This is a genomic window from Thalassospira sp. CA1 (assembly GCF_059052855.1).
Map to the genome: position 1 here is coordinate 230343 of NZ_JBZCIA010000005.1, position 56486 is coordinate 286828.

55 protein-coding genes and 2 tRNA genes (2 of these 57 cut by a window edge) are annotated in these 56486 nt (G+C 55.1%); 35 read left to right on the forward strand and 22 right to left on the reverse strand.

Annotated features, from left to right (window positions below; all coding sequences use genetic code 11):
- Positions 1-638: the 3' portion of an anhydro-N-acetylmuramic acid kinase gene (locus AC5Q5A_RS11170; protein WP_493895310.1), read on the forward strand. It extends 478 nt beyond the left edge of the window; the window shows 638 of its 1116 coding nt (coding positions 479-1116); its start codon lies off the left edge, out of view; the stop codon is at positions 636-638.
- Positions 639-678: 40 nt separating this feature from the next.
- On the opposite strand, the gene AC5Q5A_RS11175 is transcribed toward AC5Q5A_RS11170, so the two are convergent.
- The gene (locus AC5Q5A_RS11175) at positions 679-1317 is read right to left on the reverse strand and encodes an alpha/beta hydrolase (protein WP_008890643.1); all 639 of its coding nucleotides are present in this window, start codon (positions 1315-1317) and stop codon (positions 679-681) included.
- A 245-nt stretch (positions 1318-1562) separates the two neighbouring features.
- Between AC5Q5A_RS11175 and cysE the strand changes: the two genes are divergently transcribed.
- From cysE to AC5Q5A_RS11250, 15 genes are all read left to right on the forward strand, one after another.
- Positions 1563-2282 carry a serine O-acetyltransferase gene (gene cysE, locus AC5Q5A_RS11180; RefSeq protein ID WP_493895311.1) on the forward strand — a complete coding sequence of 240 codons (720 nt, stop codon included), beginning with the start codon at positions 1563-1565 and terminating at the stop codon, positions 2280-2282.
- Between the two features lie 74 nt (positions 2283-2356).
- Positions 2357-2839, forward strand: coding sequence for an Rrf2 family transcriptional regulator (locus tag AC5Q5A_RS11185; protein WP_008890645.1), 483 nt, complete (start codon positions 2357-2359; stop codon positions 2837-2839).
- Positions 2840-2888: 49 nt separating this feature from the next.
- Entirely contained in the window at positions 2889-4016 is a 1128-nt protein-coding gene (locus AC5Q5A_RS11190) for a cysteine desulfurase family protein (RefSeq protein WP_493895312.1), read from the forward strand.
- A gap of 27 nt (positions 4017-4043) precedes the next feature.
- A complete protein-coding gene (locus AC5Q5A_RS11195; RefSeq protein ID WP_063088290.1) occupies positions 4044-5267 on the forward strand; it encodes an IscS subfamily cysteine desulfurase in 1224 nt (407 codons plus the stop codon).
- A 91-nt stretch (positions 5268-5358) separates the two neighbouring features.
- Positions 5359-5763 (forward strand): Fe-S cluster assembly scaffold IscU, encoded by a 405-nt coding sequence (iscU, locus tag AC5Q5A_RS11200; RefSeq protein ID WP_008890648.1) that lies wholly within the window; start codon positions 5359-5361, stop codon positions 5761-5763.
- Positions 5764-5807: 44 nt separating this feature from the next.
- A complete protein-coding gene (locus AC5Q5A_RS11205; RefSeq protein WP_008890649.1) occupies positions 5808-6149 on the forward strand; it encodes a HesB/IscA family protein in 342 nt (113 codons plus the stop codon).
- 152 nt (positions 6150-6301) lie between these two features.
- Positions 6302-6922 carry a Fe-S protein assembly co-chaperone HscB gene (gene hscB / locus AC5Q5A_RS11210; protein ID WP_008890650.1) on the forward strand — a complete coding sequence of 207 codons (621 nt, stop codon included), beginning with the start codon at positions 6302-6304 and terminating at the stop codon, positions 6920-6922.
- A 23-nt stretch (positions 6923-6945) separates the two neighbouring features.
- Entirely contained in the window at positions 6946-8844 is a 1899-nt protein-coding gene (gene hscA, locus AC5Q5A_RS11215) for a Fe-S protein assembly chaperone HscA (protein ID WP_493895313.1), read from the forward strand.
- Between the two features lie 154 nt (positions 8845-8998).
- The gene (locus AC5Q5A_RS11220; RefSeq protein ID WP_008890652.1) at positions 8999-9334 is read left to right on the forward strand and encodes a ferredoxin family 2Fe-2S iron-sulfur cluster binding protein; all 336 of its coding nucleotides are present in this window, start codon (positions 8999-9001) and stop codon (positions 9332-9334) included.
- A gap of 54 nt (positions 9335-9388) precedes the next feature.
- Positions 9389-9586, forward strand: coding sequence for a Fe-S cluster assembly protein IscX (iscX, locus tag AC5Q5A_RS11225; RefSeq protein WP_008890653.1), 198 nt, complete (start codon positions 9389-9391; stop codon positions 9584-9586).
- Positions 9587-9711: 125 nt separating this feature from the next.
- Positions 9712-10416, forward strand: a complete 705-nt coding sequence (tenA, locus tag AC5Q5A_RS11230; protein ID WP_063088287.1) for a thiaminase II — start codon at positions 9712-9714, stop codon at positions 10414-10416.
- A 117-nt stretch (positions 10417-10533) separates the two neighbouring features.
- A complete protein-coding gene (gene mnmA, locus AC5Q5A_RS11235; protein WP_493895314.1) occupies positions 10534-11679 on the forward strand; it encodes a tRNA 2-thiouridine(34) synthase MnmA in 1146 nt (381 codons plus the stop codon).
- Between the two features lie 170 nt (positions 11680-11849).
- A tRNA-Met gene (locus AC5Q5A_RS11240) sits at positions 11850-11926 on the forward strand.
- A gap of 1028 nt (positions 11927-12954) precedes the next feature.
- Positions 12955-14265, forward strand: a complete 1311-nt coding sequence (locus AC5Q5A_RS11245) for a diguanylate cyclase domain-containing protein (protein WP_493895315.1) — start codon at positions 12955-12957, stop codon at positions 14263-14265.
- A complete protein-coding gene (locus AC5Q5A_RS11250) occupies positions 14262-14720 on the forward strand; it encodes a GNAT family N-acetyltransferase (protein ID WP_493895316.1) in 459 nt (152 codons plus the stop codon). The genes AC5Q5A_RS11245 and AC5Q5A_RS11250 overlap by 4 nt, the downstream gene beginning before the upstream one ends.
- Before the next feature lies 1 nt (position 14721).
- Here the strand turns inward: AC5Q5A_RS11250 and AC5Q5A_RS11255 are convergent, their stop codons facing one another.
- On the reverse strand, positions 14722-15654 hold the full coding sequence (locus tag AC5Q5A_RS11255; protein ID WP_493895317.1) for an AraC family transcriptional regulator: 933 nt from the start codon (positions 15652-15654) through the stop codon (positions 14722-14724).
- A 139-nt stretch (positions 15655-15793) separates the two neighbouring features.
- On the opposite strand from AC5Q5A_RS11255, the gene AC5Q5A_RS11260 reads away from it, so the two are divergent.
- Positions 15794-16681 (forward strand): SDR family oxidoreductase, encoded by an 888-nt coding sequence (locus AC5Q5A_RS11260; RefSeq protein WP_493895318.1) that lies wholly within the window; start codon positions 15794-15796, stop codon positions 16679-16681.
- A gap of 34 nt (positions 16682-16715) precedes the next feature.
- Here the strand turns inward: AC5Q5A_RS11260 and AC5Q5A_RS11265 are convergent, their stop codons facing one another.
- On the reverse strand, positions 16716-17765 hold the full coding sequence (locus tag AC5Q5A_RS11265; protein WP_493895319.1) for a DMT family transporter: 1050 nt from the start codon (positions 17763-17765) through the stop codon (positions 16716-16718).
- Between the two features lie 229 nt (positions 17766-17994).
- Here AC5Q5A_RS11265 and AC5Q5A_RS11270 point away from each other — a divergent pair, with 229 nt between their 5' ends.
- Positions 17995-19776 carry a GSCFA domain-containing protein gene (locus AC5Q5A_RS11270; protein WP_493895320.1) on the forward strand — a complete coding sequence of 594 codons (1782 nt, stop codon included), beginning with the start codon at positions 17995-17997 and terminating at the stop codon, positions 19774-19776.
- A 58-nt stretch (positions 19777-19834) separates the two neighbouring features.
- On the opposite strand, the gene AC5Q5A_RS11275 is transcribed toward AC5Q5A_RS11270, so the two are convergent.
- The 7 genes from AC5Q5A_RS11275 to AC5Q5A_RS11305 all read right to left on the reverse strand — a co-directional run bounded on the left by AC5Q5A_RS11275 (position 19835) and on the right by AC5Q5A_RS11305 (position 27347).
- Positions 19835-20848 carry a DMT family transporter gene (locus AC5Q5A_RS11275; protein ID WP_493895321.1) on the reverse strand — a complete coding sequence of 338 codons (1014 nt, stop codon included), beginning with the start codon at positions 20846-20848 and terminating at the stop codon, positions 19835-19837.
- Between the two features lie 166 nt (positions 20849-21014).
- Positions 21015-22346: a branched-chain amino acid ABC transporter permease gene (locus AC5Q5A_RS11280; protein ID WP_493895322.1), complete on the reverse strand. Its 1332-nt coding sequence runs from the start codon at positions 22344-22346 to the stop codon at positions 21015-21017.
- The gene (locus AC5Q5A_RS11285) at positions 22343-23353 is read right to left on the reverse strand and encodes a branched-chain amino acid ABC transporter permease (protein ID WP_493895323.1); all 1011 of its coding nucleotides are present in this window, start codon (positions 23351-23353) and stop codon (positions 22343-22345) included. The genes AC5Q5A_RS11280 and AC5Q5A_RS11285 overlap by 4 nt, the downstream gene beginning before the upstream one ends.
- A 12-nt stretch (positions 23354-23365) precedes the next feature.
- Positions 23366-24073 (reverse strand): ABC transporter ATP-binding protein, encoded by a 708-nt coding sequence (locus AC5Q5A_RS11290; RefSeq protein ID WP_493895324.1) that lies wholly within the window; start codon positions 24071-24073, stop codon positions 23366-23368.
- Positions 24070-24852 carry an ABC transporter ATP-binding protein gene (locus AC5Q5A_RS11295; protein WP_008890665.1) on the reverse strand — a complete coding sequence of 261 codons (783 nt, stop codon included), beginning with the start codon at positions 24850-24852 and terminating at the stop codon, positions 24070-24072. The genes AC5Q5A_RS11290 and AC5Q5A_RS11295 overlap by 4 nt, the downstream gene beginning before the upstream one ends.
- A 141-nt stretch (positions 24853-24993) precedes the next feature.
- Complete coding sequence (locus tag AC5Q5A_RS11300; protein WP_008890666.1) at positions 24994-26190, reverse strand: ABC transporter substrate-binding protein; 1197 nt, start codon at positions 26188-26190, stop codon at positions 24994-24996.
- A 257-nt stretch (positions 26191-26447) separates the two neighbouring features.
- Positions 26448-27347 carry a LysR substrate-binding domain-containing protein gene (locus tag AC5Q5A_RS11305; RefSeq protein ID WP_493895325.1) on the reverse strand — a complete coding sequence of 300 codons (900 nt, stop codon included), beginning with the start codon at positions 27345-27347 and terminating at the stop codon, positions 26448-26450.
- Positions 27348-27507: 160 nt separating this feature from the next.
- Here AC5Q5A_RS11305 and AC5Q5A_RS11310 point away from each other — a divergent pair, with 160 nt between their 5' ends.
- From AC5Q5A_RS11310 to AC5Q5A_RS11335, 6 genes are all read left to right on the forward strand, one after another.
- Entirely contained in the window at positions 27508-27780 is a 273-nt protein-coding gene (locus AC5Q5A_RS11310; RefSeq protein ID WP_493895326.1) for a hypothetical protein, read from the forward strand.
- 131 nt (positions 27781-27911) lie between these two features.
- Positions 27912-28823 carry a helix-turn-helix domain-containing protein gene (locus AC5Q5A_RS11315; RefSeq protein WP_493895327.1) on the forward strand — a complete coding sequence of 304 codons (912 nt, stop codon included), beginning with the start codon at positions 27912-27914 and terminating at the stop codon, positions 28821-28823.
- Positions 28824-29139: 316 nt separating this feature from the next.
- Positions 29140-30120: a C4-dicarboxylate TRAP transporter substrate-binding protein gene (locus AC5Q5A_RS11320; RefSeq protein ID WP_063088149.1), complete on the forward strand. Its 981-nt coding sequence runs from the start codon at positions 29140-29142 to the stop codon at positions 30118-30120.
- Positions 30121-30207: 87 nt separating this feature from the next.
- Complete coding sequence (locus tag AC5Q5A_RS11325; protein ID WP_120226337.1) at positions 30208-30660, forward strand: TRAP transporter small permease; 453 nt, start codon at positions 30208-30210, stop codon at positions 30658-30660.
- Positions 30660-31940, forward strand: a complete 1281-nt coding sequence (locus AC5Q5A_RS11330) for a TRAP transporter large permease (RefSeq protein WP_008890674.1) — start codon at positions 30660-30662, stop codon at positions 31938-31940. Before AC5Q5A_RS11325 ends, AC5Q5A_RS11330 begins: the two co-directional genes overlap by 1 nt.
- 55 nt (positions 31941-31995) lie before the next feature.
- Positions 31996-32712, forward strand: coding sequence for a GntR family transcriptional regulator (locus tag AC5Q5A_RS11335; protein ID WP_008890675.1), 717 nt, complete (start codon positions 31996-31998; stop codon positions 32710-32712).
- Between the two features lie 97 nt (positions 32713-32809).
- On the opposite strand, the gene AC5Q5A_RS11340 is transcribed toward AC5Q5A_RS11335, so the two are convergent.
- A complete protein-coding gene (locus AC5Q5A_RS11340; RefSeq protein ID WP_493895328.1) occupies positions 32810-33649 on the reverse strand; it encodes an NmrA family NAD(P)-binding protein in 840 nt (279 codons plus the stop codon).
- A 162-nt stretch (positions 33650-33811) separates the two neighbouring features.
- Between AC5Q5A_RS11340 and AC5Q5A_RS11345 the strand changes: the two genes are divergently transcribed.
- The gene (locus AC5Q5A_RS11345) at positions 33812-34438 is read left to right on the forward strand and encodes a TetR/AcrR family transcriptional regulator (protein ID WP_493895329.1); all 627 of its coding nucleotides are present in this window, start codon (positions 33812-33814) and stop codon (positions 34436-34438) included.
- A 15-nt stretch (positions 34439-34453) separates the two neighbouring features.
- Here the strand turns inward: AC5Q5A_RS11345 and AC5Q5A_RS11350 are convergent, their stop codons facing one another.
- On the reverse strand, positions 34454-35524 hold the full coding sequence (locus tag AC5Q5A_RS11350; protein ID WP_493895330.1) for an EAL domain-containing protein: 1071 nt from the start codon (positions 35522-35524) through the stop codon (positions 34454-34456).
- Between the two features lie 250 nt (positions 35525-35774).
- On the opposite strand from AC5Q5A_RS11350, the gene AC5Q5A_RS11355 reads away from it, so the two are divergent.
- The 3 genes from AC5Q5A_RS11355 (at position 35775) to AC5Q5A_RS11365 (ending at position 38602) form a co-directional block, all read left to right on the forward strand.
- Positions 35775-36551 (forward strand): helix-turn-helix domain-containing protein, encoded by a 777-nt coding sequence (locus tag AC5Q5A_RS11355; RefSeq protein WP_493895331.1) that lies wholly within the window; start codon positions 35775-35777, stop codon positions 36549-36551.
- A 114-nt stretch (positions 36552-36665) separates the two neighbouring features.
- On the forward strand, positions 36666-37544 hold the full coding sequence (gene yddG / locus AC5Q5A_RS11360; protein WP_493895332.1) for an aromatic amino acid exporter YddG: 879 nt from the start codon (positions 36666-36668) through the stop codon (positions 37542-37544).
- 83 nt (positions 37545-37627) lie between these two features.
- Complete coding sequence (locus AC5Q5A_RS11365; RefSeq protein WP_493895333.1) at positions 37628-38602, forward strand: adenosine deaminase; 975 nt, start codon at positions 37628-37630, stop codon at positions 38600-38602.
- Here the strand turns inward: AC5Q5A_RS11365 and AC5Q5A_RS11370 are convergent.
- The 3 genes from AC5Q5A_RS11370 to AC5Q5A_RS11380 form a co-directional block, all read right to left on the reverse strand.
- Positions 38599-39543, reverse strand: coding sequence for an alpha/beta fold hydrolase (locus AC5Q5A_RS11370; protein WP_493895334.1), 945 nt, complete (start codon positions 39541-39543; stop codon positions 38599-38601). The genes AC5Q5A_RS11365 and AC5Q5A_RS11370 overlap by 4 nt on opposite strands.
- A 16-nt stretch (positions 39544-39559) precedes the next feature.
- On the reverse strand, positions 39560-40855 hold the full coding sequence (locus tag AC5Q5A_RS11375) for an alpha/beta hydrolase (RefSeq protein WP_493895335.1): 1296 nt from the start codon (positions 40853-40855) through the stop codon (positions 39560-39562).
- A 152-nt stretch (positions 40856-41007) separates the two neighbouring features.
- Positions 41008-41412, reverse strand: coding sequence for an OsmC family protein (locus AC5Q5A_RS11380; RefSeq protein ID WP_063088127.1), 405 nt, complete (start codon positions 41410-41412; stop codon positions 41008-41010).
- 199 nt (positions 41413-41611) lie between these two features.
- Here AC5Q5A_RS11380 and AC5Q5A_RS11385 point away from each other — a divergent pair, with 199 nt between their 5' ends.
- The gene (locus tag AC5Q5A_RS11385; protein WP_063088125.1) at positions 41612-41944 is read left to right on the forward strand and encodes a hypothetical protein; all 333 of its coding nucleotides are present in this window, start codon (positions 41612-41614) and stop codon (positions 41942-41944) included.
- A 182-nt stretch (positions 41945-42126) separates the two neighbouring features.
- Positions 42127-43782 carry a sensor domain-containing protein gene (locus AC5Q5A_RS11390; RefSeq protein ID WP_493895336.1) on the forward strand — a complete coding sequence of 552 codons (1656 nt, stop codon included), beginning with the start codon at positions 42127-42129 and terminating at the stop codon, positions 43780-43782.
- Positions 43783-43824: 42 nt separating this feature from the next.
- Here AC5Q5A_RS11390 and AC5Q5A_RS11395 read toward each other — a convergent pair whose 3' ends face one another.
- The 3 genes from AC5Q5A_RS11395 to AC5Q5A_RS11405 all read right to left on the reverse strand — a co-directional run bounded on the left by AC5Q5A_RS11395 (position 43825) and on the right by AC5Q5A_RS11405 (position 47545).
- Entirely contained in the window at positions 43825-45588 is a 1764-nt protein-coding gene (locus AC5Q5A_RS11395; RefSeq protein ID WP_493895337.1) for a tetratricopeptide repeat-containing sulfotransferase family protein, read from the reverse strand.
- A 146-nt stretch (positions 45589-45734) separates the two neighbouring features.
- Positions 45735-47144 (reverse strand): type I glutamate--ammonia ligase, encoded by a 1410-nt coding sequence (gene glnA, locus AC5Q5A_RS11400; RefSeq protein ID WP_008890688.1) that lies wholly within the window; start codon positions 47142-47144, stop codon positions 45735-45737.
- Positions 47145-47206: 62 nt separating this feature from the next.
- The gene (locus AC5Q5A_RS11405; protein WP_007091888.1) at positions 47207-47545 is read right to left on the reverse strand and encodes a P-II family nitrogen regulator; all 339 of its coding nucleotides are present in this window, start codon (positions 47543-47545) and stop codon (positions 47207-47209) included.
- A gap of 404 nt (positions 47546-47949) precedes the next feature.
- Here AC5Q5A_RS11405 and AC5Q5A_RS11410 point away from each other — a divergent pair, with 404 nt between their 5' ends.
- Positions 47950-49122 carry an aminotransferase gene (locus AC5Q5A_RS11410; RefSeq protein WP_064782391.1) on the forward strand — a complete coding sequence of 391 codons (1173 nt, stop codon included), beginning with the start codon at positions 47950-47952 and terminating at the stop codon, positions 49120-49122.
- Positions 49123-49208: 86 nt separating this feature from the next.
- On the opposite strand, the gene AC5Q5A_RS11415 is transcribed toward AC5Q5A_RS11410, so the two are convergent.
- The gene (locus AC5Q5A_RS11415; RefSeq protein WP_210519665.1) at positions 49209-49559 is read right to left on the reverse strand and encodes a rhodanese-like domain-containing protein; all 351 of its coding nucleotides are present in this window, start codon (positions 49557-49559) and stop codon (positions 49209-49211) included.
- A gap of 136 nt (positions 49560-49695) precedes the next feature.
- On the opposite strand from AC5Q5A_RS11415, the gene AC5Q5A_RS11420 reads away from it, so the two are divergent.
- Positions 49696-50565, forward strand: a complete 870-nt coding sequence (locus AC5Q5A_RS11420) for a LysR family transcriptional regulator (protein ID WP_493895338.1) — start codon at positions 49696-49698, stop codon at positions 50563-50565.
- Between the two features lie 60 nt (positions 50566-50625).
- Here the strand turns inward: AC5Q5A_RS11420 and AC5Q5A_RS11425 are convergent, their stop codons facing one another.
- Complete coding sequence (locus AC5Q5A_RS11425; RefSeq protein WP_493895339.1) at positions 50626-51627, reverse strand: Gfo/Idh/MocA family protein; 1002 nt, start codon at positions 51625-51627, stop codon at positions 50626-50628.
- Between the two features lie 330 nt (positions 51628-51957).
- Between AC5Q5A_RS11425 and AC5Q5A_RS11430 the strand changes: the two genes are divergently transcribed.
- The 3 genes from AC5Q5A_RS11430 (at position 51958) to AC5Q5A_RS11440 (ending at position 55526) form a co-directional block, all read left to right on the forward strand.
- Positions 51958-52034 (forward strand) — tRNA-His (locus AC5Q5A_RS11430).
- A gap of 134 nt (positions 52035-52168) precedes the next feature.
- Positions 52169-54349, forward strand: coding sequence for an O-linked N-acetylglucosamine transferase family protein (locus tag AC5Q5A_RS11435; protein ID WP_493895340.1), 2181 nt, complete (start codon positions 52169-52171; stop codon positions 54347-54349).
- 301 nt (positions 54350-54650) lie between these two features.
- Positions 54651-55526, forward strand: coding sequence for a serine hydrolase domain-containing protein (locus AC5Q5A_RS11440; protein WP_493895341.1), 876 nt, complete (start codon positions 54651-54653; stop codon positions 55524-55526).
- Positions 55527-55659: 133 nt separating this feature from the next.
- Here AC5Q5A_RS11440 and AC5Q5A_RS11445 read toward each other — a convergent pair whose 3' ends face one another.
- Positions 55660-56205, reverse strand: coding sequence for a helix-turn-helix transcriptional regulator (locus AC5Q5A_RS11445; protein WP_493895342.1), 546 nt, complete (start codon positions 56203-56205; stop codon positions 55660-55662).
- A 42-nt stretch (positions 56206-56247) separates the two neighbouring features.
- On the reverse strand, positions 56248-56486 hold the 3' portion of the coding sequence (locus AC5Q5A_RS11450; protein ID WP_493895343.1) for a type II toxin-antitoxin system RelE family toxin. Its footprint extends 10 nt past the window's final position; the window shows 239 of its 249 coding nt (coding positions 11-249); its start codon lies beyond the right edge, outside the window; its stop codon occupies positions 56248-56250.

A 56486-nucleotide genomic window follows, 5' to 3' on the forward strand; every position in this document is an offset into this window, starting at 1 on the left:
GTGTTGAGTTGCCCGTGGCAGTTCTGAATATCGGCGGGGTTTCCAACGTTACCTATATCGACGGGGATGACGGCTTGCTGGCCTTTGATTGCGGGCCGGGCAATGCGCGCATTGATGACTGGATGTTGCGCCATACCGGCAATCCGGTTGATCTGAATGGCGCAACGGCGGCCTCGGGCACCGGTGACCCGATGGTCGAGGTCAAATTCCTCGAAGACCCGTATTTTGACCGCACCCCACCCAAATCACTGGACCGCGAAGATATGGCGGCGCGCATTGACGGGCTGGTGGTTGAGGCCAAGCTTAATGTGTCTGACGGGGCGGCAACGCTTGCCAATTGCACGGTGGCGGCCATCGTTGCCGGTGTGAACCATCTGCCGGCTGCGCCCAAAGGCTGGTTTGTCTGCGGTGGCGGGCGGCACAACGATTATATCATGGAAACACTCGCTGCCCGCCTTGGGGTGCCGGTGCAATCTGTTGACGTGCTTGATTGGGATGGTGATGCGGTGGAGGCCGAATGTTTTGGCTTCCTGGCTGTGCGCCACTTGCGTGACTTGCCGCTCAGCTTCCCGGGAACCACAGGCGTGCCCGAACCCTGTTGTGGTGGCAAGCTTTACCCAACAAAAAAGGCCGCCTGATCAGGCGGCCTTTTATTTGTGTGGTCAGGCTGCGGGCGGTTTAGGCGCCGCGTTTGTCCAGATAGGCAATCGAGTGCTTGATCACTTCGTCTTGCTGTTTGGCAAAATAGTGATCCGCACCGTCAATCGCGCACATGTCAACTTCAATGCCTTTCTGGGCATTCAGCTTGTCGGCAAGCTTGTTGACCGAGGCGACCGGAATGTTGGTGTCCTGCGTGCCATGGATCAGAATGCCGGATGACGGGCAGGGGGCAAGGAAGGTGAAGTCGTGTTCACTTGCCGGGGCTGCGACCGAAATAAATCCATCAATTTCCGGACGGCGCATCAAAAGCTGCATGCCGATCCACGAACCGAACGAATAACCGGCAACCCAGGTTGCACGTGCATTGGCGTTATAGGTCTGCATCCAGTCAAGCGCGGATGCCGCATCAGACAGTTCGCCGATCCCCTGATCGAATACGCCTTGCGAGCGGCCGACGCCACGGAAGTTGAACCGCATGACGGAATAGCCGCGATCCTTGAACATGTTGAACATGTTAAAGCACAACTTGTTATTCATTGTGCCACCCTGTTGCGGGTTCGGATGGAGGATAAGTGCGATGGGCGAATCGTCAGCGCCGTTATGGTGGTAGCGACCTTCAAGGCGACCTTCGGGGCCGTTAAAAATGACCTCAGGCATGGATCAGACTGCTCCTGTCCACGAATGGAAAGATGTGTGCAACAAAAATATCCGAGTGTTTTTGTAAGTTTTTTCGTGTTTGCGCATAAATTGCTTTGGGCAAATACTTGACCAAGTTACTCGGTTATCCTATATTCCGGCTAACCCGATGGTGCCTGTCGAACCCGACAATTGCTTATGTGCAAGGACGGGGCTGGGCGTGGCTGCCGGGAATCGAAGGTACTAATTACACAGTGGACCGCCCCATGTTCAAGCTAATTCGTCAGGAAATTGACGCGATGATTGCCCGTGACCCTGCGGCGCGATCCCGTTGGGAAGTCGTGATCAGCTATCCGGCGTTTCATGCGATCATGGGCTATCGCGGGACACATTGGCTGTGGCAGCGCGGTTTCCGCCTGACGGCACGCTTCCTGTCGCAGATTTTGCGCTGGTTGACCGGGATCGAAATTCACCCGGGTGCGACGATTGGCAAGCGCTTCTTTATTGACCATGGCATGGGTGTCGTGATCGGCGAAACCGCCGAGATTGGCGATGATGTCACACTGTATCAAGGCGTTACCCTTGGCGGGACATCGCCAAGCGTGAATAGCGACGGTCAGCGCGGCCTGAAACGTCACCCGACCCTTGAGGATGGCGTGATTGTCGGGTCCGGCGCGCAAATCCTTGGACCGTTCACCGTGCGCAAGAATGCACGTGTTGGCGGCAACGCCGTGGTTCTGGGTGAAGTGCCCGAGGGTGCCACGGTTGTTGGTATCCCGGCCAAGATCGTCCGCCGCGAACAGGATGATCGGTTCTGTGCCTATGGTACGCCGCTTGGCGATCTGCCCGATCCGGTTGCCCGTGCGCTTGAAGAACTTGGCCGAGAGGTCGAAACGCTGCGCAACAAGGTGGTCGCCCTTGAGGGTGAAAAAGGCAAATCTGATGCCACACCGGAAAAGCCGCGTATCGTCGCATCATCGGAATAGAATACGCGCCACCGCGCAACATGAATGAAAAGCCCGCTCGGGGTTAACCCCAAAGCAAGGCAGGAGGACGCACCGTGAAGCTGAGTACCAAAGGCCGCTATGCCGTTATGGCGATGGTCGATCTCGCTGAAAGCAGCAAGGACCGACCGGTCGCGCTTGCAGATATTGCGGACCGCCAGGAAATTTCGCTTTCTTATCTTGAACAGCTGTTTGGCAAATTGCGCAAGGGCGGTCTGGTCCGTTCAGTGCGCGGCCCGGGTGGCGGATATTTGCTTGCACGCAATGCCACTGAAACCCGTGTTGCCGATGTCATTCTGGCGGTTGACGAACCAATCCGTGCAACCCGTTGCAAGTCCGGTTCGCCCAAGGGCTGCAAGACCAACAAGGGCCGTTGTCTGACCCATGAACTGTGGGAAGAACTCGGCAACCAGATTTATCTTTATCTGGCCTCTGTCAGTCTTGCCGATGTGGTGGATCGCAACGTGGCGGGGACGCTTCGGACTTTCCCGGGTAAAACGACCCAGATCGAAGAGCCGTCACAGGTTGCGGCACAGTAGTTGGTCCTCTATATCGAGGGCAGATGCGAATAAGGATGATTTTAAACTGATGACCGACCAGGTTTATCTCGACTACAACGCCAGCGCGCCGCTTTGCGAAGATGCAAAGCAGGCCATGATCGCTGCGATGGATGTTGCAGGTAATCCGTCTTCGGTTCATGCCAGTGGCCGTGCGGCCCGCAAGATCGTTGATCATGCAAGACGCACCATTGCCGATCTGTTGGGCGGTGATTCAGAACGGATCATTTTCACCAGCGGCGGCACCGAGGCCAACAATCTGGCGCTGAACGGGTTGGAAGATGTCACCGTATTTACCAGTGCGGTCGAACATCCTTCGGTCATCGAAGCAAGACCGGACGCCAAACGCATCCCGGTGGATGAAAATGGCGTGATTGACCTGAATGCCCTTGAAGCGATGCTCAAAGACGCATCTGACGCCGGGCAGAAGGTTCTGGTTTCGGTCATGCTGGCCAATAACGAAACCGGCGTCATTCAGCCGGTTGCCAAGGTTGGTCTGCTGGCGCGTGAATATGGTGCCAAGGTCCATTGCGACGCTGTTCAGGCGCTGGGCCGGTTGCCTGTCGATATGGGGCGCTTGCTGGTCGATATGGTGTCGATCTCGGCCCACAAGATCGGCGGTCCAAAAGGAATTGGCGCGCTGGCGATTGCGCCGGGCGTGATGCTGGTCCCCCAGATCCGGGGTGGCGGGCAGGAAAAATACCGCCGTGGTGGCACGGAAAACGTTGTCGGGATTGCAGGCTTTGATGCCGCAGCCAAACGTGCCGAGGCCAATATGGCAAGGATGGCGGATATCGCGAAAATGCGCGACCGCCTCGAAACGGAATTGGCATCAGAGGCGCCTGAGCTTCTGATTGCCGGCAAGGGAACGGAGCGACTGAGCAATACAAGTTGCCTGATCCTGCCAGGAATGCCCGGGGAAACCCAGGTCATGGCGATGGATCTGGCAGGTGTTGCCATCAGTTCGGGATCTGCCTGTTCATCAGGCAAGGTACGTGAAAGCCACGTGCTTAGGGAAATGGGTGTTACCGAGCCCGGATCGGCCATTCGGGTCAGTCTGGGACTGGATAGCACCAACGAAGACATTGATACATTTATCCGCGTTTGGAGCCGGATGAGGGGTAATGCAGCGCGCAAGAAAGCGCGTCACGCTGCCTGAGAAAGAGTGAGTGAGGAAGCCTTTAAAATGAACGAGCTTAAAGCAAAGCCGATCTATCTGGACTATCAGGCGACGACGCCGACCGACCCGCGGGTTGTCGAGGCAATGCTGCCATACTTCACCGAGAAATTCGGTAACCCGCATTCGCGCAACCACAGCTTTGGCTGGGAAGCCGAGGACGCGGTTGAAGTTGCACGCGGTCAGGTTGCCAAGATCATTGGCGCGTCGGCCAAGGAAATCATCTTTACCTCGGGTGCGACGGAGTCAAACAACCTCGCCCTCAAAGGTGTGATGAAGTTCTATGGCAAGAAAAAGCCGCACCTGATCACGGTTGTCACCGAGCATAAATGCGTGCTCGACAGTGCCCGCCACCTTGAGCAGGAAGGTTACAAAGTGACCTATCTTGGCGTTAAGGAAAACGGCCTGATCGACCTTGAAGAACTCAAGGCTGCCATCACCGATGAAACCGCACTCGTGTCCGTCATGGGTGTGAACAACGAAATCGGTGTCATCCAGCCGCTCAAGGAAATCGGTGAAATCTGCCGCGAACGCAAAGTCTTCTTCCATACCGACTGTGCGCAGGCGGTTGGCAAGATCGACCTTGATGTTGATGACATGAAGATCGACCTGATGTCGATTTCCGGTCACAAGATCTATGGCCCGAAAGGCATTGGTGCGCTGTATGTTCGCCGTCGTCCGCGTGTTCGTGTGATTGCACAGATCACCGGTGGTGGTCAGGAACGTGGCATGCGTTCCGGTACGCTTCCGACCCCGTTGATCGTTGGTCTTGGCAAGGCGTGTGACATTCTTAGCAACGAAATGGCCGAAGAAAACGCACGTATCGAAAAGCTGCGTGACTACACCCTTCAGCGTTTCCGTGACCGTCTCGAAGACATCTATGTCAATGGTGACGAACACGTCCGTGTCAGCGGCAACCTGAACATTTCGTTTGCCTATGTCGAAGGTGAAAGCCTTCTGATGGACATCAAGAACATTGCCGTGTCGTCGGGCTCTGCCTGCACCTCGGCGTCGCTGGAACCGTCTTACGTTCTGCGTGCTCTTGGTGTTGACGAAGAATTGGCCCATACATCCCTTCGTATTGGCATTGGTCGCTACACCACCAAGGAAGAGCTTGATGAAGCCGTTGATGCCATCTGCACCGCAGTTGAGCGTCTGCGCGAAATGAGCCCGCTTTGGGAAATGGCGCAGGAAGGCATCGACATCAAGTCGATCGAATGGGCTGAACACTAAGAACGACAACGACCGAAAACGTACTATCGACACATTCGATATGTATTCTGTCTCGTGAGAGAGACTCAGGATTTTTAGGAGGACTCCTATCATGGCTTATAGTGAAAAGCTGATCGACCATTACGAAAACCCGCGCAATGTCGGCTCCATGGACAAAAACGAAACCTCTGTCGGGACCGGCCTTGTCGGCGCACCGGCATGTGGTGACGTCATGAAGCTGCAGATCAAAGTGACCCCGGAAGGGATCATTGAAGATGCGAAGTTCAAGACCTTTGGCTGTGGTTCGGCGATTGCTTCAAGCTCGCTGATCACCGAATGGGTCAAGGGCAAGTCGCTTGACGAAGCGGGTTCGATCAAAAACTCGCAGATTGCCGAGGAACTTGCACTTCCGCCGGTCAAGATCCACTGTTCGATCCTGGCTGAAGACGCGATCAAAGCCGCAATCAGCGACTACAAAACCAAAAACGGCGCAGCGGAAGTGGACGCTGCTGAATAAGCAGCGCCCACTCCCCATCGTTTTCGGAATCTTGGGAGAATAAAATGGCTCTACCGTCACCAATTTCTGTCACACCGGTCGCTCTTGATCACATCAAGGCGCTGCTTGATAGCCGCGGGAAACCTTCGCACGGCATTCGGCTCGGTGTGCGCAGCAAAGGGTGCTCGGGCCTGTCCTACACGCTGGAATATGCCGATGGTGCCGATGGCTTCGAAGAAGTCGTCGAACTTGACGACGGCGTGAGAATCCTGATCGACCCCAAAGCCATCATGTTCGTGCTTGGCACAGAGATGGATTACGAGGTCAACACGATGGAGGAAGGCTTTGTTTTCCGGAACCCCAACGAAAAAGGTCGTTGTGGTTGCGGGGAATCCTTCCACGTTTGATCAGGCCGGGCTTTCCCTGCTTTCTGAATGGTTATGGCCCTGGCGAGATCGCCGGGGCCATCGCCTGAAAAGGGTGACGTGACCAGGTGATGGTCACGCATTGCCTTTTGAACTGATTTGTTTTTGTCTTTTAATCCTCGGAAGTGCATCGCGTGAGCAACACCGAACAACCTGCGCACAAGGTTTGCTGGTCCTGCAAGGGGCCGGTCGCCGCAAGCGCACTGTTTTGCGAAACCTGCAACGCCATTCAGGCCCCCGGCCAGCTGGATCATTTTACCCGCTTTGGTCTGGAGCGTTCCTTTGACGTTGATGTCGATGCGATGGAAGCGACCTACCTCAAGCAGCAACAAAAGCTTCATCCCGATCGGTTCGCGTCCAAATCCGGCCGTGAACAGGCCCTGTCATCGCAACAGGCCGCCAGCCTGAACGAAGCTTTTGAGACGCTGAAAAACCCGGTCGCGCGCGCACATTATATGCTGCGTCAGGCCGGGCACGAGCCAGAAGGCGGCGAAGGCCATACCGTCAATGATCCGGAACTTCTGATGGAAGCGATGGAAATGCGTGAAGCCCTTGACGATGCCAAGGATAAAATCACCATCGATGCCATCATCAAGGACACCCGCAAACAGGCGCGTGCCTGTGAAAATGATCTGGGTGCCGCCTTTGACAGTCAATCCTTTGACGCGGCCAAGAAACTGGCCACCCGTTTAAGATATCTGATGAAAATGACCGAGGAAGCGCGCGCGAAGAAATCGCGCCTTGCCGCTGCCTGATCATAGAAAAACTGGACGTAAGAATGGCTCTGCTAAAAATCCACGAACCGGGCGAAACACCCCTCCCGCATGAGGACGAACGCCAGATCGCTGTCGGGATCGATCTTGGAACCACCAACTCGGTGGTTGCAATCTCGAACTCGGAAAAGCCTGAAGTTCTGCGCGATAAATCCGGTGGCAATGCGATTGTGCCCTCTGTCGTCTATTACGGCGATGACACGCCGGTTGTCGGCGAGGCCGCCCGTGATCAGATCAACTCGGACGCCAGCCGTGTGGTGTCATCGGTGAAACGCCTGATGGGCCGTGGTCTGGAAGACGTCAAATCGGTTGCCGGCACGCTGCCTTATCACGTCGAAATCCCGGAAAAATCCGAAACCGAAAACGGCGAACCGATGATGGTGCGCCTCAATGTCGGTAATCGGGTTTTAACCCCGGTCGAGGTTTCGGCAGATATCCTGCGCGCACTGCGTGCCCGTGCCGAAGAAAGCCTTGATAAGCTGGTCGAAAAGGCCGTGATCACGGTCCCTGCCTATTTCGATGATGGGGCGCGTACCGCGACCAAGGATGCGGCCAAACTGGCCGGTCTGGAAGTCCTGCGTCTGGTCAATGAACCGACTGCTGCCGCCTTGGCCTATGGCCTCGATAATGGGGCAGAGGGGCTTTATGCCGTCTATGACCTTGGCGGCGGGACCTTTGATATCTCGCTCCTGAAAATGCAAAAGGGCGTCTTCCAGGTGAAGGCGACCGGTGGGGATGCTGCCCTTGGCGGCGATGATTTTGATCACGCCATTGCCGAACATCTTCTGGCAGAACGCAAGGATGGTGGTGCGACCGATGATCTTGATGCGTCGGACGCCAAACGCCTGCTGAAGGCCGCCCGCACGGTCAAGGAAAGCCTGACCGATCAGGACAGCGTCGAAGTCACCGTGGCCCTTAATGGCACGGACACCAAACACACCGTAACGCGTGATCAGTTTGATGCGATGATCGCCAAGCTGGTTGCCCGCACGGCCGCCATCACCGAACAGGTCCTTGATGACGCCGATGTCTTGCCCGAAGACGTCAAGGGTGTCGTTCTGGTCGGTGGCTCCACCCGTGTGCCAGCCGTGCGCAAGGCGGTGGCGGATCTGTTTGAACAGGAACCGATGTCTGACATCGACCCGGACGAAGTTGTCGCCCTTGGTGCGGCCCTTCAGGCAGAGGCTTTGACGGGCGGCTCGGATAACCTTCTTCTCGATGTCACGCCGCTGTCGCTTGGTCTTGAAACCATGGGCGGGATTGTTGAAAAGGTCATTGACCGCAACACGCCGATCCCGGTGACCAAGGCACAGGAATTCACCACCTATCAGGATGGTCAGTCGGCCATGATGATCCATGTGGTGCAGGGCGAACGCGAAATGGTCGATCAGTGCCGCTCGCTGGCGCGCTTTGCCCTGACCGGTATTCCGTCGATGGCAGCTGGCGCCGCACGCATTCGCGTTCAGTTCAATGTTGATGCCGACGGCCTTCTGACCGTCTCGGCCCGCGAAGAAACCACGGGCACCGAACAGGAAGTCGCGGTCAAGCCGACCTATGGCATCAATGAGTCTGATATGGCGACCATGTTGCGCGATAGCATGGTGCATGCCCGCGAAGACATGGAAATGCGTGTCCTGACCGAGGCCCGCGTCGAAGCACGTCGCAACATTCTGGCGGTCAATGCCGCGATGGATGCCGACCGTGCGCTTCTGACCAATGAAGACGAAGCCAATATCAAGCACGCCATTGCCAATCTTGAAACGGCCGCCGCAGGCGATAACCGCGATGCGATCAATGACGCCGCCGAGGCGCTTGAAAATGCATCCCGTCCGTTTGCCGAGGCCCGTATGGATAGCCGGATCCGCCAGGCACTTGCCGGGCAAAATGTCGATGAAGTTCACTAGGAAGTGAATTAATCGACACCGGTGGAATTGACAAACCGGCGAACTGCGGCGATTGTCCCCGACAACCGCCAAGGTCAGGCCGGATAAGCGCATCGCATCGCGGAGCGCATAAACAGAGATCGAACGAAAAGTATTACCGAGGAGAAAGGCACAAATGCCTAAGATCGTTTTTGTCGAGCCGGATGGCACCGAAAAGGAATTCGAAGTCGCCGACGGCCTGTCTGTTCTGGAAGCTGCCCACAAGAACGGCATTGACCTTGAAGGTGCTTGCGAAGGTTCGCTGGCATGTTCGACCTGCCACGTCATTCTTGAAGATGACTGGTTTGACAAGCTTGATGAACCGTCCGAAGACGAAGAAGACATGCTTGACCTTGCCTTTGGTCTGACCGAGACCTCGCGTCTTGGCTGCCAGATCATCATGAGCGACGAACTCGACGGTCTGCGTGTCAAACTTCCGTCCGCGACCCGCAACATGATGGTCGACAAGTAAGTTTCACCTTCTGCTGACCGGGCGCATTGCCGCCCGGTGTCAAAGGAGACGGATATGCGTTGGACAGACATTCAGGACATCGCGATCGAGCTTGAGGAAGCCCATCCGGACAAGGATAACCTCAACCTTCGCTTTACCGACCTGCACAAATGGGTCACCGAGCTTGAAGGTTTTGAAGACGATCCTTCGAAGTCGAACGAGAAGATTCTTGAAGCCATCCAGATGGCCTGGATCGACGAGCGCGACGACTGATTTCGATGAGTGTGATGTGCGCCAGACGGCCTGCACCCTGATCACGAAAATGCGGACCAGCCTGCAACATGCGGGCTGGTCCGTTTTTGTTTGAGCCACCATGAATAAACAGGGAAGGGACCAGCATGAGCAAACCCGCCACCTTCACCGACATCATCCCGGTCGACAGTCTGTTTGGCAAATTGCGCACCTGCGCACCCGAAGCCTGGCAAAGCTATGTCTGCCATGACTTCGTCAAGCAGCTTGGCAACGGCACCTTGCCCGAGGCCGCGTTCAAGCATTACCTCATTCAGGATTACCTGTTCCTGATCCAGTTTGCGCGCGCCTATGCGCTGGCGGCCTACAAGGCCGAAGACCTGCATGCCATGCGCCAGTTTTCCGGCACCGTGCATGCCATCCTTGATATGGAAATGAGCCTGCATCTCGACTTCTGCAAAGGCTGGGGCTTATCGGAGGCCGATATCGTCGCAGAGGCCGAGGCACGGGCGTGCATCACCTATACCCGCTATGTGCTTGATCGGGGTCATCAGGGCGATGTGGTGGATCTGCAGGTGGCCCTGATGCCCTGTATGGTGGGCTATGCCGAAATCGCAAACCGCCTGATGGCAAGTTCTGATACTGTGCTTGACGGCAATCCGTACCGGGCATGGATTGAAATGTATGCGTCCGACGAATTCCAGGACGTGGCAAAGGCCGAGATCGAGTTGCTTGAACACACAGTTGCCACGCGTGGTGGGCATCGCCGCCTCGAAGGGCTGGTGGAAACCTTTACCATGGCAAGCCGCCTTGAAGCCGATTTTTGGCAGATGGGACTTGATCTGGCAAAATAGGCCAAGATCGCCTATATAAGCCCGAACGATATTTTGCGGGTGGCGGGTGCGCCACCCGTTGCCTTTTTGGATTAACCTCTTGTCGCCGTGGCCTTGACCCACGGATGGGTGAGAAACATGAACTCTCTTGGCTTTGATAAAGCCCCGGAAGATACCCGCGTGGTTGTTGCCATGTCGGGCGGGGTTGATAGCTCTGCCGTTGCGGCCCTTCTGAAATCAGAAGGCTATGACGTGGTGGGCATCACGCTTCAGCTTTATGATATGGGGGCCAATGCCCCGACCCGTGCGAAATCCTGCTGTGCCGGGCGCGACATTTATGATGCGCGCAAAGTGGCCGAGGATATCGACATTCCCTATTACGTGCTGGACTACGAATCACGCTTCCGCGAAGAAGTGATCGATGACTTCGCCGACAGCTACATGCGCGGCGAAACCCCGATCCCGTGCGTGAAATGCAATCAGACCGTCAAGTTCCGCGATCTGCTCGAAACGTCTTATGACCTAGGCGCCGATTGCATGGCGACCGGCCATTACGTGCAGCGTAAACTGGGTGCTAATGGCCGGGCCGAACTGCATCGTGCCGCCGATCCCAACCGCGATCAAAGCTACTTCCTGTTCACCACGACCCAGGAACAGCTTGATTTCCTGCGCTTCCCGTTGGGCCATTTGATGAGCAAGGCGGAAACCCGTGCGCTTGCCGCCAAGTTCGGCCTTGAAGTCGCTGACAAGCCCGACAGTCAGGACATCTGCTTTGTCCCGGATGGCAAATATGCCCGTCTGGTCGAAAAGCTGCGTCCCGAGGCAGGCGAACCCGGCGAGATTGTTGATCTTGATGGCAATGTGCTGGGCGATCACCGCGGCCTGATCCATTACACGGTCGGGCAGCGGCGTGGCCTTAATATCGGGGGTACGGCAGAGCCGCTTTATGTCGTCAAACTCTCGCCCGAAAAGCGTCAGGTCATCGTCGGGCCAAAGGCGGCTTTGGCGAAGAAACTGGTCTATGTCCGCGAGCTGAACTGGCTTGATGGCGATAAGATCGATGAAAACGGGGTCGAAGTCGAAGTCAAACTGCGCTCGGCCATGCAGCCGACCACGGCAACCGTCTACCCCGAAGCATCCGGCGAAGCCCGCATTGAACTGCACGATGCCCAGTTCGGCATCGCACCGGGGCAGGCCGGTGTGTTCTATCAGGGCGAACGCGTGCTTGGCGGTGGCTGGATCACCCGCGAAGAGCTGATCAGCAACACCGCAAGCGCTGCCTGATCACCGAATGCCACGGGCGAGGGCAGATGATCCTCGCCCGTCGGTTTTGTTTGGCGGATTTGCGGAAATCTTTTTTGACAAAATCGTCAAAAAGGCGCTTGACGGGGACGGCTCCCTGACTTAAAAACCGCCTCGTTCCGCACCGTACGGAACACCACAAAATTGCTTGTGGCGGAGTAGCTCAGCTGGTTAGAGCAGCGGAATCATAATCCGCGTGTCGGGGGTTCAAGTCCCTCCTCCGCTACCAATTAAATAAGCCCTGCATCTCTGATGCAGGGCTTATTTCATTTCTACGCGGCAGGAGAGGGCTTGCGCCCCCTGGTTCGCGAGAAAACGTTTGCGATCACTTTCTCTAAAGGGTAAGCGGCAACTTATCAGTAGAGCCTAGGCCACTTCCGCGTCTCTAGATAGGCCACTATCTCTCTATAATCTTTGGGATCTGTGTCCTTATATCTATTAAATGCGTCTCTTATTTGCTTTCTGCTTAACTCAAATGATCGCCAAACATCTATGCTGAACTCATATCCTCCTGGCGTCATGTACCCCCAATCTTGGTCAAGTAACTCTTGAATGGACGAGTGTTCCACGCTGCATGGAAACTTTGAGTTGTCGTTGGTGACAGCCCATCCGACAACTAGCTGTGTTCTGGTTGAGAGCTTATTGAGCGTTTTTAAGTGTGCTCGAACTCTTCGCTTTGGTGCGTTCTCTTGAATAATCTCGTGTGCTTTATACCAAGCCCTACGTCCAATCGCGCCGAAAGCTAAACAACCAGTAAGGATTCCTGATAGTATCAACCAAGCTCCGTATTCGCTGTTTAGGATGGCTCTGATACCAAGGGAGGTTTTCCAAGCTTCAGGCATTAGAAATGCAACAAGGACGAAGCAAGTCCATGAAATGAATAGCCATAATCCTTCACGAATAAATTCGATTACTGCCTTGGCGTAGTCCATCTACGTCCTGCAAAATTGATTGTTTAAACAAGAGCCTGTTAAAGATGTTCTGAGATTGAGCATGTTTCTGCAACTATTAAGTTTGTTGTGTTTTCTTGTTGCTACACGACATTCAAAGATCTAGCTCGCTACTCGGAAATACTATCAGTGGTCTAGAAAAAGCTAACAGCGTCTGGGTGCGGTCCTCTGCTAGGCTGGATAGGAAGCGGAATTCGTTAGCGTATGGTTCTTAAAAGCAGGCTTCTTCTTGCAGCAGGCTTTCCATTCTACCGACGTATAGATATAGTCTGGGAAACCCCTCTGTTTGGGAAGTCTACGCCCACCGATGCCCGACGCCGTTTATTTGTTTATTTCCCTGTTTCTTGCCGTCATTGCTGTTGTTGCAGTGGCCTATGCGGTCCGCTTGCACAGACGGGAAACTGCGCGTCAGGGCCTGTCTGATGCCGTGATGGCGACGATTTCCGACGGTATCGTGACGCTTGGTGCGGATGGTTCTGTTAAGCGTCTCAACGCAGCCGCCAAAGCGATGTTTGGCCGGGAGGTTTCGGGTCGGAAGCTCTCCGATCTGCTACGGGGCTTTCCCGGCATTGGCGACGCATTGGCGCAAATCGAATACCGGGCCGACGCCGTTCGCGCGGACGGGTCGATTTTTCCGGTTACCGTGACGCTTTTGGCGTCAAGTGACCAGAGTGAAACGGTGCTGATTATCCGCGATCTATCGCGTATTCGGCCGGGGGCGACCGAGGAAGAGCAACGCTTCAAGCAAAGCCAGTATTTTGCACGCATCGGGACCTGGGACTGGCGCATTGATACCGACGAGCTTTACTGGTCGGACGCGATTTATGGCATGTTTGGCTATAAACCGGGCGAGGTGACGCCGACCTATTCCCTGTTTTGTGATGCGGTGCATCCCGATGACAAGGAGCATGTGCGCGCAGGTGAAATCCGCTGCATCGAGACCGGCGAAAACCATGACGAGGAATACCGCGTGGTCTGGCCGGATGGCACCATTCGCTGGCTGCGTGAAACCGGCAATGTCACCAAGAACGAGGCGGGCCAAACCATCAAGATGATGGGGGTTGTGCGCGACATTACCGAGGAACGCGCCGAAACCGATCAGATCCGTGATCTTGCCTTCCATGACCCGCTGACCCGCTTGCCCAACCGGATCATTTTTGAAGACCGGCTGCGCAAGGCGATGGACCGCGCCAAGCGCAACAAGAAGCGGGTTGCGGTTGTGTTTATGGATCTCGACGGGTTCAAGCAGATCAATGATGAGCTTGGCCATGTCGCGGGTGATCACATTCTGATCAATACCGGGCAGCGATTGATCAATTCCGTCCGCGCGTCCGATACCGTGGCGCGCATCGGTGGGGATGAGTTTACCGTCATTCTCGAGGACCTAGAAACCGATGCCGAGGTCCATGGCATTGCCGACAAGATCCTTGGTGCAATCGCCGAGCCGATGGAGTTGGGCGAGGGCAGCTATCGCGTCGGGGCCAGCCTTGGCATCGCGATTTATCCCGAACATGCCAGAACGCTTGATACCCTGATCCATATCGCCGATCAGGCAATGTATGCCGCCAAGGCAGAGGGCACGAACCTTTATCACATCGGTTGGGAGATGGCAGAGTGAGGACCGATAACATCGAAATACGCCCCGCCACCCTCGACGATCGTGATGCCTGGGAAACGCTGTTTCGCGATTATATGGTGTTTTATGGTTGCGATGTTTCTGAAGCCGCACTCGACACCACTTGGGGCTGGATCAGTGATCCTGACGGCCCCATGGAATGCCTGCTGGCCGTCAAGGACGGGCAGGTCGTCGGCCTTGCCCAATACCGCGCGGTGCCCGAAACCCTGACCGGTGTTTGGTTCGGCCATCTCGACGATCTTTTCGTCGCACCCGAGGCCCGCGGTGCTGGTGTGGCACAGGCCCTGATGACAAAGCTCGGCGATATCTCCCGCGACCGGGGATGGTTCAAACTCACCTGGATCACCGCAGAAGACAACGCAACCGCCCGCAGGCTTTATGACCAGATCACAGATGCCTCAGACTGGGTGGTCTATGAACAGATGCTTGGGGAGTGAGTTATGAAAGGCCGCGTGACGGAATGTTTTGCGCTTCCTTGCTATAGCCACGCGGGGCACAACCCATCACCCGTTTGAATGCTGTGCTGAAGGCGCTCTCCGACTCATAGCCCAGTGACAGCGAAATTTGTGAAAGTGGCTCTCGGGAATGCAGCAGTTTTTCGCCAGCCAGCATCATGCGCCATTGGGTCAGATAGGCCATCGGGCTTTGTCCGACCTTGTCCTTGAAGCGGGCGGCAAACGCGGACCGCGACATGCCCGAACATCGTGCAAGGGTCTCCACCGTCCAGTTCTGTGCCGGGTCGGCATGGATTGCTGATATCGCTTTGCTGATTTGCGGGTCGGCAAGGGCAAAAAACCAGCCAACCCCCTTGGCGTCATCATTCATGTACATGCGCAACACCTGGATCAGCATCATATGGGCCAGATGCTGCAAAACCAGTTTGCTGCCCGGATCGTTTTTGCGCATTTCGGCCATGGTGCGTTCGATGCAATGGCGAAGCGCTTCGCTTTCATCGCGATTACGAATGACCACAAGCGGCGGCAACATCGCCAGCAGCAAGTCGGCCTGCGGCCCGTGAAGGCCAAATCGGCTGCTGGCCACCACGCAATCCCCGCCACCATTCAGTGTATGAATGACGCCATAGCCGCCTGGCGTGAACGTTGTTCCGGCCAACATCGGCGGCACATCAAGATCGCTTCCCATCAAGAACGCCTTGCCGTGCGGCAACAAGACGCAGTCGCCTGTTTGCAGATGCACGGGGTCCGGTACCCCATTCACCGAGATCCAGCAGTCCCCCTGAACCACGGCGGCGGTTTTGATGTTTTGTCCCTGATCGGGGAATTGGATCGCCCATGGGGCGCTAATGTCAAAGCCGGCCGACAGGTAATTGTCGGGGCGGAGCAGGGACAGGATATCGGATAGCGGATCCATATAGTGGCCTGTTGCTGGACGAATGAAAATGTATCATGGACTGATACGTATAGTTCGTCCAGATCGCAAGCGATATTGTGGCCGCAACAGGAACGCGCTGCGGTCCGGTTGTTTTTGCAGATATTGGGATGGAGTAACTATGCGTGTTTTTGTGACAGGTGCGACGGGCTTTGTCGGATCAGCCGTGGTGAAGGAGCTTCTTGATCATGGGCATTCGGTGCTCGGCCTGACGCGCAGCGATGCCGGGGCCGAAAAACTGGCAACCCTCGGTGCGACCGCCTTTCGCGGTGATCTGGATGACCTTGGCAGTCTTCAAGGCGGGGCGGCATCCTGTGATGCGGTGATCCATACCGGCTTTAATCATGATTTCACCCGCTTTGCCGAAAGTTGCGAAAAGGACCGCCATGTCATCGAGGCGATGGGATCGGTTCTGGCCGGATCTAGCCGCCCGATGATTGTCACATCTGGCATCGCTCTGTTGCGTGCAGACCGCCCGGTGGTCGAAAGCGATACGGTAACCGCCGATATTCCGCGCAAGGCCACAGAAGAAGCCGTGGCAAACATTGTCGCCAGTGGTGTCAATGCATCGGTGATGCGCTTGCCGCCCTCGGTCCACGGGGCGGGTGATCATGGTTTTGTGCCGCTTCTGATTAATCTGGCGCGGGAAAAGGGCTTTGTTGCCTGTATCGAGGATGGCGATAACCTGTGGCCTGCGGTGCATCGTTTGGATGCTGCACGTGCCTATCGCCTTGCCATCGAAGACCACGCCAGCCAACCGGCCTATCATGCCGTGGGGGAGGAAGGCGTTGCCTTCGCCGACATCGCCCATACGATCAGTGTCGGTCTTGGTCTGCCGTTCAAATCGCTGACGGCTGATCAGGCAAAGGGCTATTTCGGCTGGTTCAGCCATTTTGCAGAGCTTGATTGCTGCGCCTCCAGCGGCCGTACACAGCAGGTGCTTGGTTGGACGCCACGCGAAATCGGCCTGATCGAGGATATGCAGACTGCCGAATATTTTGATCACTGATGCATAAAGAAAGGCCGGAAAATTCCGGTCTTTCTTATTTGGTTGGCGTGACGGGCTGAGCTGGCTTGGGGCGAGATAAAATCCGCCCATCAATAACAAGCAAACCAAACCCGATAACCGTCATTCCGATCATGTGTTGCGCCAAAAGGACCTCGTCCAGAAAGCCGACCCCCAGCAAAATCGCACTGACCGGGATCAGGAAGGTAACCAGTAGAAGGTTACTTGCCCCGGCCCGCTTGAGGATGGCGAAGTAAAGGATATAGGCCAGCGCCGTGCTCAGCGTTGCAAAGCCCAGAACAGCAAGGATAGTGCTGGTGGTGGGAACCGGCAGGTGCCAGGGCTGATCAATCAGGATTGATAAGGGCAGGAGCATCAGGCTCGACGCGCTGGTCATGCCGGCCGCCGTCAGGATCGGCGGGGTGGTGGAGAAACGTCTGCCAAATACCCCGGCACAACCGTAACTGAATGCGGCAAGCAATACGGCACCCGGCGCAAGCAGGCCCATCGTGTTGGCAGATGTCGGAAGGCCAAAAATCACCACCACGCCGCCAAACCCGATCAGTACGCCGATGGCTTTGCGCAGTGTCAGCTTTTCTGTGTCTGTCGCGATATGGGCAATCAGCAGGGTGAAAAGCGGGGTGGTGGCATTCAGGATGGCGGCAAGGCTGCTGGTGATTTGTGTCTGGCTCCAGACAATCAGGCAAAAGGGTATCAGGTTGTTAAGCCCGCCCATGACGGCAACGCCCGCCCAGAATTTTGGATCACGCGGGATGGAGATATCGCGCAACAATACCACCCACCACAGAACCATGGTCGCAATCGACACCCGGCACAGCACAAGCGTCAGGGGCGGCAGATCGACAAGCGCGATCTCGGTAAAGAAAAACGAACCACCCCACAGGACCGATAGTGAGATCAGCATCAACCAGCTGACGCGGTCCATAGGCTGGGAAGGGGGGGGTGGGGGATGTAAGCCACCTGCGGCAGAGAGGTTTCTCGGGCCATCAATCCCGCGATGTTTCGGGCGGGAAGCCAGTTCCATATCAAGCGATATCAAACGTGTGGTGTTTTCATGGGGCAGCATCGCGGGCTCCGTCGATCTGTTGGTGACCAACGAAGATTAGGCGGATTGGCTTTTTGCTGCTCGCCAGTTTCGGACGTTGACGTAAACGCCTTGCAATGAGCGCTCAAGATCATTGTCACGTGCTTTGTATTGTTGATAATTAAACTGCTTCAGGCACCGTTAAAGAATTGCGGGTTATTTTGACTGTCTTGTTGGCGCATTGTTTCCCATTGATTAGGTGAGGTTTTAGGTGGTCAGTCCTTATGAAAATCTGGGAGATGAACGCTTCTGGCGAAGCGGTGTGGCCAAGGCAAACCCGGGCAAGGTCAGGAACATTCACCGGCCACGTTGGGCAATATCTGAGTCTGACACCATCGTCACAATGGGGAGTTGCTTTGCGCAACATATCGCTTCGGTTTTGCGCGAACGTGGTCTCAAGGTGCCGTTCTTTGACACAACCGATAATATCAAGTCGCAAACATACTCTGCGAACTACGGCAATATTTATACGGTTAGCCAGGCTTTGCAATTGATTGAGGAAGTGTCCGAGAAGCGACCGGTCATGGACGAGTTTTGGCCGCTCGAAGATGGATATGTTGATGCCGTGCGTCCGAACGTTTTCGCCCAACCGGTAAAGAGCAAGGACGAGCTTTCCGGTCTTCGCACAAACCATCTTGCAGCTGTCAGAAGGGCCATCGATGAACTCGATGTTTTGGTCTTTACGCTTGGCCTTACCGAAGCCTGGATTCTAAAGAATTCGGGCAGAACCCTTCCTGTTGCCCCCGGTGTCGTGGCCGGGCAGTTTGATCCGGAGCTGCACAGATTTCATAACTTCACTCACAGCGAAATTTTGGCGGACTTGGATGCGTTGTGTCGTGAAATCAAGGCGCTGCGCGGGGGGCGGGAATTCAAGCTGATCCTGACAGTATCGCCAGTACCACTTACTGCGACTTATGAAGACCAGCATGTCTTGAAGTCGACCACCTATTCCAAGGCAGTTTTGCGCGTTGTTGCCGAGGAATTCGTTCGTAACAACGCATTTGCCGATTACTTTCCATCGTTTGAGCTCGTCAATAATCCTGCCGCCAAGGGCGCCTATTTCGAGGCAAACATGCGCTCGGTTCGGCCAGAGGCAGTCGACGTTGTGATGTCTCACTTCCTTGCGGCATATCTGCCGGAAGCGACGGAGATGAAAGCTGACGGCAGCTCACGTGGATCGAATAGCCCCAAGTCGATGGATGCTGACTGTGAAGAGGAAATGATTGAGGGCTATGAGGGGGAGCGAAACATCAACGCGTTTGCGGGCGAGAATTTGTCCGTGATGTTTGGTGATAGCCACCTGACAGCAACCTATCACAATATGGCGGAAAGGCCCGAAGCAGCTGGTTTTGGCTTTGCGCCGATACGTTTGCTGGCAAACAATCCTATTCAGGAGCTTGGTGTTCATGGCTTCAGAACTTTTATTTTCAAAAAAGAGCACAGCAATTTCCGCGACTTCTTCGTGGCAGAGCCGCAAGATCTTGTCATTGTCGGAATGGGATTTTTCGGCGACAACATCGTCAGGGCACACGGGGATATGCGCCCCGAGATAGAGCAGCGGCCAAGAGAAGAACTAACACCCGTTTTGCCAAAAGTGACAGAGGTTACTCAGGAGTTGGTACGTTTTTACGCGCTAAAACTCCAAAATAACATCAACCTTGCCGCACGCCTTGAGAAGTTTACGGCCTACAAGCGTTTGTTCTGGATTGTATCCCCGGATATGACTGAAACTGCTGCGCGTTTTCGGCTTGGGGACGAATTCGTCGATGGTGGCTTTTACAAAACGCACAAGGCAGCTTATAAAATCGCCTTTGATATGTGGGCAGACAAGTTGGAGCGTACGCAGTTCATCCTGCACCCTTGGGATCAATTATGCGCTGATAATGGGTTTACCAAGGATGACTATGATACCGGCAACCTTGGTAATATTCATTGCACGCCTGCTTACTTCGATCCGGCGTTGGACCAACTACTGCGTTTGCAACAAAGCTAATCCCTGCTTCGATGCAACGCAAATCTAGCGCGATATCGTAATGTATGAGTTTTGAAGTTCATTCCGCCGCGAGGGTTTTATTCCTCATACCAATGAATTTCGGAAGCCGCGCAAAGATCGTGATGTTGCCAAGCAACACCATCGCAAGGCCGGTCGCGCCAATCGGGGTCCAGACATAGCCTTCAAGGAAGGTCGAGACAGTAAGGGCGACCACCGGGAACAGGACGGTGACATAGGCCGCACGCCCGGCACCGACCCGGTTAACCAGTGCGAGATAGGCGATAAACGCCACGACCGAGCCCGGAATGGCGAGATACAGCAAGCCACCGATATAGATCGGATCGGTCGGCATGACCGGCGTCTGGCCGCGGAACATGGCAAAGATAAACAGCAATACCGTGCCATAAATCATGCCGCGCGCAACCGCATCGCGGTTGGGGATGCCCATACGGTTGAGTTTGACCGACACCATATTGCCGCAGCTAAACACCGCCGTGCCGCCAAGCGCAAGCAGCATGCCGGTGATCGCATTGGCGTTGTGCGACAGGGCATAGATCTGGTTGGCAAACAGACAGGCGATGCCAGCAAGCCCAAAGGCAGCACCAAACACAAAGCGCAAACCGGGGCGGTTGCCGTAAAAGGCCCAGTTGCCCAGCGCATTGAAAATGGTCGAGGTGGTGAAAATCACCGCGACAATGCCGCTGGCAATATAGCCGGTTGCCGAATACATCAGGATAAAGTTGATACCAAACAGCCCGCAGCCCAAAAGCACAATCCACGGATGGGCCTGCCATGGCACCGGCCGCCATTTGCGGGTTAGCAACAAGAAGCCGCACAAAACGAGCGCCGCCAGCGCAAAGCGATAGAAGATCGAAATTTCGACCGGGATTGGTCCGATCTGAAGTTTGATCGCATACCAGGTAAATCCCCAGCAGGCGGTGACAATCACGAATAAAAGGGCTGTCATCATCGGGGCTTTCAAAACAGCACGTGCACGAGTGGCGGTGGCACGAAGGGTGACGGTTGACGCAGAACTGGTCACGCAGGTTGGCAGCGCGCGGGGACCAATCATGGGATTTGCGGATATATGGGGCATATCCGCAAACCAATAATAGGCCACAATCTGCGTCACCTGGCTTTCACGTTCTTGCGGTATTTTCGGATTTTGCGAAGGGTTCGACGCATAAAAAAAACGGGGCGGATACTGCATTGTATCCGCCCCGCTTTTGAATGTTTGGTCAGGAAGACCGCGTCATTGCTGTTGATCGGTTGGTGGCCTCGGGGATCAGTCCCTTTGGCGCAAACCGCATGACGATCAAAAGGATCGCCCCCATCATCAGATAGCGCATATAGGCCGCACCGGCGACGAGGTGCTGGGCAAGCTCCGATCCTTCGCCAAGTGGGGCGGTGATCGTTGACATGAACCAGTTGCCAAACGGCTCTGCCTCGACCCAAAGGAACCAGATGATAAAGCCGCCGAGGATTGAGCCCCAGTTGTTGCCCGACCCACCCAGGATCACCATCACCCAGATCAGGAAGGTGTAGCGCAGCGGAATGTAACTGGTTGGCGTTAACTGACCGTCAAGCGTGGTCAGCATCGCACCGGCAATCCCGCACACCGCACAGCCCAGAACAAAGGTCTGAAGGTGGCGACGTTTGACGTCCTTGCCCATCGCGGCCGCCGCATCGCGGTTGTCACGAATAGCGCGCATCATGCGGCCCCACGGGGACTTCAATGCGCGTTCGGCAAACCACATGATGATCGCAAGCACGATGACAAACAGCACCGCATAGCACAGTTTGACAAACAGGCTGGCAGCATCGGAAATCTCGGTCGCACCAAATAAGTTGGCCAGACTGATGAACCATTCACTTTCGATCAGGTCGACTTCATAGGGCACCGGGCGCGGAATGCCGGTGACGTTCTTGACCCCGCGCGACAGCCATTCTTCGTACTTGATGATCGCAATGATGATCTCGGAAATGCCAAGGGTGGCAATCGCCAGATAATCGGCCCGCAGGCCAAGCGCGATCCGCCCGATCAGCCAACCGCCACCAGCGGCCACGAGACCGGCCAGCGGCCACGCAACAAGCACGGGCAAGCCCGCACCACCCAGATAACCGCTGAGTGCCGGATCGATGCTTTCAATCGCATCGGTCGCCGGACCAAAGAACACACCGATCAGGAAATAACCCGCCAACAGAAGAACAAGCGTGACCGGAAGCTTCAGTGCCGGGTGAACAAAGCGGCGGGCGTAAATGACTGCAACAATGGTCGCAGCAAGGCTCAGCAAGGACAGGGCAATATCCCCACCGGCAGCCGCCCAGGCTTCGCCCACAGGCGGCATCGAGACCAGAACGGCGGTAAGGCCACCGAGTGCTGTAAAGCCCATCACACCGACATTAAACAGGCCGGCATAGCCCCATTGCATATTGACGCCGAGCGCCATCACCGCAGAAATCACACAAAGATTGAAGATGCCAAAGGCGACATTCCAGCTTTGAAGAAAGGCGATCGCGATCAACACCAGGCACATCAGGCCATATAGGAGCGCAACTCTCTTCGTCATATCACTTTCCCACGAATAATACCGGTTGGCCGGATCAGAAGAACCGCGACCAGAATGATGAAGGAGACTGCAAATTTGTAGTCCGTCGACAGAAGTTGCACGAGCCCGTCCGGCGCCCAATCCGTCGGGCCAAGATAGGTCAGGAACTTCTTGAAGGCATAGGTTACCGTTACCTCGGAAAAGGCAACAATGAACGCGCCCAAAATCGCGCCGACCGGTTGCCCGATACCGCCCAGAATGGTGGCGGCAAAGATCGGAAGCAGGATTTGCAAGAAGATGAACGGTTTGTAGGTCTTATCAAGGCCATACAGCGTGCCGGCAATGGCCGCCAGTGCCGCGGCGATAATCCAGCAGATCATCACCACACGTTCCGGGTTGATCCCCGAAAGCAGTGCCAGATCCTCGTCATCGGAATAGGCACGCATGGCCTTGCCCGACCGGGTTTTCTGCAAGAACCAGAACAGCCAGGCAACGACAATGGCGGTGACAACAACCGTGATCAACTGGCTTTGCTTGATCGCAATACCTTCATCAAGGCCCAAGGCGCGGCGTGAATCAATCGCGCCAATAATAAAGCGTTCGCCATCGGCAAAGCTTTGATCGGCCGGGCCGATGACGATACGGATAATACCGGCAATCAGGAACATCACGCCAACCGATACAATGGCAAAGACAATCGGGTTTGAGCGCTGCTTGCGATAAAACCGGAACACCATCCGATCCATGACAAGCGCCATGCTGATGGCGGCCAGTACCCCAATCGGCAACGCCAGAAGGGCGGTCGGGAAGGGGGCGATAGAAACGCCCATATTTTGCAGGAACCAGGTGACCAAAATCGTGATCATGGTGCCAAATGACATCAACTCGCCATGCGCAAAGTTCGCAAAGCGCAGGATGCCGAAAATAAGTGTGACGCCAAGCGCCCCAAGGGCGAGCTGTGCACCATAGGCAGTCGCCGGAACGACCACAAAATTGGTAAACAGCGCGAGTGCGTTAAGAATTTCCATTCAAGTCCCCACTTAGCCGCCCAGGAAGGAGCGGCGAACTTCTTCGTTGGCGAGAAGGGCTTCGCCCGTATCGGTGAACCGGTTGCGTCCCTGCACCAGGACAAAACCGTGATCGGCGATCTCAAGCGCCTGACGGGCATTTTGCTCAACCATCAGAATGGCGACGCCGGTTCTGGCGACTTCCACGATCTTGTCGAACAATTCATCCATCACGATGGGCGAAACACCCGCAGTCGGCTCATCAAGCATAAGCAGCTTTGGCTGTGTCATAAGTGCCCGGCCAACCGCGACTTGCTGGCGCTGACCACCGGAAAGCTCGCCTGCTGGCTGATTGCGTTTTTCGCCAAGGATCGGGAACAGATCGAAAATCTGTTGCTTGGTTTCCTCGATCTTGTCGTCGTTGCGGATGAAGGCCCCCATATCGAGATTTTCCTCGACCGTCATCGAAACGAAAACGTTGCGGTTCTGGGGCACAAAGCCCATGCCCTCGGGCACGCGTTCCTGCGGGGCAAGGTTGGTAATATCCTTGCCATCCAGAACCACCGACCCTTCACGCAGGTTCAGCATGCCGAAGACTGCCTTCATCGCCGTTGATTTGCCGGCACCGTTGGGGCCGACGACAACGGCGATCTCGCCCTTCTCAACGGTAATCGTGCAGTCATGAAGGATATCACTGCCGCCGTAGCCGCCGGTCATGCCGGTTGCGCTTAAGAAACTCATGACGGCACCTTCCGTTCATGCTTGCGACCTGTGCCGAGATAGGCCTCGATGACCTCCTCGTTATTCTTGACCTCTTCGATCGTGCCCTCGGTGAGGACCTTGCCCTCGGCCATGACGATCACGGGGTCACACAGGCTGGCAATGAAATCCATGTCGTGTTCGATCAGGCAGAAGGTATAGCCGCGCTCTTCATTGAGGCGCTTGATCGAGGTCGCAATGGTATTAAGCAGCGTACGGTTCACACCGGCACCAACTTCATCAAGGAAGACGATCTTGGGTTCGACCATCATGGTGCGGCCCAGTTCGAGCAGTTTCTTCTGCCCGCCGGAAAGATTGCCCGCCAGCTCATGCTTGATATGGTCAATTTCAAGGAAATCGATCACCTCAAGCGCGCGCTCGTAATTCTGGGCTTCGATTTCTTTGACGCGGGAATAATTAAACCAGCTATGGCGCAATTGTTCGCCGGGCTGATTGCCCGGAACCACCATCAGATTGTCCAGCACACTCAATGTCGAGAATTCGTGCGCAATCTGGAAGGTTCGCAAAAGGCCCTTGTGGAAAAGTTCGTGCGGTTCAAGGTGGGTTACGTCTTCGTCATCAAGGAAGATCTTCCCCGAAGACGGCGGAAAGACGCCCGCAATAATATTGAACAATGTTGTTTTACCGGCACCATTCGGCCCGATCAGGCCGGTGATGGAACCTTTTTCAATGGATAGCGATACGCCATCGACTGCCTGAATGCCGCCGAAATTCTTGGCGATGTTTTCGACCCGTATCATTGGGAGTTTTTGACCCTTGTCATGCGTTCTGTACCGGGGAGATCAAACAAATATTGCGGTGACGACCCGGTAATAGAGGAACTGCCAGAAACCGAAGTCTCTGACAGTTCCAGCGTCGTTAGCGATCAAAGGATGATCGGCTTAGTGGTACATCTCCGTTTCCCACTTGCCGCCCTTGATTTCCGTTTCACGGAAGCTACCAGCGGACTCGCCCGGCTCGATCAGTTCGAGCGCGGTACCACCGACATAGTCGATGTCACCACCATCAGCGAGGATCTGAAGCGCCTTGGCCAGTTCACCCGGATAGATTTTCTCACCCGGTGCATTGGCGACTTTCAGGATGTGGTCTTTGTAGACAGCACTGTCCGTCGAGCCAGCCGACTGCATGGCCAGCAGAAGCAGGGCAGATGCGTCATATGCTTCCGGGACATAAGGGTCATCACCCTTGAAGCCCTTGCCAGATGCCAGTTCGGCCAGCATGGACGCGCCCGGGCTGTCAGTACCCGGGTTGGTGCCGATCGATCCATCAAGCATATCACCGAAGTTATCGGTCAGCGCTTCACCAACCATGCCGTCCGGCAGGACGAACTTGTCGAACGCACCGGTATCAAGCGATGCCTGGATGATGCCTTTGCCGCCTTGGTCAAGGTAACCGGCAACAATCAGAACTTCACCACCGGCAGATGCCAGGGTGCCGATTTCAGCAGAATAGTCGGCTTTGCCGTCTTCATGGGCTGCAACGGCGGTGATTTTGCCGCCTTTTGCTTCGTATGCCGCCTGAATGGCGTCAGCAAGACCTTTGCCATAGTCGTTGTTGGTGTAGGTCAGCGCAGCCGATTTAATGCCGCGACGATCAAGGATTTCAGCAATGATCTGGCCCTGACGTGCATCCGACGGTGCGGTACGGAAGAAGTACCCGTCATCTTCGATTTCGCTCAGCGCCGGCGAAGTTGCCGACGGCGAAATCATCACGATGCCGTTTGCGCGGACAACGTTGTTCAGGATGGCCGTGGTCGCGCCAGAGCAGGTCGCACCGTTAATGCCGTGAACGCCATCAGACGTTACAAGACGATCAGCCGCCGCGGTGGCTGCTGCTGCGTCGATACAGGTACTGTCACCGCGTACCGAAACAACTTCACGCCCGCCAAGCAGCAGGCCGCTGTCGGAAACTTCCTTAATGGCCAATTCGCCGCCAAGTGCCATCGGCTTGACGAGTGATTCCGTCGGGCCGGTGAAGCCTTGCAGCATGCCGATCTTTACCTGTTCCTGTGCAGATGCGCCTGCGACGACAGCCGTCGAAAGGGCTGCCGAGAAGAGGAGGGTAGAGAGTTTTCCCATAGTGTAGCCTTCCCTGTTTTATTGGGCCTTTATATTCGTGGGGCAGTATACAGAAAACACAACGCGTTTCCAGTTTCTTAACTTTAAGTTACAAAAACGCTCTTGCATATGGGGCGGGCGGCGGCAGGTTTCGCGACCAAACCGACGGACGCAGGTGTGGCTGAGTTCACACCTGTGATTGCGTGAGTTTCGTGATGTTACGGCGGGCAATGAGCGCCGTATGTGGGGCACAACAAGGGGCTTTGATGGCCGGGTGATCAGGCAAACACCCGCATGCCGCGTTCGGAGATCTTGCGGAACCCGGCAATGACATGTTCGGCCAATGCCTCTTCGACCGCGCCATGGCCATCACGCTTGGCAAGGGTCATGCGATATTCACCGATTTCCGGCAGGCCATGCGACGGACCAAGATGCACAAGATCATCTGAAATGACACTGATCGGAAGCGGCGCAATCGCCAGATCGGCCCGCACGGCGGCAATCTGTGCCTGGCAAAACTCGCTGGTATAGGCGATGCGGTAATTTACCCCCGCATCATCAAGCGCCTTAAGTGCCATGGTCCGCCAGTAACAACCGGGTTCGGCCATTGATACCGGCAGGGGGCGTTTGTCAATCGCACTGCCATGACGCGCCCCCAGCCAGACCAGCGGTTCGGCGTGGATCGGCGGTTGGCGATCAAGCTCCGCATCAAAACTGAAGACTGCGATATCAAGATCGCCTTTATGGATGGCCTGACGCAGGGTGCGGGTCGGACCAAGATTGACGTCGATATCAACATGTGGATGGGTTTGCGCAAACCGTTTGAGGATTTCGGGAATGGCGACAATACCGGTGTCATTGGGCACACCCAGCCGCACGGTGCCGGAAAATTCCGGGGCATGGAAATGCGACATCGCCTCGTCATTGAGTTTAAGCAAACGCCGCGCATAACCCAGCAAAACCTCGCCATCCTCGGTCATGGTGACCTTGCGGGTTTCGCGTTTGAACAATTCCCGCCCGACCATGGTTTCAAGCTTTTTGACCTGAAGGCTGATCGCCGACGCGCTGCGATGAACCTTTTCGGCGGCGCGTGAAAAATTGCCAGTCTCGCAGATCGCGACAAACGTTCTGGCAAGATCGAGATCAAGATTGTGAACAACGCTTGTCGGGGGATTCATGATCGGCCTCTTGGCAAAAGGAACGCGATGGGTGCGTTTCGCAACAATAGCGCGAAACTTATGCTGTGAGTTTTACTAATAGATGAGATTAGATCTTCTCGTTTGATTAATCAATGAGAAATCCTCAATCTTGGATAAACACAGATTGGAGAGTCTCATCATGAAAGCCATCACATCTTTCGAACATGCTCCGCTGGGTCTTGTCGGTCACCTGCGTGCCGCCATCGAAGCCTGGCAAAATGAACGCGCGATCCAGAAGGCCATCGCCGCCAAATCTTCGCGTGCTGTACCAGCCGCACCCAACAGATCTCATTTGAGTGTTGCGGAGCTGCATGAAAGCCGCCGCACGCATGGCACCTATATCACTGAGCCGGGGGATGTCCTGTCGGGACTGGTTCTGAATTGGCCATCGCCGTCGCGCAAGGATCACTGACATTAGAAGACCCGGACACGGACAGGCAGCGTTTTCACATTCTTGCGCAAAACAGGTCAGGGTTGCATGCGCATTGCTTTGCAAATCCTAAACACAATGCGATGATGTGGTCTTCATGTCAGGAACAGAAAATGGCAGAGACCGCATCAGCCTTTCAGCCCAACGGGCGCTATCAGAAGTTTGAAGTCTTCAATCAATTGATTGGGGATGCAAACCTGTTGCGCGCGGGCGATTTCGGCGAAAGCATCTCGGCGGCCCACTGGCAGCGCAAGGCAGATGTCCTGACCCGCTATACCGATCCCGATCACCACACCATCAGCCTCTATGTCAATGGCGGTACGGGTATCCAGCGCAAGATCGGCGCAGACCCGATGAGTGGCGGTGGTCCCGGTCGGTGTTGTTTGATGCCGGCTTATCTGACATCGGACTGGCTGGTGCATGGCGAGGTGGAGCTGTTTCACGTTTATATTCCGCATGCCGCCTGGGAACGCGCCGTGGTCGAGGCCTTTGACATTGAACCTAATGCGGTTGAAGTTCCGGAAAAGACGTTTTTCCTTGATCCGCTGATCGAACAGACGGTGCGGCAGGCAATGCTGCCGCTTGATTGGGATGTGCCCGCCGATCGGATGGCAATGTCGAATGCCGGGCAGCTTTTGATGGGCCATATGCTGCGCAGTTATTCGACGCGCCGTGATCTTGGCTTCAAGGTCCGCGGTGGGTTGTCGCCGGTGATCAAACGTCGGGTATTTGACTTTGTCGATGCCAACCTTGATCAACCGCTAACGATTGAAGAACTGGCAGAGGTTGCTGATTTGTCGGCCTATCACTTTGCCCGTATGTTCCGCAAAACGGTGGGCGAGGCGCCGCACCAATTCGTTCTGCGCCGTCGGATCGAACGCGCAATGCATATGTTGCGTGATGGCAACGCACCGGTTGCCGAAATCGCGATTGAGACCGGCTTTTCCAGTCAGGCCCATCTGACCACGCGGTTTAGCCGCTTTACCGGGCTGACACCTGCGAAATATCGCAGCATTTCCCAATAACATCTCCCGTCTTTCTATTGGCCGCCTGATCCAACCATCTGATCGGGCGGCTTTTTGCTGTCTCGCACTCTAATCGCGCCCGCTGAGCAGGGCATCTGATTGGTGTGTTTGCAGGCGCGTTTGTCTGCAGTGATCATTGTCTGGTCACTGACAAGTTGCCCGGTGGCAAGGGGTGATTTTTATTCAAGTTATTGAAAATAAACAAATTTACAGGCTTGAGAAATTCGTTGACAAGATAGAGGCGAGATACCTAGAATTTCAAAGCAACTAAAATATCAATTTTGGTAAAAGCCAATCCATCGGGAGGATGTCTCTAATGAAACTCACTATGAAATCACTCGGACTGTGTGCAGTCGTCGCAGGCGCACTGGCCGCTGTCATGCCGGCAAACGCGGCAACAACCCTTCGGATCGGGACCGTTCTGGCCCCGAATGATCCGATGGGACAGGGACTTGAAAAGTTCAAAACGGATGTGGAAAAGGCAACCAACGGCGATGTGGAGATCGAGATTTTCCACAACTCGCAGCTTGGTGACACCACTGAAATGATCGATCAGGCCCGTGCGGGGGCTGCTGTCGGCACCGTGACCGATGTCGCCCGTTTGTCGAGCTTCGTGCCGTCGCTTGCGATCATGTCGGCACCGTTCCTGTTTGATACCTATGAGCAGGCTGACAAATTTGCCCTTTCGGATGAATACATTTCCTGGGGTGAAGAGCTGCGCGAAAAATCCGGCCTCGTGATGATTGCCTCGAACTGGTATCAGGGCGCGCGCCATGCCCTGACGCAGAAGCCGATTTCAAGCCCGGCCGACCTTTCGGGTGTTCGTATGCGTACCATCGGTGCACCGGTCTGGATTGAAACCATCCGTGCGATGGGTGCAGAACCGACCCCGATTGCCTGGGGCGAAGTCTACAGCGCCCTTCAGCTTGGCACGATTGACGCCGCCGAAGCACAGCCGACCGCGATCTGGAACGCCAAGCTTTATGAAGTGATCAAGAACGTCACCAAAACCGGCCATATCCAGCTTGTAACTGCCCTGGTTGTCGGTGCCGAAGCCTGGGACGAAATTTCACCGGAAAACCAGAAAATCGTTCGTGACCTGGCCGTCGAAAATGGTCGCTATGCCTCGGCCCTGACCATCGAGCTCGGTGAAAAGGCGCTTGAAGACGTTGCTGCAAGTGGCGTTGAAGTCAGCGAAGTTGATCTGGCACCGTTCAAGGAAGCCGTCAAACCGGTTTACCAGATGCTTGAGCTTGAAGCAGAAGCCGCAGTTGTTAACAAGGTTCTTGGTCGCTAAGACCACAAACCTTCTGGTAGCCTAGCGAAAGTGCGTTGCTTTTATACCGGGCAACGCACTTCAAACTTCACAATGGAAATTGAATTGATGCTCAAGCGGATTGAGTTTGCCTGTGGCGGCATATTGCTTGTCGCTGTGGTCATTCTTGTGGCGGTGGCCTCTGTGGCGCGCGCCATGGGATCGCCGATCATCTGGTCAGTCGAGATGGCGCAACTGATCTTTGCCTGGCTTTGCATGTTGGCTGCCGACATTGCCATGCAGGAAGACCGGCATTTCGGTCTTCAGATATTGCGTGAAATCCTGTCCAAACGGGCAAGCGCATGGGTGGAAATCATCAATATTCTGGTGATTATCGGATTTCTTGCGTTCCTTCTGAACTATGCGTGGACAAACATGATTTTGATGCATCCGCGTCTGGTCGGGGCCGCACAAATTAATGCTTCTTATATCCATGCTTCAATGGTTGTCGGCATTCTGTTGATGATCCGAACCATGGTTGCCCAACTTATTCGACGCATTCGCAACAGGGAGATCAACTGATGCTGTTGTTGATTGCAGGTTTGTTTACAGTCTTCCTCGTCTGCGGGATGCCGGTTGCCTTTGCGCTTGGCCTTGCCTCGATTCCGGTCTTTGTCATGACGGGTGCGATGCCGCCGACGGTCGTGATCCAGAAAATGGTCACAGCAACACAAAGCTTCCCGCTTCTGGCCGTGCCATTCTTTATTCTGGCAGGCAATTTGATGAACGTGACGGGGATCACCCATCGCCTTGTTAAGTTTGCAAGTCTTCTGACCGGCTGGATGGCAGGTGGTCTGGCACAGGTTTCAATTGTTCTGAGCTTCATGATGGGCGGTATTTCGGGATCAGCCGTGGCTGATGCCTCGATGGAGGCCCGCCTGCTGGGCCCCAGCATGATCAAGAAAGGTTATTCCAAGGCCAATACGGCCGCGGTTCTGGCCTTTGGGTCGATCATTACCGCAACCATCCCGCCCAGCATCGGTTTGATCCTGTTTGGTTTTGTGAATGAAGTCTCCATCGGGCGGCTGTTCCTGGCCGGTGTGTTGCCGGGCATTTTCCTGACCATCGTTTTGATGATCACATCCTGGCTGGTTGCGCGCAAAAACGGCTATACGCCGGATCTGCCGGAACTTCCCAAGGCCAAGGAACTGACGGCCAGCTTCTTTGAAAGCATCTGGGCACTGGCCTTTCCGGTTATCCTTATTGTCGGGTTCCGCTTTGGTATCTTTACCGCGACAGAGGCCGGGGCGTTTCTGGTGTTCTATGCGCTGGCCGTCGGGTTGTTCGTCTATCGCGAGCTGAACTTTGCGCGCCTGAAGGAAGCCATCTTTGGCTCTATCTCTGATCTTGGCATGGTGATGTTGCTGATCATCATGGCAGCGGTACTTGGCTATGCCATGACGATTGAACGCGCGCCGCAACAGATTACTGAATTTGTCACCACGCTGACTGAAAACAGAACCGCAATCCTGATCCTGGTTGTCGGGGTGCTGGTGGTCAGTGGCATGTTCCTTGAAGGTGCGGCCAATATCCTTCTGGTCACCCCGATCGTCATGCCGGTTCTGGTCAGTGCCGGTTACGACCCGGTGCATATGGGCATTCTGATTGTCACCCTGATCAACTTTGGCGGTTTGACGCCGCCAGTCGGCGTGATCATGTTTACGGTCTGCGGCATTTTGGGGGTTAAGACCGGGGAATACACACGTGCATCCATTCCGTTCTTTGTTGCCATGGCGTTGTTCTTCGTTCTGCTGGCAGCAATACCCGCTTTGACATTGCTGTTGCCCAATACATTGATGTAATGACAATTTCAGTCCAACAGGGGCATGTAGGCAAATGCCAGGGAGACACAAAAACATGAACACATCAACGGGCGGACTGATTTCGATGCATGACGGATCGGTGAAAACCAGCATGCATGTTCCGGCATCTGCGCTGGTATATGAAGAAGTCCGCAACCAGATTGTTTCTCTGTCCCTGCTTCCGGAAACCACGCTTGTCCGGGCGGAATTGGCTGAAAGTTTCAATGTCAGCCAATCCCCCGTACGAGAAGCCATTTTGCGCCTCGAACAAGATGGTCTGGTGGTGTCCTATCCGCAGTCGCGTACCGTTGTGACCAAGATCGATGTTGCCCGCATCCGCGAGGAACATTTCCTTAGGGTTGCTGCGGAGTGCGAGGTCGTCCGCCAACTGGCCGAGGCCAAGGATTCCCCCGCCGTCGTCAAGGCCAAGGGCATTGTCAAAATGCAGGAAGCACTGGTTGGCGATATCGAACAGATCGACCTGTTCAAGCAACTTGATGAAACCTTTCACGCGGCTTTGTTTAACGGGGTGAACCAGTCAAACCTGCATTTGCAGATCACAGCACGCAGTGGTCATTTGGCGCGTGTGCGAACCCTTGATCTGCCACGGGCGGGCAAAATGGTCTCGGTGCTTGAAGGTCACAAGGCGATTATTGACGCCGTCCAGTCCGGTGATGGTGCATTGGCAAGCTTGGAGATGCGCAAACACCTTTCGGGCACCATGGAACGTCTGCCCCAGATCATCGAAGAAAACAAAACGCTGTTTTCCTGATCTTTGATTGGCGATGGCGAATAGGGCCGTCCGGCAAGCAGGAACAAGATAAATCAAACGGCGCGCTGCATGATTGCTGCGCGCCGCTTGTGTTGTATCAGGCGCGTTTGGCCACGTCCCAGATGCCGGTTTTCGCGGCTTCTTCGACGAAGGTGCGCAGGCTGTTGGGCTGACGGCCAAGAATTTCATATACATCGCTGGTCGGTTGGCTGTTGCGGCCATCAAGGACTTCGGAAAACAGATAGCGGATCAGGCCACGGACATCGTCGGGCATGCCGTCTGCTTCAAGTCCGGCATCCAATTCATCAACGGTGATGGCCACGAAATTGACCGGGTGGTTGGCAACACTGGAAATCATTTCAGTCACGTCGGCAAAGGTGACAGCACTCGGCCCGGACAGCTCATAGGTCTTGCCGATATGGCTGTTATCGAGCAGGCAGGCAACCGCGCATTCGGCGATATCATTGGCATCAACAAACGGTTCGGGCGTGTCACCCGCAGGCAGGGCCAGGGTGCCTTGCTGGATATAAGGCAGGAACAGGTCTTCGTTGAAATTCTGGAAGAACCAGTTGGCGCGCAGCACCGTGGCATCGGCCCCGGAATGACGCAGGGCGTCTTCGGCACGGTGGGCGGCTTCTTCACCGCGGCCGGATAGCATCACAATGCGTTTCGCGCCATGCATCAGCGCGCGCTTGGCAAAGCTTGCGATGATGTCATCTGATCCCGGAACGGCAAGATCGGGCTGGAACGTGACATAGACCGCATCGCGATCACGCAGGACATCATCCCAGGTTGTCGGATCGGTCCAGTCAAAGGCGGGTGTCGTGCTGCGTGAAACAGCACGCACATCATGACCAAGGGCAATGAGCTTTTCGGCAACGCGTCGGCCGGTTTTCGCCGTCGCACCAAGAACAAGAAAGCGGGGATTGGTTGGCATCAAATTGGCTCCTGAATGGGGTTTTCAAAATGTGAGGAATCCTCACATTTGCCAAATGTGATAAATCCTCATATTTTGATCGTCAAGAGCTTTGACCCATCACAAGCCTGTGAAACCCGGGCCACGATGCCGGGATATTTCGAGGATAAAGGATCTAACGCGTTGTCTGATAACGTGAAAAAAATGCGCCGCGCACCGACCCAAAAAAGAAGTCGCGAACGGGTCGACACCATCCTGAAAGTCGCCTGCGAGCTGATTTCAGCCCAAGGCAGTGATGCCATCAAGATGGGGGAGGTCGCGGAAAAGGCGGGAATTTCCATCGGATCGCTCTATCAGTATTTCCCGGATAAGGCGTCGATCATTCATGCGCTTGCCGATCGCTATAACGCCGAATCCCTGCATTGCATCGAAGAGGCACTGGCAGAAGTGAACTCGCCTGATGCCTTGCTCGCAGCCTTTGATCGGTTGATTGATACCTATTACGAGCTGTTTTTGGCCGAACCGGTGATTTGCGATATCTGGACCGGTACACAGGCCGACAAGACCCTGCGCGATATGGAAATGGAGGTCAGCCGTGCCAATGCGGACCTTCTGGCCAAGGCAATCCTTCGCGTGCGCGACAATGATGGTGATTTCAAAACAATTGCCGCACGGTGTTTGCTGATCATGTATTCCGGCGAAGCCACCATGCGCCTTGCCATCGCCGTCCCGCGCAGTGAGGGCCGCGAGATCGTGGCAAGTTACAAGCGGATGATTGGCCGCGAACTGGCTGATATGGCCCGGGTTTAGGTGTTTCGGGCGTGGTTAGCCTGCCTTGGCAGCAAACGGTGTTGGGGCAGGGCGGCCAAGAAGGAAGCCCTGCACATAGTCAACATCGTGATCACGCAGGAAATCGAGTTCTTCCTGGCGTTCTATGCCTTCGGCGATCACTTCGATATCAAGCTGCTTGGCCAGCGCGATCAGCTTGCTGACAATGGCCTGTTTGAACTTGTCATGATCGACGTGATCCACCAGTTCGCGGTCGATCTTGATGATATCGGGGCGCAGTTCCGGCAACATGTTCAGCGTCGAATAGCCTGATCCGACATCATCAAGTGCAACCCGGAACCCCGAATCACGATAGGACTGAAGGATGGCGCTCAGATGTGCCGTGCTGCGGACTTTTTCGGTTTCAATCACCTCGAACACAACATTGCTGCGATCAAGATTGCACTCCTCGACGACCTCGATGGTCGAACGCAGGCAAGAGTCCGGATCATAGATCGAGCTCGGCGTGAAGTTGATAAACAGATTGCCTTTCACGCCAGCCTTGTGGGCATTGCGGACATTGGCCGCACGTGCCGCGCGATCAAGCTGAAACAGCAGGGTCGCGGACTGGGCTGCATCAAAAAGCTGGCCCGGATTGATCACATCGCCCGTCGCACTTTCGCCGCGGACAAGGCATTCGTGGGCATAGGGTTTATCAAGGTCGTTGAGGTCAAAAATCGGCTGAAATACCGAATTCAACCGGTTGTCGCGCAACAGATCGCCCAGCCATTCTGCGCCGATTGCCGCCCGGATGGCGCCAAGGCTTGTAATCTGGGCGATGTCATCGATTTCGGGGCGCTCAACGCCGGGCATGATCAGTGCCTTGGTGTCTGACAGTTCTTCGGGAAGGAGACTGCCTGATATGGCATCAATCAGCGCCCGCAAACCCGGACGGGTGTAGTGAATGGAAAGTGTTGCGACAGACGGCGTTTTTTCGACTTCCATGCCGATTGATTTCGCACCGGCCAGGATTTTGCCGGTGGTATGGGCAACTGGCGGCCAGAGAAAGAGTGTCCCGTTTGCAGGTGCGGTTTCAGGAACCGCATCACATTTTTCACAATAGGTCACCTCAACCTCCCCGTCTGGTCCTTAGTCGTGCCGTTGGCTTTTCCCGATCGGCAATTCTTCTGATTAACATACTGTAACATATGGTGCGCAGTGACAATAAATCCTGCGTCAATCAATACATTTGTACGGCACTATATCCTGTACGGCGATGTTTGCCGCAGGCGATCAATCAAGACGTTGCGCGAAAGGATTTATCATTGCGAAAAGCACTGATAAACTTTGCTCGTCATTCTGCGAGACCGAGGATCCGATGCAGTACAGCATGCGGCAATACCGCCCCGAAGCACAAAGCCATAGCCACGGCGATTTCCACCAGATCATCATTTCCGAGCTGGGCAAGCTTGAGATGGAGGTTGAAGGGCGTGGGGGTGAAGTGTGCGGTCGCCAATTGGCCTTTGTCGAAGCGGGTAAAACCCATGCCTATCGTGCGGAGGGGCTAAACCGGTTCCTTGTCCTTGATGTCGATGCCGATCTGGCCCATCGCACCGGTCTTGAGGCGCTTTGGCATCGCCATGGCGCTGCTGCAACGTATCTTGAAGTGGGACTGGCGCATCAGAGGGGACTGGTCGCGCTGTTGCAGGCAATCGCACCGCTACACGATCAAGAATCCCGGACTGATATGCTTGATTGCCTGAAAACGCTTTTGTTGCGCAGCCGTCAGAGCCGTGGCGGGAATACCTTTGGCATGGCGGCACTACCATCACGCCTCCTCCGCACCATGGCATGGGCGGAGGCCCGGTTGGGCGAAGACATCACGATTAGTGACATGGCAACCATCGCCGCCCAGTCGGAGAGCAGCCTGTTTAGTGCCTTCCAAAAACATGTTGGGACAAGTCCGATGCGCTGGTTGACCGAGCAACGCCTGCAAATGGCCTTGGCGCTTTTGCGTGATCCCGAAATTCGCCTTCCGATATCCGATCTGGCAAATGCGGTCGGGTTTGCCGATCAAAGCGCCTTTTCGCGTGCTTTTTCGCGCCGGTTTGGCTGCGCGCCCAGGTCGATCCGCCGCGATCCGGCGGCCTTTTAGGGCGCATACTTCCCACCAGGTACTTGTCGCAAACTTTCGGAGTTTGGGCAAAGACCGGACCGTTAAACAGGTGCATCTTCCGGTGTGCAAAATCAGCAAACCGGGATGAGTGCGATGGATGAAAAACGCAAGGCAACGCTGATCGGTTCGGCTGCCGTAATTCTTTGGGCTCTGCTTGCCCTGTTCACCACCGAAGTGGCCGATATCCCAACGTTTCAACTGGTCAGTTTGTGCTTTGGTATCGCAAGCATTTTCAGTGCGCTCTGGATTACGCTCCGCGGTGGTGATGTGGTTCGCGCTTTGCGTCAACCGCTTGGTGCCTGGGCGCTTGGTGTGGCGGGGCTGTTTGGCTATCACTTTTTCTATTTTGTCGCGCTGGCAAACGCGCCTGCGGTCGAAGCCAGCCTGATTGCCTATCTCTGGCCGCTGCTGATTGTTTTGTTCTCCGCACTTTTGCCCGGCGAACGCCTGAAATGGCAGCATATCGGGGGTGCTGTTCTGGGGTTGTTTGGTGCCGTTCTTCTGGTGGGTAAAGGGCAAGCCCTGACCTTTGATCCGGCATTTGCGCTGGGATATGGCGCGGCAATTGTCTGTTCCCTGCTGTGGTCGGGTTATTCGGTCGTGAACCGGCGCTATCGAAATGTTCCGGTGGGGGCGGTCTGCGGGTTTTGCGCAGGTGCCGCCATTCTCGGCCTTGTTACGCACGGCATGATCGAAGACTGGGTAACGCCGGACGCCAAACAATGGCTTGCTATTCTAGGGCTCGGACTGGGCCCGGTCGGGGCCGCATTTTTCGTCTGGGACCATGGTACCAAACACGGTGATATTCAGATCCTCGGTGTTCTGGCATACGGTGCGCCGCTGCTCAGCACCTGCTTGTTGATTGCCTTTGGCAAGGCGATTGCAACACCAACCATTGTTGCCGGCTGCATCTTGATCGTTGGCGGAGCTGTTTTGGCTTCCGCGCAATACCCTTCTCAAAAAAGAGGTTGAGAGGTTGCTGCGTGACCAAGTGGGTTGGTTTGGGTTAGAAGGTATCGGTTATAAGATGATGCCGACAAACCCGGAGCACCGCGATGAACACGACCATTCCAAAGGCAGAACTGCACCTGCATCTTGAGGGGGCGATGACGCCATCGCTTGTCCGCAGCTTTGCCAAGCGCAATGGTCTGACATTGCCGGGTGATATCTATGACGATCAGGATCGTTATATCTGGCGTGATTTTCCCGAGTTCCTCAACAGTTTTGACAAGGCGAGTGCTGCCATCCGCACCAAGCAGGATTATTCCGATCTGACCTGTTCGTATCTGGTCGATCAGGCAAAGGTCGGCACGCTTTATGTCGAGCTTTTCTGTTCGCCAACCCATGCGGCCAGTTGCGGATTGTCGTTTGACGCGCATCTTGAGGCAGTCGTTGATGGTATTGACCGTGCTGAAAAGGAAACCGGGATCATTGGCCGAATTATTATGACCTGTGTGCGCCATGTTGGTCCGGATGTGGCGGTCAAGGTCGCGCGTGAAACGGTTGATTGTCGCCACCCGTACATTGTCGGTTTTGGCATGGGCGGCAATGAAAGTATGTTCACACAGGAAGATTTCTATCCGGCTTTCAAGATCGCCCGCGATGCCGGACTTGGCTGTACCACCCATGCCGGCGAGGTCGAAGGACCGCAAAGTGTCTGGGATGCGATTGAAAAACTTCCTGTGACACGGATCGGCCACGGGGTGCGGTCAATCGAAGACCCCAAACTGGTCGAAACACTGGTTAAGCGTGATATCGTTCTTGAAGTTTGTCCGGGATCGAATATCGCCCTGTCAGTTTTCCCGGATTACACATCCCACCCCTTGCGCAAATTCTACGATGCGGGGGTCAAGGTGACCCTCGGCTCGGACGATCCACCGTTCTTCTTTACCTCGCTTGCGGCCGAATATCAGCGTGCCGAGGAGGTGTTCGGTTTTAGCCCCGAAGAGCTCAGCGGTTTGACCCGCACCGCCATCGAAGCGGCCTTTGTTGATGATCAGACCAAGGCGAAACTTCTGGCAAAGCTCTAGGGAAGGGTCGTGGTCCCAGATTCACTTTTTTGCGTGCGCGCGGTGTGTGCATCAAAAATTTGCCAGAACCTGTTTCGATAAATGTCACGTTCCTGAAGAATTTCGTGGCGGGCTTCGGGGATCTCCGCAATGGTGATCGACGGTACGTTGCCAAACAGATCTTCCGTCGTCTGGTTTGAAACAACCTGATCGTTCCCGGCCAGAACAATGGTGATGGGGGGCAGGGACCATGTGCCTGCCTTCATCTGTTCGATCCGGGTGGCCAGGGATGCTTGCGCCTTGAAACAGGCATCAAGCCAGCCGGCAGAAACGCCACCAACCACAAGGTTCGGACTGCTTTGCAAGATGGCAACATTTCGCGCATGGCGGACCGGATCGGAAGTCAGAATGTTTTCTGCCTCGAACCCGGCAAGCGGGCTCAGTTTGCGTTGGCCGGGCAGGTACTGTTTATCAAATCCATACCGACACATACTGTCGGCGACAAATTGCGCCGCCAATGACAGCCAGTCAGGGCCGCCCAGACCAAAAAACGGCGCGACCATCACCACGCTTTCCCACAGATCCGGTTGATCGAGCATCATCGCCATCGCAACCAACCCGCCGGTCGAGTGCGTTATCAGAAGCGGGCAGGCAATGCCGTAGACTTTATTGACATGGTCAATAACATGACGTGTATCGGCGATATATTGCGCAACATCATGGACGTACCCCATGACCGGATCATTCGTTTCGCGCGACGACCCACCGTGGCCGCGAAAATCAAAGGTCACACAGCCAAAACCACGTTCGGCAAGCTCGTCCGCCGTTTCCTGGTAACGTTCAATATACTCCCCGCGCCCTTGCAGGATCAGGACATGCTGGCGCGCGTTTTCGGGCGTCTGAACACCAAAGCGCAGATTTATCCCGCCCGGTGTTTCGAAAATGTCGGTCGAAAAAGTCATCGGGCGGCTTCAGTTCCTAATTCTGCGCGGTGATTGCCTTTGCGATAAAGGCGGCCATTTTGTCCATCATACCCGGGAAATCGGGATTAAATGTCCCACGCCGCATTGTGCCGGGAGGGGCGTCGTCAAAAAGATTGCGTTCACCATACAGGACATCCGTGCCGGACTGGCAGTTTGATCGAGCAGTTTCGTCATCATAATGCCCGCAATCGGGGACCGCGCCATCAAGGCCATAAATGGGGTCCTTGGGGCTCATGGTAATTGCGGTGTGGGCATGGTTGAGTGTGCGCATCTCGTCGTCTTCCGAGCGGACAATTTCAATGTCGTCACAATTTGCGCTGCTAGTCGGCGGGGCAATTTTGCCTTGATACCAGATCAGGTGTTTTTGCGGGCTTTTAACCTTGTTGCAGAAGAAGTCACGCATCAGGTCGGGGTTGATGGTCTGATCGTCCGAACTGACAACGCCGAAAACCGGAACATCGAAATCGGCCAGCTTTCCATGGCCAAAGGGCTTGGTCAGCAAATAAAACTCCGCTGCTGCGTTCATCGCCATCGAACCATATTTGCCCGGATCATTATTCTCACCCTGACCGACCCAGTCTTTGACATATCGGACATAGGGGGTAAGCCAGGCCTGTTCGCTTTTGGCCGCAAAACCGGGCGACAGCATAACGAGTGCTCTGATCAAATCACTGTTTGCCGGTTGTTCGCTATAGACCCGCCCAATCAGGGCGGCCCCGGTCGAAAAGCCCATCGGAATGATATGATCGATCTCGTCCCCAAAGCTGTTCATGCCGAAACGAACGGTTTCAAGCCAGTCTTCATATTCGACATCAAGCAAGTCACCGGGCACGGTGCCATGCCCGGGAAGAAGAACACCGTGAAACGTTGCACAAGGAAAGCGTTGGCGCAGATCATCACGGATGTCACTTAACCAATAAGGGCTGTCGGTCAGGCCATGTACCATCAGGAAGCCAACACCATTTCCCTGCGTCCGGTCGGTTTCGTCGGTGGTGCAGGTGTTGCTCACCGGTCCAAGCGCATAAGGCGCGCGCATATCGACAACCTGATCAAGGGTATGGATGCCAAACGGTTTTTCTTCATGCGCAAATCGTGTCGCGGCAAGGACGTCGCGGAGTTGCTGGCGTGTGGAGCGGACATAATCTTCAAACGGCATTCCTTCGACGGGCGGAGCAATCGCGGCACCGGATGGTGAAAGCGGGTCGGCTGACTTTGCGCAGGCACCTGTCGTCAAAAGTCCCAGCAGGGCAAGGGATGCCAAACCAGTCTGAAATATGCGGGACGTACTCATGATGATTGCTCCGTTCGGTTCCCGGGATTGGACGTGGTTTTTCTATTGTTGTCAGAAGATGTTAACGCGGGAAGTCACACGGTGCGAGAAACAAAAAAGCGATCTGTGAACAGATCGCTTTTTCATCAGTATTATTGCTATGAGTAGCCGGATTATTCCACCAGTTCCCAGCTGTGCGTGACCTCTGCGGCCTTTGACAGCATGATGGATGCCGAGCAGTATTTTTCTGCCGAAAGTTCGACAGCGCGGCCGACCTTGGTTTCATTAAGGTTTTCACCCTTTACCTTGAAGTGCAGGTGGATTTTGGTGAAGACCTTCGGGTCGGTTTCTGCACGCTCGGCCTTAACGTCGGTTTCGACATCAAGGACGTTTTCACGGCCCTTCTTAAGGATATGAACAACGTCAATCGACGAACAGCCACCGATACCAAGCAGAAGCATCTCCATCGGGCTCGGGCCAAATCCGTTATCCCTGTCGCCATCCATGACGACACCATGTCCGGTGCCACTCATTCCGGTGAACGTCAGGTTTTCAAGCCACTTTACACGCGCTTCCATCTTCGCATTCCCATATGTGTACAATTGTTATCTTAATCTCTAGCCCGCCTTGCGCCCACCTGCAAGGTGAGATCATGGAAAGTCGGCCGGGCCGTGGCCGCAAATGCGACCATGAGTGGTAAGTTGTTATAGGAGTTTTTACTTTCCGGATGGATACTGTTCTAATTATTCAGATCCCTATGGTGCAGGAGTATCAGTCATGACAGAGGATCCGACGCGCAGCAAAAGCCGTTTCATGATGGGCATGGAGCATGTCCTGCGTGAGATCAATCACGAAATCATCAGCCCGGCCATTCCGGATATGTCGGTTGAAAATGCCGTGCCGCTGATGATTACCGTTGCACGGCTTCGGGCGGATTATCTGAAATTTGCCTTCCACCTTTGCGATGATCGCGCAGAGGAACACCCGACGGTGGACGAGTTGGCAAAGCTCAAGCATCTGAGAGAAAGCTTTCAGGAAATGCTGGCCGTCGCCAAGGAGCTCGAGCACTGCATTGATCGCGGTTATATCGACCTTCCGACGAAAAAATAACGATATTCTGACCTGCACCCGTGTTTGATGTTCTGCTATTCAAAAAAAATAATGACTTATTCTCCAGTATATGCAATGGGTTGCGCATATAAATACACAAGGCCGTCTTAAAAGGTCTGATCTGGGACATCACATAAAACACGAATAAAGGGAGAGCGCTGCTTTGCAGCGCGCCGGGTGTCTTGTCAGTCAGTGCGGATGTTGTGGCAACTGCGGCGTTGTCACGCGACAGTCTTATTTTTCTTGATCCGGACGGCCTTAAAATCGTCTATGTCAACGCGGCTGCGGAAAAGCAGCTTGGCGATGCAAAGTCTGTTTTGCGGAAGGGTACAGAGGTCAAACAGCTTCTGGCCTATCTTGCCAAAAATGGTGAATTTACCGATGGCGACGCGGTAGCAGCAGTTCGCAACGCCCTTGCATCGATTTCGTCGGGCAAACATGCCGAACTTCCGGCGTTCCGTCTGGGGAAAACGCCGTTTAACTGGCATTGCGATGTCGGACCGTCCGGGACATTTGCGCTGGTGTTACGTGATGCCGGGCGCGCCCAAGAACTTGCCAAGGCACTGGCCGAGCACAAGACTTTCATTCAGCACCTGATCGATGTTTTGCCAACTCCGGTTTATCTCAAAAACCGCGAAGGGGCTCTGACCCGTTGCAACGGCGCCTTTGCCGAACTGTTTGGTACGGATGTCGAAACGGTAATTGGCAAGAGAATGGCGGATTTCGCGCCCAAATCACTTGCCAAAACCGTTGGTGAACTCGAAGCGCCATTACGCGATGCCGAGGGGCAGGTACGTGACGAGATTACCTTTGCGATTGATGACAAGGAATGCACCGCCCTGTTTGCCGCCTCGACCCTCAGGGGGCCAAGTGGTGCGATTGCGGGCACCATCGGGTCATTGATTGATGTAACCAGCCTCAAAAAGGCGCAGGCCGAGGTCGCCGAGGCATCCCAGCGTCTGACTGGGCTGCTTGAAAGTGCACCGATCGGGGTCGGGATTTCCAACCGTCAAAGCGGCGTTTTCAAATTCTTCAACAGCACATTTTCCAAAATGCTCGGAATTGAAGACGAAAGCAAAGCAACGGATTCCATTCTTCTTTCCGAACGTTATCGCGAGAAATCGCTTGAGGATATGGATGCGCTTGGCGAACTTCAGGATGTCGAGATCCGGTTGCGCCGATCTGATATGCCCGAGGCACGCTGGCTTAAAACATCAATCGAGCCGCTTTCGTTCCAGGGCGAGGAAAGCGTGCTTTGGTGGACCAGCGACATCACCAAGCAAAAGCACGCCGCACGCGAATTACAAAACAAGGCCAACAATGATGAGCTGACCGGGTTGGCCAACCGTGCGCGCTTCATGCAGAAACTTGATCAGTGCGAAACCGTGCTGCGCGGAACCGATACACCTGCCGCGATCTTTATCCTTGATCTTGATGGCTTCAAGCAACTGAACGACACACAAGGTCACGCTGCGGGGGACTGGGTGCTTGTTGAAACCGGCAAGCGCCTGAAGCGTGCAGCGCGCCGCGCAGAAGAGGTCGCACGCCTTGGTGGGGACGAGTTTACGTTGCTGTTCTTGAACAAGGGCGCTGAAAAGGAAATGGCGGAGGCAGCCGAGGCCATTCTTGCCGAAATGAGCCGTCCATTTGTCTGGGAAGGACATGATTGCGACATTTCTGCCTCGATCGGCCTGGCTGTGTTTGATGGCGGAAATTGCGATATGAGCGAGCAACTTCGCCGGGCAGACAAGGCGATGTATGAAGCCAAGGCAGCAGGCAAGGCGCAATACCGCCTTTATGCCCCGGATATGGAACCCGATCTGCATACTGACGACTGAGCCGACGGGAATTCTTTTCCACGAAATATCAGCGCGCTTGGTTCAATCGGGTTTAATGCCCAGGGCTTTCAACAGCGGTTTGATATAGGGTGCATACGGTTTCCAGCGTTCAACACTGGTTTGATATAGGCCCTGTCGGACCTGCGCCGCACTCGCAGTACGGACCGAGCGCTCCGTCTTGTGGAAATCCAGCATCGCGTCATCCCAAGGCAGCCCGAGAAAGTCGATTAGCCTGCGGGCTTCGGGCTCGATATTGGTGACCAGATCTTCGTAATTGATCTCGATAAACCGATCCTTTGGCAGGACGGCGCGCCAATGCGCCATCAGGTCCTCATAGGCGCGATAAAACTCGCCCAGTTCTGTCTGGTTACAGGTATAGACCTGCAGATTGGCAAAACGCTTGGAATAACACGACAGGCACGTATCGACCGGATTTCGGCGACAATGAATGATCTTGGCACCCGGCACGGAAAGCAGGATCAACCCAACCCACGAAAAATTCCCGAGCATCTTGTCGATGATCAGCTTTGTCGCCGGGGTGGGCGGATACATTGCAAGGACTTCTTCGCGATAGGATTTCGCGAGTTCCGCGAGCAGCGCAGAATTGCCGATTTTTTCATGGTCTTCCGGCTGACTAGGGAAAAGTGTTCCAAACAGGCGATCTTTGAATTTCGGGAATGTCCGCAACTCACCCGTCGCCAATGTTTCTGGATGACTGCCAAGAATTTGTTCGGTCAGCGTGCTGCCACAGCGCGGCATGCCAACGATAAAGGCATGAGCTGGGCCGTTGTCGTCGTGTTGCGGCAGGTTTTTGAACAGCTCCGCCGGAAAGTAATCGGCAATGGCGCGCACCCGCCCGCAGGCAATTTTTGAATCATAGGCCTTTTGCGTCGGTGTATTTTCGGCGAAGTCCTGACGGCGCAGCGCATTGGCTGCATCAAGATGGTGGATGGCCTGCTTTGGGTCTTTGCTGTCGATATAGGCCTTGCCAAGTGCAAAACCGATCATCTCCCGATCAACCTTTTGCAGTACGGTGTCAGCATCGTTGAGGATATCGACCATCATCTTGATTTCGGGACTGTCGGGCTTGAACTTCATGACATCGGCCAGATCATGCCAAGCACGCCCTGACTTGGGGTTTTGGGCGATGACTTTCCGGAAGCATTCCTGCGCACCTTCCAGATCGCCCATGTGGCGTTTCGCTTCGCCGAGTTGTAGCAGATTGCTTGTTCGGCGTTCCGGATCATCCGGGCCGATCTCGTCTGCACGGGCAAGGTATTCCAGCGCTTCTTTTTCGCGCCCGACCTTAAGCAATGCTGCCCCAAGATTGTTCAATGCCTGCCAGTTATCAGGGCTGAAGCTGACGGCCTTTTCAAGGATCGTGATGCCTTGGGTGATGTGTTCGCTCTGAATAAGGTAAACGCCAAGGTCGCTATAGGTCTGTCCGTGGGTCGGGAACTTCCGGATCGCGGCAAAAAGGATTTGCTGCACCAGATCATACCGGCCTGCACTGGCAAAAACGCCAGCAAGTTCACGGAAATAGTCAATTTTGCTGTCAGGCAAATTGCAGGCGGATTGCAGCAACTGTGCGGCTTCGTTCAGATTGCCCGTTGCGCGCTGGATCTGAGCCATCATCATCAAGGCGGGACCGTAGCCTGGCGCGGTTGACAGCGCCTGTTGTGCGCGTCCCTTGGCATCTGCGGCGTTGCCTGATGCAAGGGCGCTTTGCGCGGTCTGGATCAGTTTGTCAGCCTTTTGACGGTTGCGCTTTTCGGCGAAACTCGATGGTGATGCTGGCTTGGTCATGAAGCTGATTTAATCCCGATGCGAAAGGTAAGGTCAAGCTTAGCGGCAAAGGGGTAAGCAAACTATTAGGGCAGGGACCGTTAAACGAAAAACGCCCGGCCAATCGGCCGGGCGTTTCGCGTAAGCATTGTCTTCCGGGTGGAAGATTAGCCGCTGTAGTACATGTCGAATTCGACCGGGTGCGGAGCCTGTTCGAAACGAACGACTTCTTCCATTTTCAGTGCGATGTATGCGTCGATCAGGTCGTCGGTCATCACATCGCCTTTTTTCAGGAATTCGCGGTCTGCATCGAGGCTGTCGAGAGCTTCGTGCAGCGAACGGCAAACGGTCGGAACTTCTTTGAGCTCTTCCGGCGGAAGGTCATAGAGGTTTTTGTCCATTGCTTCGCCCGGGTGGATCTTGTTCTCGATACCGTCAAGGCCAGCCATCAGCATTGCAGAGAATGCGAGATACGGGTTGGCAAGGGCATCCGGGAAGCGGATCTCAACGCGTTTGCCTTTCGGAGACGCGGTGTACGGGATACGGCAGGAAGCGGAACGGTTACGTGCAGAATATGCCAGCAGAACCGGTGCTTCGAAGCCCGGGACCAGACGCTTGTAGGAGTTGGTCGTCGGGTTGGTGAAGGCGTTCAGTGCTTTGGCGTGCTTGATGATGCCGCCGATGTAGTACAGAGCGGTTTCAGAAAGGTCAGCATAGCCATTGCCAGCAAACAGAGGTTTGCCTTCGTGCCAGATCGACTGGTGGGTGTGCATGCCCGAGCCGTTGTCACCGAAGATCGGTTTCGGCATGAAGGTTGCGGTTTTGCCATACTGGTGTGCAACCATGTGGATGCAGTATTTGTAAACCTGAACCGCGTCAGCATGTTCGATCAGGGTGCCGAAAGCGATACCCAGTTCGTGCTGCGACGGTGCAACTTCGTGGTGGTGCTTCTCGCAACGCACGCCCATTTCGTTGATATAGTTGACCATTTCGGCACGGATGTCGTTTGCCGAGTCAACCGGCGGTACCGGGAAGTAACCACCCTTCGGACCCGGACGGTGGCCGCGGTTGCCGCCTTCGAATTCGGTGCCGGTGTTGTACGGACCTTCTTCGGAGTCAAGCGCATAGGCCATGCTCTCCTGCGAGGTGCTCCAACGGACGTCGTCGAACATGAAGAATTCCGGCTCTGCGCCGAAATATGCCGTGTCGCCGATACCAGCGGACTTCATGTATGCAAGTGCGCGTTTCGCGGTCGAACGCGGGCAACGCTCGTAACCCTGGCCGGTGGCCGGTTCGATAACGTCACAAACAAGGATCAGGGTCGGCTGCGCGGTGAACGGATCAACAACGGCGGTCGACGGATCCGGCATCAGGATCATGTCGGATTCGTTGATTTCTTTCCAACCGGAGATCGACGAACCGTCGAACATGATGCCGTCAACAAAGACGTCTTCGTCGATGGTGCAGATATCCTGTGCGGTGTGCTGCCATTTACCTTTGGTATCGGTAAAGCGCAGATCGACAAACTGGATGCCTTTTTCTTTGATCAGATTAAGTACAGAAGCAGCGTCAGACATGATGCAACCCTTTAAAACTCATAAACAGTTACCGTATGGTGTTCAACGAAAGGCGTGACCGATCAGATCGCGTCGTTACCCCGTTCACCAGTACGAATACGGATCGCGTCCTCAAGTGAGGAAACGAAAATTTTACCGTCGCCGATACGCCCGGTGTGAGCGGCTTGCTGGATTGCCTCAATCGCACGCTCTACCAGCGTGTCCTCGACGACGATTTCCAGCTTTACCTTCGGCAGAAAGTCCACAACGTACTCGGCGCCGCGATACAGCTCCGTATGACCTTTCTGACGTCCGAAACCTTTGGCTTCGGTGACGGTAATCCCTTTGAGACCAATCTCTTGAAGGGCCTCTTTTACCTCGTCAAGCTTGAACGGCTTGATGATGGCTTCAATTTTTTTCATTAGCGCCCTCTGCTTTTTGGCGAGAGTTGCGTTGAACTCTGTAAAGCGTAATGCTTCGCCCGCTGACTATTGCACGGACCATGCCAGTTTTCACCGGCAACGGCATTCTAAGGATTCTCTGTGCGAAAACCCAGCAAAACCCATGAAATTTTTAAGATTTTCTGGTTTGCTGGTGACTGTGTTTTAGGCAAGATGTTCAAAAAATATGCAAACGCCCTGTTTAGAAGGCAGGCAGGCTGGTTCAAACCTCTCCGGGCTTGCCATTCCGGGGCCATCATGCGACAGGATTTGCTATGCAAGGGTGTTGTCGGGCACAAAAATTATACCCGATGACCGGGACTCGACTGACCATGATACGCCGGGGGCCACCATCCGGTGAACGACCATAATATAAAGGACGCCTCATGACCGAATTCGTCGGCAATCCGCTTTTCGCTTCGGGCGGGATCACGATCTTCGAAGTGATGAACGAACTGGCCCAGAAACATAAGGCCATCAATCTGGGGCAGGGTGCGCCGGATGAAGATGGCCCGGCCGATATTCGCGAAGCCGCCGCCAGGGCATTGATGGAACTGTCCAACCAGTATCCGCCACTGGCCGGTGTGCCCGAACTGCTTCAGGCCGTTGCCGACCATAACAAGCGATTTTACGGCATCGAGGTTGATCCGAAAAAAGAAGTGCTGGTGTCGGTTGGTGCGACCGAGGGGTTGGCCGACGTGATCCTTGGTCTGGTCGCACCCGGTGATGAAGTCATCCTGATCGAGCCGCTTTATGACAGCTACCTTCCGATGGTGAAGCTGGCGGGCGGTATTCCCAAGCTGGTGCGCGTCACCCCGCCGCACTGGGAATTGCCACGCGAAGAACTGGCGGCGGCCTTTTCGGAAAAAACCAAGCTGATCCTGCTGAATTCGCCGCAGAACCCGTGCTCGAAAGTTTACGGTGATGACGAGCTGCAATTCATTGCCGATCTGTGCATCAAGCATGATGTGATCGCGCTGTGTGACGAGGTTTATGAGCATCTGGTCTTTGACGGGCGCAAGCACAAACCGTTGATGACGTTCCCGGGCATGCATGAGCGCACCGTGCGCATCGGATCGGCGGGCAAGACCTTCTCGCTGACAGGCTGGAAGATTGGCTATATCACGGCCTGCGCCAAACTGATGGAGCCGATCAAGAAGGCGCATCAGTTCCTTGTCTTTACCGTCGCACCCGATCTGCAACATGGTGTCGCCTATGGGCTTAACAAGGATGATGCCTATTTCGAAAACTTCACCGCCGAAATGCAGGCCAAGCGTGATTACCTGATGAAGGGACTTAAGGAGGTCGGATTTGACGTCCTTGATTCACAAGGCACCTATTTCATCACCTGCGATTTCCGACCGCTTGGCTATGATTGCGACGATGTCGAGTTCTGCCAGATCATGATCAAGGAAGCCGGCGTGGTCGCCATTCCGGTATCGGCCTTCTATCAGGGGGAAGATGGCGGTGTACGCAACTTTGTGCGGTTCTGCTTCTGCAAGGACGAAGCCAAAATGGCCGAGGCGATTGCGCGGATGAAAAAGGCTTTTGCCAAGTAAGCCGTGCACGCAGCACAAAGCATCTGAAAGAACACCGGGCCGACATGGAAATGTCGGCCCGTTTTGGTTGCGCGAGGGCGATAGTGTCAGGCCGTTTGTTCAAGTGTGCCCTGTCCCTGAAGCGGCAGGCCCGCCTCGCGCCAGTCATTCTTGCCTTCGTGATAATCGCGCACATTGCTATATCCAAGCTTGGTCAGCGCCATCTGGGCAATGCCGGAATTCTTGCACGGGCCGCTGGCGCAATAGACAACAATCGGTGCATCCAGATCGGGAAGGATCTGTTTGATGCCCTCATCAATCGCATCGTGGGGAATGTTGATCGCACCGGGCAGGTGAGCATCAACATAATACCGCGCCGGAAGTGCTTCGATCAGGGTCGGGGCATTGGCGGTACCAAGGGCGGCCTTAAGCTCGTCACGGGTAATGGTTCTGGTCATTTTCCAATCTCCATCTGGAATATCGTTGGTTGATGGGATCAGTATTGATGTGCATGTGTGCGAAGTAAATTTGCGATAAATCGAATTGTATGTGCAATAATGCGAATGAGCAGAAGGCGCGTTCGGAGGATTGCACATGCTGGAATGGGATGATTTGAAACTGGTGCTGGCGGTGGGGCGGGCGCGCAGTATCACGCAGGCGGCCAGACAGACCGGCGTTCACCATTCCACGTTGTTTCGACGCATGGCTTATATTGAAAGTCGCATCGGAGCCAAGCTGTTTGAGCGACAGCAGGGTGACTATCAACCAACGCCAGCGGGATTGGCTGCCATCGAAACCGCGGAAAAGCTTGAAGCCGAAATGGCCGTGCTTGCCCGAACCCTGGCCGGACAGGATATCCGCCCGTCAGGCACGGTGCGCCTGACCACGACCGATACGTTGCTTCATGCCGTGCTGGCAGATGATCTTGCGGCGTTTTCGCAGGCCTATCCGGAAATCACCGTACAGGTCGTGACCGACAACAGGTTTTATGATCTCAACCGTCACGATGCCGATATCGCCATCCGGCCCAGCAATGCACCGAACGAAAATCTGGTCGGACGGCAAATTGCACCGATCCGGTCGGTGGTCTGTGCGGCAAAGGGCATGGGTGATCCCAAGAATGGCGATGGGTCATGGATCACCTGTGATGAAAGTCTTGCCCATATCAAGGCCGCCCAGTGGCGCGACAAACATTTTCATGATCAGCATGTCGCGATGCGCAGCAATTCACTTTTGAATGTGGCGCGGCTGGTCAATGCCGGGGCGGGTTATGCGGTGCTGCCGATGTTTCTTGCCGGGGCATTTGACAATATCGCGGTTCTTGGTGATGCGATTGACGGGCTTGATAATGATCTTTGGATGCTGATGCACCGCGATCTTAAAGCCGTTCCGCGCGTTCAGGCCTTCAATGACTTTATGTTCCCGCGGCTCAAGGCCAAATCAGCCCTGTTTGCCGGTGCGTGAATGCGCAAAGAAAAAGCCGGGTTTCCCCGGTTTTTCATTTGAGTATCGGCAATACGTTGATCAGGATTTGACCATTTCCCAGCTGCCGGTTTTGGCAGAGCGGGCAAACGCATCCAAAATCTGCATATTGGCAATTGCGTCTTCAATCGGATAATCGACCGGGCTTTCACCCTTGAAGATCGCGGTGGCTGCCTCACCCTGCAGGGTGTAGTGGTTACAAACCGGAAATTTGATTTCGCGTGCTTCGTCAAAGCCTGGTTGTTTCTGGCCCGCGACGCGAATCAGGGCTTCGTTTTCCGGCACAGGATTGAACGGCATCAGGATTTCAATCCGGCCCTCGGTGCCCAGGATATGCACACGCTGTACGGCGGCCGACTGGGTGCCACACACAAAGCTTGCCTGCAGGCCGGATCCGAAATCAAGCATGCCAGATACCAAACGGTCGGTTCCGAATTTCGGGTCCTTGTCCATCAGCGACACCACGCGGACGGGTTCCTTGCCGGTGATAAAGCGCGGTCCGACAATGCAATAGCACCCGATATCAAGCAATCCGCCGCCGCCAATGTCCTTTTTATTGCGGACATTATTGGGGTCGGCATTGAAATAGGTAAAGATGCTTTGCACTGTGGTGAGCGTGCCGATCTGACCGCTTTCGACGATCTTGCGCGCTTCAAGCCATTGCGGATGATGGCGGACCATAAAGGCCTCAAGCACCTGCTTGCCGCTTTTGTCGCGGGCGCTAATCAGGCGTTTGGCATCTTCGGTATCAAGGCCGATCGGTTTTTCACACAGCACATGCTTTCCGGCCTCAAGCGCCTTGATTGTCCATTCCACGTGCAAATGGTTGGGCAGGGGATTGTAGATCGCCTCGATTGACGGATCCGCCAGCAGTTCCTCATAGGAGCCATAGGCGCGCGGGATGCGCATGGTTTCAGCGACCTCACGGGTCTTTTCAAGATCACGACCGGCAATCGCCAGGATTTCAAGCTGATCGCTTTCCTGCATGGCCGGGATGACCTTTTCCGTGCCGATCTTGGCGGTGCTAAGGATGCCCCACTTCATTCCGATACTCCGTCTGTTTTTCTATTATTTGGCCGTTTCCATGCCAAGACAGGCAAGCAACCCTTTATATATGGTGTCTTGGTAACCTGCATTTGTGGCAATAGCCTGTTATTGAACTGAACTAATTAAGTCATTTGTCTTCACATGCAAGTTGCTCTGACGGGTAGGGGCCGGGATTTGTGTTATCAATGCTGCGTGTTTGATCGTCACAGAATGCTCAAGCCCGCAAAAATCGGTGCTTTGAACAACTTGGCAGAAATCGGGCTAAAAAATTGAAAATATGCGCTTGACGTTGGGGGCCTCGGGCCATATAAACCGCGCCACACGATGGCGGGTGTAGCTCAGGTGGTTAGAGCACCAGTTTGTGGCACTGGGGGCCGTGGGTTCAAGTCCCATCACTCGCCCCATTTGTGAAAAGGTCAGGCAGAAATGCCTGGCCTTTTGTCTTTTACGCGCCTTTTTGCCGCAGCCCCGGTTGCCTTTGACGGGTGATCGACTAGACTGCCCGAAAATATCAATGTTCGGGGCGATATGGGGCGGCATGGCGAAGCTCAAAGTTGATCAGGCAATGAAGCGCGCAAAGGCGCATATGCGCAAAGGCGAAATGGCCGAGGCGCGCGCCCTTTATGAAGCCATCCTTGCCGATTACCCCAAAAACGAACGCGTCAAAACGGCCTTGGCTGAACTCAGCGGCCCTGTGAAGGTTGCGGCGCCTGCAAAGGGGGCTGCGTCCGGTGCGGCTGAGCCACCGGCCGAGGTGTTTGCCAAACTGTCGCAAGCCTATCAGGCCGGTCGTTTGCAAGATGTGCACGTCATGACAGGCCAGCTTTTGGGTCAGTATGGCAATTCCGGCAAGCTTTGGAACTTCCGTGCCGCAGTGAGCAGCAATCTGAACCTGCTTTCCGATGCCGAGCAGGCCTTGCGAAACGTTGTCCGTTTGCAGCCCGATATGGTGGCGGCCAAAAGCAACCTTGGGGTCATTCTGGAACGTCTGGGCAAGCTGGATGAGGCCGAGGAATGCTATCGCGCAGTGATCGCGCTCACCCCCGAATTTGCCGAGGCGCATAACAATCTGGGCAATATCCTTAAAAGTGCCGGCAAGCTTGCAGAGGCGCAAGCCTGTTACCTGAACGCGATTGCGCGCAAACCCGACTATGTCGACGCGCACTATAACCTTGCCAATACGCTGCGCGAACGTGACCTGCTTGAAGACGCCAAGCAGCAATATTTCAAGACGCTTAAGCTGCAACCGAAATTGGCCGAGGCCTGGTACGGGCTTGGTCAAACCATGGCCGCCCTTAAATCCCTGCCAGAGGCGGTCGAGGCCTATCAACGTGCACTGGCGGTCAAGCCGGGCTATGTCCCGGCCATGGTCGAACAATTGCGCGAACAAAGCCATCTGTGCGACTGGCGGGCGTGTGATTTGTTTGCGCAACATGCCGCTCAGCTTGGCATCACCGGCGATGCGGCCCTGCCATTTCCGCTTCTGCCGTTTGAAGATAACCCGGCCCATCAGCTTGCCCGGTCGCGCAACTTTGCCAAAAGCCTGTTGCCGCCAGCAGCGCCGGTTTCAACGATCAAGCCAACTTCGCTGGAGGGCCGCAAGATCCGGCTTGGCTATTTCTCGGCCGATTTTCATGATCATGCGACCATGTTCCTGATGGCGGGCATTTTGCGCCATCATGACAGATCAAAGTTCGAAATCTTCGTGTTCAGCTATGGCAAGAACAAGGATGGTGCGCAGCGTGATCAGGTGCTTGATAACGTTGATCAGTTCTTTGATGTGCGCGATATGTCCGATGGCGATCTGATTACGCTTGCGCGCGACCAGAACCTTGATATCGCGATTGATCTCAAGGGTTATACCCGCGATAGCCGGCTGGAGCCGTTTGCCGCCCGTCTGGCACCGCTGCAAATCAGCTATCTTGGCTATCCCGGCACGCTTGGATGCGATTTCATCGATTATATCGTCGCCGACCCGGTCGTCATTCCGCCCGAACAGCGCAGCGGTTATCATGAGAAGATCATTTATCTTCCTGATTGCTATCAGCCCAATGACAATACCCGTGAAATTTCGGCAAATGCGATGACGCGCGCGGAGCTCGGCCTGCCCGAAGATGGTTTTGTGTTTTGTTGTCTCAACAACAATTACAAAATCATGCCAAGCGAATTTGCCATCTGGATGCGGGTGATGAAGAAGGTTGAGGGCAGCGTGCTTTGGCTTTGGTGCAATAATGATGTCGCCAAGGCCAACTTGCGCGCGGCTGCGGAACAGCAGGGTATCTCGGGCGATCGTCTGATCTTTGCCGGTTACATGACGCAATCCGAACATCTTGCGCGCTTGCGCCATGCCGATCTGTTTATTGATACCTTCCATGTCAACGCCCATACCACAGCCAGCGACGCGCTTTGGGCCGGATTGCCGGTGGTGACACTGGCCGGCAAACAGTTTGCGGCCCGCGTTGCCGCCAGCCTGCTGTCGGCTGTCGGCCTGCCGGAACTGATCACGGATACACCCGCGGCTTATGAGGAACTCATCCTCAAGCTCGCGCAAAACCCGGACATGCTGGCAGAGTTCCGCACCAAACTTGCCGCCAACCACCAGACCAAGCCGCTCTTTGATACCGAGGGCTACACGCGCGGGTTTGAGCAGGGGCTGGAACGTGCTTTTGCGCAAAGACTGGCAGGCGAAGCATTTTCGGATATTGCGGTGAGTGTCTAGGTCCTGACCTTGGCTCCTGGCCCTGGCTCCTGACCGGGGGCTTGTCCGATTGTGATCCGATGTCACATTCCTGACGAATTAATTCCAGATAAGGAATATGTCTTCTGGCTTGCTTGGCTGGAAGGTTGAGTGCGCATGTGATCCCGACCGCCAAGGACTGATGAATATGCCAAGCGACAGACCCCATCCGATGCTGACCCGCCGTGCCTTCTCAGTGACCCTTCTCGGTGCTATGGCCACTCCCTTTGTGGCCAGGGCCTTCGCACAAACGCCGTCCGACATCCGGTCGCGAATTGCTAACATGTCCCAGCTTCATGCTATCATGGTCCAACGCGGTGACGAGATCATCGTCGCCGAAGCCCCGCGCGGCCCGGGCCTGGATAGGGTTGCGAACATCAAGTCCTGCTCGAAAAGCATCATCGGTCTGCTGACAGGCAACGCGATCGCGGAAGGCGCGATTCCCTCGGTCGACGCCACCATCGGCGAAATCGCGCCGTCTATCATTCCCTCGAATGCCACACCCGGCGTGGAAAATCTGACCATCGAAGATCTGGTGACGCTCCGTGCCGGGCTTGAGGGCACATCAGGGCGCAACTACGGCGCGTGGGTCAATTCCGATAACTGGGTTTCTTTTGCGCTGCGCCGACCGATGGTCGCAACCCCCGGCGGGCGTATGATCTATTCCACCGGCACCACACATATCCTTGGTGCGGTGCTGACGGTTGCGACGGGAAAAAGCCTGCTGGAACAAGCGCGCGATGTGCTTGGTCAGCCGCTCGGCATTGAAATTCCATCTTGGACACGGGATCCACAAGGCTATTATTTCGGCGGGAACCAGATGGCGATGACACCGCGCGGGATGTTGCGCATCGCGACCCTGATGCGCGATCAAGGCCAGTTCGATGGCGACCAGATCATTCCGGCCGACTGGATAGACCAATCAACCCAGGCCCACACGCGATCACCTTATTCGGGCCTTGCGTATGGCTATGGCTGGTTCCTTAGCCGCAGCGGCTTCATTATCGCACGCGGCTATGGCGGTCAGATCATCGCGGCACATCCAGAAAAGAACTTGGCGGTGGCCATCACCTCTGATCCGACGTCACCTGCACGTTCAGGTGGATATTTCGGGCAACTGATGGATCTGCTTGAGGGACCTGTGCTTTCACTGGCCTGACGGCAGCGGAGCAGAGCATGTGAAAAGGGTGGCGGGCAGGACGGGGCAGAAAAATAAATCTGTCCCTTTTTTCATCACTCGCCGCATTATGGAAAGGTCAGGCACGAATGCCTGGCCTTTTCACGTTTAAGTCCTACTCGTTGTCAACGGCCCATGTTTCCAGATCGTCGTAATCAACACTAAGAATGCCTGCCAGTTTGGCTTGCAACTTGCGCGAAGCGGTTTTTCTGCCGGTTTCGATCATGCAGATGTAGTTGGTCGAAACGCTTGCCTGTTCCGCAAGCTGCGGTTGGGTCATGTCGCGATACTCGCGATAAACCTTGACCGGGTTTTCGCCATTCGAAAGGCGTTTGACGACTTCCATCGGGAAATTCTCGTCGTTTTTAGCTTCATCGGCAAGGCGGATCAGTTCCGCGTCTTCGACTGCTTCATCATCGGCGATGATGTTGGCGGCTTCGGCCGGAAAAGCGTTTTTGAATGCGTCAAATGCCATGACGACAGATACCGGGTTCATTCGATCATCGCGGACAACCTGATAGCGTCCGGTCAAAGCGTTACGACGAGTGAGTTTATTTTTGTCTTTTTCCGTCAATCGTACGGCGTTCGCGCTGGTTGCCTTGCCCCGTATGGTCGTCGCACGGAATTTGATGCCGGGCTTGTCTCTATGTTTGACGGTCATGGTTCAGTTTTCCTGTATTCCTGTGTGGGGCTCTGGGGCTGTCTAATAGGCCGAGCCCCTTGGCGCGATGCGTTTGATGCTCAGGATGCGCCCGTCCTGATCATAGACTACCCGGTATTCTCCAACCCTTATCCGGTAGTAGTTGCTGCCTGTCAGCGGTTTTATGTCCAGATCGGTTCGATCCGGGTTTTCTGCCAGTTTATCAATCGCATCAATGATGCGTTGGCGCATCTTTGGCTGAATGCGTTGCAGTTCCTTTTTTGCCTGCTTTTTGTACTCAA

What these genes read in the sequence shown, in the direction of transcription:
- AC5Q5A_RS11175 (WP_008890643.1), bottom strand. Translation starts at nt 1,317, where the DNA reads ATGCCTGAGGTCATTTTTAACGGCCCCGAAGGTCGCCTTGAAGGTCGC.
- cysE (WP_493895311.1), top strand. Translation starts at nt 1,563, where the DNA reads ATGTTCAAGCTAATTCGTCAGGAAATTGACGCGATGATTGCCCGTGAC.
- AC5Q5A_RS11190 (WP_493895312.1), top strand. Translation starts at nt 2,889, where the DNA reads ATGACCGACCAGGTTTATCTCGACTACAACGCCAGCGCGCCGCTTTGC.
- AC5Q5A_RS11195 (WP_063088290.1), top strand. Translation starts at nt 4,044, where the DNA reads ATGAACGAGCTTAAAGCAAAGCCGATCTATCTGGACTATCAGGCGACG.
- iscU (WP_008890648.1), top strand. Translation starts at nt 5,359, where the DNA reads ATGGCTTATAGTGAAAAGCTGATCGACCATTACGAAAACCCGCGCAAT.
- AC5Q5A_RS11205 (WP_008890649.1), top strand. Translation starts at nt 5,808, where the DNA reads ATGGCTCTACCGTCACCAATTTCTGTCACACCGGTCGCTCTTGATCAC.
- hscA (WP_493895313.1), top strand. Translation starts at nt 6,946, where the DNA reads ATGGCTCTGCTAAAAATCCACGAACCGGGCGAAACACCCCTCCCGCAT.
- AC5Q5A_RS11220 (WP_008890652.1), top strand. Translation starts at nt 8,999, where the DNA reads ATGCCTAAGATCGTTTTTGTCGAGCCGGATGGCACCGAAAAGGAATTC.
- iscX (WP_008890653.1), top strand. Translation starts at nt 9,389, where the DNA reads ATGCGTTGGACAGACATTCAGGACATCGCGATCGAGCTTGAGGAAGCC.
- tenA (WP_063088287.1), top strand. Translation starts at nt 9,712, where the DNA reads ATGAGCAAACCCGCCACCTTCACCGACATCATCCCGGTCGACAGTCTG.
- mnmA (WP_493895314.1), top strand. Translation starts at nt 10,534, where the DNA reads ATGAACTCTCTTGGCTTTGATAAAGCCCCGGAAGATACCCGCGTGGTT.
- AC5Q5A_RS11245 (WP_493895315.1), top strand. Translation starts at nt 12,955, where the DNA reads ATGCCCGACGCCGTTTATTTGTTTATTTCCCTGTTTCTTGCCGTCATT.
- AC5Q5A_RS11255 (WP_493895317.1), bottom strand. Translation starts at nt 15,654, where the DNA reads ATGGATCCGCTATCCGATATCCTGTCCCTGCTCCGCCCCGACAATTAC.
- AC5Q5A_RS11260 (WP_493895318.1), top strand. Translation starts at nt 15,794, where the DNA reads ATGCGTGTTTTTGTGACAGGTGCGACGGGCTTTGTCGGATCAGCCGTG.
- AC5Q5A_RS11265 (WP_493895319.1), bottom strand. Translation starts at nt 17,765, where the DNA reads ATGCTGCCCCATGAAAACACCACACGTTTGATATCGCTTGATATGGAA.
- AC5Q5A_RS11275 (WP_493895321.1), bottom strand. Translation starts at nt 20,848, where the DNA reads ATGATTGGTCCCCGCGCGCTGCCAACCTGCGTGACCAGTTCTGCGTCA.
- AC5Q5A_RS11280 (WP_493895322.1), bottom strand. Translation starts at nt 22,346, where the DNA reads ATGACGAAGAGAGTTGCGCTCCTATATGGCCTGATGTGCCTGGTGTTG.
- AC5Q5A_RS11285 (WP_493895323.1), bottom strand. Translation starts at nt 23,353, where the DNA reads ATGGAAATTCTTAACGCACTCGCGCTGTTTACCAATTTTGTGGTCGTT.
- AC5Q5A_RS11290 (WP_493895324.1), bottom strand. Translation starts at nt 24,073, where the DNA reads ATGAGTTTCTTAAGCGCAACCGGCATGACCGGCGGCTACGGCGGCAGT.
- AC5Q5A_RS11295 (WP_008890665.1), bottom strand. Translation starts at nt 24,852, where the DNA reads ATGATACGGGTCGAAAACATCGCCAAGAATTTCGGCGGCATTCAGGCA.
- AC5Q5A_RS11300 (WP_008890666.1), bottom strand. Translation starts at nt 26,190, where the DNA reads ATGGGAAAACTCTCTACCCTCCTCTTCTCGGCAGCCCTTTCGACGGCT.
- AC5Q5A_RS11305 (WP_493895325.1), bottom strand. Translation starts at nt 27,347, where the DNA reads ATGAATCCCCCGACAAGCGTTGTTCACAATCTTGATCTCGATCTTGCC.
- AC5Q5A_RS11310 (WP_493895326.1), top strand. Translation starts at nt 27,508, where the DNA reads ATGAAAGCCATCACATCTTTCGAACATGCTCCGCTGGGTCTTGTCGGT.
- AC5Q5A_RS11315 (WP_493895327.1), top strand. Translation starts at nt 27,912, where the DNA reads ATGGCAGAGACCGCATCAGCCTTTCAGCCCAACGGGCGCTATCAGAAG.
- AC5Q5A_RS11320 (WP_063088149.1), top strand. Translation starts at nt 29,140, where the DNA reads ATGAAACTCACTATGAAATCACTCGGACTGTGTGCAGTCGTCGCAGGC.
- AC5Q5A_RS11325 (WP_120226337.1), top strand. Translation starts at nt 30,208, where the DNA reads ATGCTCAAGCGGATTGAGTTTGCCTGTGGCGGCATATTGCTTGTCGCT.
- AC5Q5A_RS11330 (WP_008890674.1), top strand. Translation starts at nt 30,660, where the DNA reads ATGCTGTTGTTGATTGCAGGTTTGTTTACAGTCTTCCTCGTCTGCGGG.
- AC5Q5A_RS11335 (WP_008890675.1), top strand. Translation starts at nt 31,996, where the DNA reads ATGAACACATCAACGGGCGGACTGATTTCGATGCATGACGGATCGGTG.
- AC5Q5A_RS11340 (WP_493895328.1), bottom strand. Translation starts at nt 33,649, where the DNA reads ATGCCAACCAATCCCCGCTTTCTTGTTCTTGGTGCGACGGCGAAAACC.
- AC5Q5A_RS11355 (WP_493895331.1), top strand. Translation starts at nt 35,775, where the DNA reads ATGCAGTACAGCATGCGGCAATACCGCCCCGAAGCACAAAGCCATAGC.
- yddG (WP_493895332.1), top strand. Translation starts at nt 36,666, where the DNA reads ATGGATGAAAAACGCAAGGCAACGCTGATCGGTTCGGCTGCCGTAATT.
- AC5Q5A_RS11365 (WP_493895333.1), top strand. Translation starts at nt 37,628, where the DNA reads ATGAACACGACCATTCCAAAGGCAGAACTGCACCTGCATCTTGAGGGG.
- AC5Q5A_RS11370 (WP_493895334.1), bottom strand. Translation starts at nt 39,543, where the DNA reads ATGACTTTTTCGACCGACATTTTCGAAACACCGGGCGGGATAAATCTG.
- AC5Q5A_RS11375 (WP_493895335.1), bottom strand. Translation starts at nt 40,855, where the DNA reads ATGAGTACGTCCCGCATATTTCAGACTGGTTTGGCATCCCTTGCCCTG.
- AC5Q5A_RS11380 (WP_063088127.1), bottom strand. Translation starts at nt 41,412, where the DNA reads ATGGAAGCGCGTGTAAAGTGGCTTGAAAACCTGACGTTCACCGGAATG.
- AC5Q5A_RS11385 (WP_063088125.1), top strand. Translation starts at nt 41,612, where the DNA reads ATGACAGAGGATCCGACGCGCAGCAAAAGCCGTTTCATGATGGGCATG.
- AC5Q5A_RS11395 (WP_493895337.1), bottom strand. Translation starts at nt 45,588, where the DNA reads ATGACCAAGCCAGCATCACCATCGAGTTTCGCCGAAAAGCGCAACCGT.
- glnA (WP_008890688.1), bottom strand. Translation starts at nt 47,144, where the DNA reads ATGTCTGACGCTGCTTCTGTACTTAATCTGATCAAAGAAAAAGGCATC.
- AC5Q5A_RS11405 (WP_007091888.1), bottom strand. Translation starts at nt 47,545, where the DNA reads ATGAAAAAAATTGAAGCCATCATCAAGCCGTTCAAGCTTGACGAGGTA.
- AC5Q5A_RS11410 (WP_064782391.1), top strand. Translation starts at nt 47,950, where the DNA reads ATGACCGAATTCGTCGGCAATCCGCTTTTCGCTTCGGGCGGGATCACG.
- AC5Q5A_RS11415 (WP_210519665.1), bottom strand. Translation starts at nt 49,559, where the DNA reads ATGACCAGAACCATTACCCGTGACGAGCTTAAGGCCGCCCTTGGTACC.
- AC5Q5A_RS11420 (WP_493895338.1), top strand. Translation starts at nt 49,696, where the DNA reads ATGCTGGAATGGGATGATTTGAAACTGGTGCTGGCGGTGGGGCGGGCG.
- AC5Q5A_RS11425 (WP_493895339.1), bottom strand. Translation starts at nt 51,627, where the DNA reads ATGAAGTGGGGCATCCTTAGCACCGCCAAGATCGGCACGGAAAAGGTC.
- AC5Q5A_RS11435 (WP_493895340.1), top strand. Translation starts at nt 52,169, where the DNA reads ATGGCGAAGCTCAAAGTTGATCAGGCAATGAAGCGCGCAAAGGCGCAT.
- AC5Q5A_RS11440 (WP_493895341.1), top strand. Translation starts at nt 54,651, where the DNA reads ATGTCCCAGCTTCATGCTATCATGGTCCAACGCGGTGACGAGATCATC.
- AC5Q5A_RS11445 (WP_493895342.1), bottom strand. Translation starts at nt 56,205, where the DNA reads ATGACCGTCAAACATAGAGACAAGCCCGGCATCAAATTCCGTGCGACG.